This window comes from Streptomyces sp. NPDC059861, from assembly GCF_042731435.1.
In the GTDB taxonomy this organism is placed as follows: Bacteria; Actinomycetota; Actinomycetes; order Streptomycetales; family Streptomycetaceae; genus Streptomyces.
On sequence record NZ_JBHWJQ010000022.1, the window covers coordinates 1 to 54,895 of the forward strand.

53 protein-coding genes, 3 tRNA genes, 1 other RNA gene and 1 pseudogene (1 of these 58 cut by a window edge) are annotated in these 54,895 nt (G+C 72.2%); 24 read left to right on the forward strand and 34 right to left on the reverse strand.

Annotation, left to right across the window (positions count from 1 at the left end; all coding sequences use genetic code 11):
* Positions 1–91: 91 nt before the first annotated feature.
* From ACFV6X_RS20185 to ACFV6X_RS20200, 4 genes are all read left to right on the forward strand, one after another.
* Positions 92–862: an ABC transporter permease gene (locus tag ACFV6X_RS20185; RefSeq protein ID WP_385385359.1), complete on the forward strand. Its 771-nt coding sequence runs from the start codon at positions 92–94 to the stop codon at positions 860–862.
* A 20-nt stretch (positions 863–882) separates the two neighbouring features.
* Positions 883–2,109: a sensor histidine kinase gene (locus tag ACFV6X_RS20190; RefSeq protein ID WP_385385361.1), complete on the forward strand. Its 1,227-nt coding sequence runs from the start codon at positions 883–885 to the stop codon at positions 2,107–2,109.
* Entirely contained in the window at positions 2,106–2,714 is a 609-nt protein-coding gene (locus ACFV6X_RS20195) for a response regulator (protein ID WP_385385363.1), read from the forward strand. Before ACFV6X_RS20190 ends, ACFV6X_RS20195 begins: the two co-directional genes overlap by 4 nt.
* A gap of 23 nt (positions 2,715–2,737) precedes the next feature.
* Positions 2,738–2,810 (forward strand) — tRNA-Gly (locus ACFV6X_RS20200).
* A 46-nt stretch (positions 2,811–2,856) separates the two neighbouring features.
* On the opposite strand, the gene ACFV6X_RS20205 is transcribed toward ACFV6X_RS20200, so the two are convergent.
* The 6 genes from ACFV6X_RS20205 to ffs form a co-directional block, all read right to left on the reverse strand.
* Positions 2,857–3,756 carry a phosphoribosylaminoimidazolesuccinocarboxamide synthase gene (locus ACFV6X_RS20205; protein ID WP_385385365.1) on the reverse strand — a complete coding sequence of 300 codons (900 nt, stop codon included), beginning with the start codon at positions 3,754–3,756 and terminating at the stop codon, positions 2,857–2,859.
* A 110-nt stretch (positions 3,757–3,866) separates the two neighbouring features.
* Positions 3,867–5,366, reverse strand: coding sequence for a N,N-dimethylformamidase beta subunit family domain-containing protein (locus ACFV6X_RS20210; RefSeq protein ID WP_385385367.1), 1,500 nt, complete (start codon positions 5,364–5,366; stop codon positions 3,867–3,869).
* A 317-nt stretch (positions 5,367–5,683) separates the two neighbouring features.
* Positions 5,684–7,972: a hypothetical protein gene (locus ACFV6X_RS20215; RefSeq protein ID WP_385385369.1), complete on the reverse strand. Its 2,289-nt coding sequence runs from the start codon at positions 7,970–7,972 to the stop codon at positions 5,684–5,686.
* A 303-nt stretch (positions 7,973–8,275) separates the two neighbouring features.
* On the reverse strand, positions 8,276–9,529 hold the full coding sequence (purD, locus tag ACFV6X_RS20220) for a phosphoribosylamine--glycine ligase (protein WP_385385371.1): 1,254 nt from the start codon (positions 9,527–9,529) through the stop codon (positions 8,276–8,278).
* Between the two features lie 147 nt (positions 9,530–9,676).
* Positions 9,677–12,010, reverse strand: coding sequence for a DNA polymerase III subunit gamma and tau (locus ACFV6X_RS20225; RefSeq protein WP_385385373.1), 2,334 nt, complete (start codon positions 12,008–12,010; stop codon positions 9,677–9,679).
* An 84-nt stretch (positions 12,011–12,094) separates the two neighbouring features.
* An RNA gene (gene ffs / locus ACFV6X_RS20230) (signal recognition particle sRNA small type) lies at positions 12,095–12,189 on the reverse strand.
* A gap of 73 nt (positions 12,190–12,262) precedes the next feature.
* Between ffs and ACFV6X_RS20235 the strand changes: the two genes are divergently transcribed.
* A tRNA-Ser gene (locus ACFV6X_RS20235) sits at positions 12,263–12,350 on the forward strand.
* 77 nt (positions 12,351–12,427) lie between these two features.
* Positions 12,428–12,649 carry a hypothetical protein gene (locus tag ACFV6X_RS20240; RefSeq protein ID WP_365450059.1) on the forward strand — a complete coding sequence of 74 codons (222 nt, stop codon included), beginning with the start codon at positions 12,428–12,430 and terminating at the stop codon, positions 12,647–12,649.
* Between the two features lie 318 nt (positions 12,650–12,967).
* On the opposite strand, the pseudogene ACFV6X_RS20245 reads toward ACFV6X_RS20240, so the two are convergent.
* The 7 genes and pseudogenes from ACFV6X_RS20245 to ACFV6X_RS20275 form a co-directional block, all read right to left on the reverse strand.
* Positions 12,968–13,054 (reverse strand): annotated as a pseudogene (locus tag ACFV6X_RS20245) (DNA-binding response regulator); the annotation flags it as partial.
* Between the two features lie 319 nt (positions 13,055–13,373).
* Entirely contained in the window at positions 13,374–14,162 is a 789-nt protein-coding gene (locus ACFV6X_RS20250) for an Fpg/Nei family DNA glycosylase (RefSeq protein ID WP_385385375.1), read from the reverse strand.
* A 174-nt stretch (positions 14,163–14,336) separates the two neighbouring features.
* Positions 14,337–15,650, reverse strand: a complete 1,314-nt coding sequence (locus tag ACFV6X_RS20255) for a glycoside hydrolase family 36 protein (RefSeq protein WP_385385377.1) — start codon at positions 15,648–15,650, stop codon at positions 14,337–14,339.
* A 27-nt stretch (positions 15,651–15,677) separates the two neighbouring features.
* Positions 15,678–16,565: a carbohydrate ABC transporter permease gene (locus tag ACFV6X_RS20260; RefSeq protein ID WP_385385379.1), complete on the reverse strand. Its 888-nt coding sequence runs from the start codon at positions 16,563–16,565 to the stop codon at positions 15,678–15,680.
* Positions 16,562–17,545, reverse strand: coding sequence for a carbohydrate ABC transporter permease (locus tag ACFV6X_RS20265; protein ID WP_385385380.1), 984 nt, complete (start codon positions 17,543–17,545; stop codon positions 16,562–16,564). Before ACFV6X_RS20265 ends, ACFV6X_RS20260 begins: the two co-directional genes overlap by 4 nt.
* On the reverse strand, positions 17,542–18,852 hold the full coding sequence (locus ACFV6X_RS20270; protein ID WP_385385382.1) for an ABC transporter substrate-binding protein: 1,311 nt from the start codon (positions 18,850–18,852) through the stop codon (positions 17,542–17,544). The genes ACFV6X_RS20265 and ACFV6X_RS20270 overlap by 4 nt, the downstream gene beginning before the upstream one ends.
* A 324-nt stretch (positions 18,853–19,176) precedes the next feature.
* A complete protein-coding gene (locus tag ACFV6X_RS20275) occupies positions 19,177–19,887 on the reverse strand; it encodes a siderophore-interacting protein (protein WP_385385384.1) in 711 nt (236 codons plus the stop codon).
* Between the two features lie 92 nt (positions 19,888–19,979).
* Between ACFV6X_RS20275 and ACFV6X_RS20280 the strand changes: the two genes are divergently transcribed.
* The 5 genes from ACFV6X_RS20280 to ACFV6X_RS20300 all read left to right on the forward strand — a co-directional run bounded on the left by ACFV6X_RS20280 (position 19,980) and on the right by ACFV6X_RS20300 (position 26,184).
* Positions 19,980–22,097 (forward strand): penicillin acylase family protein, encoded by a 2,118-nt coding sequence (locus tag ACFV6X_RS20280; protein WP_385385386.1) that lies wholly within the window; start codon positions 19,980–19,982, stop codon positions 22,095–22,097.
* Positions 22,090–22,698, forward strand: coding sequence for a GNAT family N-acetyltransferase (locus ACFV6X_RS20285; RefSeq protein WP_385385388.1), 609 nt, complete (start codon positions 22,090–22,092; stop codon positions 22,696–22,698). The genes ACFV6X_RS20280 and ACFV6X_RS20285 overlap by 8 nt, the downstream gene beginning before the upstream one ends.
* A complete protein-coding gene (locus tag ACFV6X_RS20290; RefSeq protein ID WP_385385390.1) occupies positions 22,695–23,168 on the forward strand; it encodes a cupin domain-containing protein in 474 nt (157 codons plus the stop codon). Before ACFV6X_RS20285 ends, ACFV6X_RS20290 begins: the two co-directional genes overlap by 4 nt.
* On the forward strand, positions 23,165–23,929 hold the full coding sequence (locus ACFV6X_RS20295) for an SDR family NAD(P)-dependent oxidoreductase (protein WP_385385392.1): 765 nt from the start codon (positions 23,165–23,167) through the stop codon (positions 23,927–23,929). Before ACFV6X_RS20290 ends, ACFV6X_RS20295 begins: the two co-directional genes overlap by 4 nt.
* A 197-nt stretch (positions 23,930–24,126) precedes the next feature.
* On the forward strand, positions 24,127–26,184 hold the full coding sequence (locus tag ACFV6X_RS20300; RefSeq protein WP_385385394.1) for a copper resistance CopC/CopD family protein: 2,058 nt from the start codon (positions 24,127–24,129) through the stop codon (positions 26,182–26,184).
* Between the two features lie 55 nt (positions 26,185–26,239).
* Here ACFV6X_RS20300 and ACFV6X_RS20305 read toward each other — a convergent pair.
* The 4 genes from ACFV6X_RS20305 to ACFV6X_RS20320 all read right to left on the reverse strand — a co-directional run bounded on the left by ACFV6X_RS20305 (position 26,240) and on the right by ACFV6X_RS20320 (position 27,921).
* Positions 26,240–26,324 (reverse strand) — tRNA-Ser (locus ACFV6X_RS20305).
* 65 nt (positions 26,325–26,389) lie between these two features.
* Entirely contained in the window at positions 26,390–26,821 is a 432-nt protein-coding gene (gene tadA, locus ACFV6X_RS20310) for a tRNA adenosine(34) deaminase TadA (protein ID WP_385385539.1), read from the reverse strand.
* A gap of 56 nt (positions 26,822–26,877) precedes the next feature.
* A complete protein-coding gene (locus tag ACFV6X_RS20315) occupies positions 26,878–27,414 on the reverse strand; it encodes a hypothetical protein (RefSeq protein WP_385385396.1) in 537 nt (178 codons plus the stop codon).
* A 303-nt stretch (positions 27,415–27,717) separates the two neighbouring features.
* The gene (locus ACFV6X_RS20320; protein WP_365450031.1) at positions 27,718–27,921 is read right to left on the reverse strand and encodes a hypothetical protein; all 204 of its coding nucleotides are present in this window, start codon (positions 27,919–27,921) and stop codon (positions 27,718–27,720) included.
* 96 nt (positions 27,922–28,017) lie between these two features.
* On the opposite strand from ACFV6X_RS20320, the gene upp reads away from it, so the two are divergent.
* Positions 28,018–28,653: a uracil phosphoribosyltransferase gene (gene upp / locus ACFV6X_RS20325; RefSeq protein ID WP_365450029.1), complete on the forward strand. Its 636-nt coding sequence runs from the start codon at positions 28,018–28,020 to the stop codon at positions 28,651–28,653.
* 566 nt (positions 28,654–29,219) lie between these two features.
* Here upp and ACFV6X_RS20330 read toward each other — a convergent pair.
* Together ACFV6X_RS20330 and ACFV6X_RS20335 are read right to left on the reverse strand one after the other, a co-directional pair.
* Positions 29,220–29,843 (reverse strand): LytR C-terminal domain-containing protein, encoded by a 624-nt coding sequence (locus ACFV6X_RS20330; RefSeq protein WP_385385541.1) that lies wholly within the window; start codon positions 29,841–29,843, stop codon positions 29,220–29,222.
* A 146-nt stretch (positions 29,844–29,989) separates the two neighbouring features.
* Entirely contained in the window at positions 29,990–30,286 is a 297-nt protein-coding gene (locus ACFV6X_RS20335; protein ID WP_003991361.1) for a type II toxin-antitoxin system VapB family antitoxin, read from the reverse strand.
* Positions 30,287–30,389: 103 nt separating this feature from the next.
* On the opposite strand from ACFV6X_RS20335, the gene ACFV6X_RS20340 reads away from it, so the two are divergent.
* Complete coding sequence (locus ACFV6X_RS20340; protein ID WP_385385399.1) at positions 30,390–31,979, forward strand: helicase HerA-like domain-containing protein; 1,590 nt, start codon at positions 30,390–30,392, stop codon at positions 31,977–31,979.
* A gap of 20 nt (positions 31,980–31,999) precedes the next feature.
* Here ACFV6X_RS20340 and ACFV6X_RS20345 read toward each other — a convergent pair whose 3' ends face one another.
* The 4 genes from ACFV6X_RS20345 to ACFV6X_RS20360 all read right to left on the reverse strand — a co-directional run bounded on the left by ACFV6X_RS20345 (position 32,000) and on the right by ACFV6X_RS20360 (position 34,290).
* On the reverse strand, positions 32,000–32,125 hold the full coding sequence (locus ACFV6X_RS20345) for a hypothetical protein (RefSeq protein WP_385385401.1): 126 nt from the start codon (positions 32,123–32,125) through the stop codon (positions 32,000–32,002).
* 51 nt (positions 32,126–32,176) lie between these two features.
* Positions 32,177–32,506, reverse strand: a complete 330-nt coding sequence (locus ACFV6X_RS20350) for a hypothetical protein (protein WP_385385403.1) — start codon at positions 32,504–32,506, stop codon at positions 32,177–32,179.
* Positions 32,507–32,951: 445 nt separating this feature from the next.
* A complete protein-coding gene (locus tag ACFV6X_RS20355; protein ID WP_365450021.1) occupies positions 32,952–33,629 on the reverse strand; it encodes an HdeD family acid-resistance protein in 678 nt (225 codons plus the stop codon).
* Between the two features lie 67 nt (positions 33,630–33,696).
* Positions 33,697–34,290: an HhH-GPD-type base excision DNA repair protein gene (locus ACFV6X_RS20360; RefSeq protein WP_385385405.1), complete on the reverse strand. Its 594-nt coding sequence runs from the start codon at positions 34,288–34,290 to the stop codon at positions 33,697–33,699.
* 151 nt (positions 34,291–34,441) lie between these two features.
* Here ACFV6X_RS20360 and ACFV6X_RS20365 point away from each other — a divergent pair, with 151 nt between their 5' ends.
* The 5 genes from ACFV6X_RS20365 (at position 34,442) to ACFV6X_RS20385 (ending at position 38,105) form a co-directional block, all read left to right on the forward strand.
* Positions 34,442–34,618, forward strand: a complete 177-nt coding sequence (locus tag ACFV6X_RS20365; RefSeq protein ID WP_385385407.1) for a hypothetical protein — start codon at positions 34,442–34,444, stop codon at positions 34,616–34,618.
* Positions 34,618–34,911, forward strand: a complete 294-nt coding sequence (locus tag ACFV6X_RS20370) for a Dabb family protein (protein ID WP_385385409.1) — start codon at positions 34,618–34,620, stop codon at positions 34,909–34,911. The genes ACFV6X_RS20365 and ACFV6X_RS20370 overlap by 1 nt, the downstream gene beginning before the upstream one ends.
* A gap of 145 nt (positions 34,912–35,056) precedes the next feature.
* Positions 35,057–35,977, forward strand: coding sequence for a SigB/SigF/SigG family RNA polymerase sigma factor (locus ACFV6X_RS20375; RefSeq protein WP_385385411.1), 921 nt, complete (start codon positions 35,057–35,059; stop codon positions 35,975–35,977).
* A 337-nt stretch (positions 35,978–36,314) separates the two neighbouring features.
* Complete coding sequence (locus ACFV6X_RS20380) at positions 36,315–37,250, forward strand: RNA polymerase sigma factor SigF (RefSeq protein WP_365450011.1); 936 nt, start codon at positions 36,315–36,317, stop codon at positions 37,248–37,250.
* 39 nt (positions 37,251–37,289) lie between these two features.
* On the forward strand, positions 37,290–38,105 hold the full coding sequence (locus tag ACFV6X_RS20385; RefSeq protein WP_385385414.1) for a hypothetical protein: 816 nt from the start codon (positions 37,290–37,292) through the stop codon (positions 38,103–38,105).
* An 8-nt stretch (positions 38,106–38,113) separates the two neighbouring features.
* Here the strand turns inward: ACFV6X_RS20385 and ACFV6X_RS20390 are convergent, their stop codons facing one another.
* Positions 38,114–38,308 (reverse strand): hypothetical protein, encoded by a 195-nt coding sequence (locus tag ACFV6X_RS20390; RefSeq protein WP_365450007.1) that lies wholly within the window; start codon positions 38,306–38,308, stop codon positions 38,114–38,116.
* 182 nt (positions 38,309–38,490) lie between these two features.
* On the opposite strand from ACFV6X_RS20390, the gene ACFV6X_RS20395 reads away from it, so the two are divergent.
* The 3 genes from ACFV6X_RS20395 to ACFV6X_RS20405 all read left to right on the forward strand — a co-directional run bounded on the left by ACFV6X_RS20395 (position 38,491) and on the right by ACFV6X_RS20405 (position 42,360).
* Positions 38,491–38,940: a MarR family winged helix-turn-helix transcriptional regulator gene (locus ACFV6X_RS20395; protein WP_385385416.1), complete on the forward strand. Its 450-nt coding sequence runs from the start codon at positions 38,491–38,493 to the stop codon at positions 38,938–38,940.
* 15 nt (positions 38,941–38,955) lie between these two features.
* On the forward strand, positions 38,956–41,463 hold the full coding sequence (locus tag ACFV6X_RS20400; RefSeq protein ID WP_385385418.1) for an MFS transporter: 2,508 nt from the start codon (positions 38,956–38,958) through the stop codon (positions 41,461–41,463).
* Positions 41,464–41,538: 75 nt separating this feature from the next.
* Complete coding sequence (locus ACFV6X_RS20405) at positions 41,539–42,360, forward strand: YceI family protein (RefSeq protein ID WP_385385419.1); 822 nt, start codon at positions 41,539–41,541, stop codon at positions 42,358–42,360.
* A gap of 12 nt (positions 42,361–42,372) precedes the next feature.
* Here ACFV6X_RS20405 and ACFV6X_RS20410 read toward each other — a convergent pair whose 3' ends face one another.
* On the reverse strand, positions 42,373–43,053 hold the full coding sequence (locus tag ACFV6X_RS20410; RefSeq protein WP_385385421.1) for a GAF and ANTAR domain-containing protein: 681 nt from the start codon (positions 43,051–43,053) through the stop codon (positions 42,373–42,375).
* Between the two features lie 289 nt (positions 43,054–43,342).
* On the opposite strand from ACFV6X_RS20410, the gene ACFV6X_RS20415 reads away from it, so the two are divergent.
* Positions 43,343–43,696 (forward strand): STAS domain-containing protein, encoded by a 354-nt coding sequence (locus ACFV6X_RS20415; RefSeq protein WP_385385423.1) that lies wholly within the window; start codon positions 43,343–43,345, stop codon positions 43,694–43,696.
* A 56-nt stretch (positions 43,697–43,752) separates the two neighbouring features.
* Positions 43,753–44,223, forward strand: a complete 471-nt coding sequence (locus ACFV6X_RS20420; protein ID WP_385385425.1) for a PPOX class F420-dependent oxidoreductase — start codon at positions 43,753–43,755, stop codon at positions 44,221–44,223.
* Here ACFV6X_RS20420 and ACFV6X_RS20425 read toward each other — a convergent pair whose 3' ends face one another.
* From ACFV6X_RS20425 to ACFV6X_RS20455, 7 genes are all read right to left on the reverse strand, one after another.
* Complete coding sequence (locus ACFV6X_RS20425) at positions 44,224–44,985, reverse strand: TetR/AcrR family transcriptional regulator (RefSeq protein ID WP_385385427.1); 762 nt, start codon at positions 44,983–44,985, stop codon at positions 44,224–44,226.
* A gap of 72 nt (positions 44,986–45,057) precedes the next feature.
* Positions 45,058–46,611, reverse strand: coding sequence for an MFS transporter (locus tag ACFV6X_RS20430; protein WP_385385429.1), 1,554 nt, complete (start codon positions 46,609–46,611; stop codon positions 45,058–45,060).
* 98 nt (positions 46,612–46,709) lie between these two features.
* Entirely contained in the window at positions 46,710–48,857 is a 2,148-nt protein-coding gene (locus ACFV6X_RS20435; RefSeq protein WP_385385430.1) for an ArnT family glycosyltransferase, read from the reverse strand.
* The gene (locus tag ACFV6X_RS20440) at positions 48,854–50,233 is read right to left on the reverse strand and encodes a glycosyltransferase (RefSeq protein ID WP_385385432.1); all 1,380 of its coding nucleotides are present in this window, start codon (positions 50,231–50,233) and stop codon (positions 48,854–48,856) included. Before ACFV6X_RS20440 ends, ACFV6X_RS20435 begins: the two co-directional genes overlap by 4 nt.
* Before the next feature lie 14 nt (positions 50,234–50,247).
* A complete protein-coding gene (locus ACFV6X_RS20445) occupies positions 50,248–51,963 on the reverse strand; it encodes a sensor histidine kinase (RefSeq protein WP_385385433.1) in 1,716 nt (571 codons plus the stop codon).
* Entirely contained in the window at positions 51,960–52,700 is a 741-nt protein-coding gene (locus ACFV6X_RS20450) for a response regulator transcription factor (RefSeq protein WP_385385435.1), read from the reverse strand. The genes ACFV6X_RS20445 and ACFV6X_RS20450 overlap by 4 nt, the downstream gene beginning before the upstream one ends.
* Positions 52,701–52,820: 120 nt before the next feature.
* Positions 52,821–53,807 carry a DUF2797 domain-containing protein gene (locus ACFV6X_RS20455; RefSeq protein WP_385385437.1) on the reverse strand — a complete coding sequence of 329 codons (987 nt, stop codon included), beginning with the start codon at positions 53,805–53,807 and terminating at the stop codon, positions 52,821–52,823.
* Positions 53,808–53,902: 95 nt separating this feature from the next.
* Between ACFV6X_RS20455 and ACFV6X_RS20460 the strand changes: the two genes are divergently transcribed.
* Positions 53,903–54,268, forward strand: coding sequence for a DoxX family protein (locus tag ACFV6X_RS20460; protein ID WP_385385439.1), 366 nt, complete (start codon positions 53,903–53,905; stop codon positions 54,266–54,268).
* A 14-nt stretch (positions 54,269–54,282) separates the two neighbouring features.
* Here ACFV6X_RS20460 and ACFV6X_RS20465 read toward each other — a convergent pair whose 3' ends face one another.
* Together ACFV6X_RS20465 and ACFV6X_RS20470 are read right to left on the reverse strand one after the other, a co-directional pair.
* Positions 54,283–54,615, reverse strand: coding sequence for a hypothetical protein (locus tag ACFV6X_RS20465; protein WP_385385441.1), 333 nt, complete (start codon positions 54,613–54,615; stop codon positions 54,283–54,285).
* Positions 54,616–54,627: 12 nt separating this feature from the next.
* A protein-coding gene (locus tag ACFV6X_RS20470) for an alpha/beta hydrolase (RefSeq protein ID WP_385385443.1) crosses the window boundary here: on the reverse strand, positions 54,628–54,895 show its end. It continues 431 nt past the right edge of the window; 268 of the gene's 699 nt are visible here — the last part of the coding sequence; the start codon falls outside the window, past its right edge; the stop codon is at positions 54,628–54,630.

The following is a 54,895-nucleotide window of genomic DNA, read 5'->3' on the forward strand; positions in this document are numbered from 1 at the left end:
CAAGGGCAGCAAGCATGAAACCCATCCCTGCCCCACCCGCGCTGTCCCAGAGTCGCGAACTCCAGGGACGCACTCAAGAAGGTAGGGCGGCATGAGCAGCACCACGGCCGGAGGCCGGATGACCTCGCTGGCCCGGGCGGAGTTGACGTTGCTGGGGCGCAGCCGTGCCACGCTCGTCACGGCGGTGGCCGTACCGCTGCTGCTGCCGCTCAGCGTGCGCGCCGCCATCGACGAGATGGACCTCGCGGACGCCGGACTCACGGTCGGCACGGTGCTGCTGCCCGCCGCCGTCGGCTTCTCCCTGCTCTTCGCCGTCTACTCGGCCCTGACCAGCGCCTATGTCGTGCGCCGGGAGGAGCTCGTCCTGAAGCGGCTGCGCACCGGTGAGCTGCGGGACAAGGAGATCCTGCTCGCCACCGCGTTGCCGGCGTCGGCGATCGGGCTGGCCCAGTGTGTGCTGATGGCGGTCGGCGGCACGGTGCTGCTCGACCTCGGTGCGCCGCCCGCGCCCCATCTGGCGGTCGTGGGGGTGCTGATGGGGCTCGTGCTGTGCGGGGCACTGGCCGCGGTCACCGCCACCTTCACCAGGACCGCCGAGAGCGCACAGGTGACCAGCCTGCCCCTGCTGTTCGTGTCCATGCTCGGCTCGGGCGTGACCGTCCCTCTCGAAGTGCTGCCCGACCGGGTCGCCTCGGTGTGCGAGCTGCTGCCGCTGACGCCGGTCATCACGCTGGTGCGCGGCGCGTGGACCGGGGATCTGCCGGCCTACGAGGCGCTGGGGGCCCTGGCCGTCGCGCTGGCCTGGACCTGCCTCGCCGTGTTTGCTGTACAGCGGTGGTTCCGGTGGGAGCCGCGGCGCTGACGGACGGGAGTGGCGGTCGGATGTCCAGGCCGGGGAGATGGTGGCGGAGCAAGAGCACACCGGCGAAGGTGGAGACGTACACGCGGTGGTCGTTCCACTTCTTCCCGGTGGTCGAGGTCGGGCTGTGCGGACTGCCGCTCTTCGGCGGGGTGGGGCTGCCGCTCGCGGGCTGGCTGTTCCTGCTGATCTGCGGGCACGCGGCGCTCTGCTCACTGGTCAGTGTCTGGGCGCTGGACTGGGTGCGCGGCCTGCGTCCCCAGCCCCTGCGGATGATGGGGGCGCTGGGCGTGTTCACCGCGGCCTCCGTCGTCCTCGTGCTCGTGGTCCTCGACCGCCGGCCGGCCGACGACGACACCGCCACCGCGCTCGGCACTCTGACCGCCGCCCTGCTGTCGTTCGGCGTGGGCGCACTGGCCCTCGGTGTCCGCGACCGGCGCCGGGTGGTGGGCCTGGTGCTCGGCTTCTCGGCAGGGACCGCTTCGACGGCCGTCGCGCTGGGCAGTCCGGTCTCCCAGGCGCTTGTCACGGCGTTGGCGGCGCTGTTCGCGACCGGCTTCCTCGCGTTCACGTCCGTCTTCTCCGTCTGGCTGCTCAACGGCGTCTACGAACTCGACGCCGCTCGCGAGACCCGGGCCCGGCTCGCCGTCGCGGAGGAACGGCTGCGGTTCGGGCGGGACATGCACGACGTGGTGGGGCGCAACCTCGCCGTGATCGCGCTGAAGAGCGAGCTGGCGGTGCAGCTGGCGCGGCGCGGGCGGCCCGAGGCCGTGGAGCAGATGATCGAGGTGCAGCGGATCGCGCAGGATTCGCAGCGCGAGGTGCGGGAGGTCGTGCGGGGCTACCGGGAGGCCGACCTCGGGGTCGAACTCGCCGGCGCGCAGGGCGTGCTGACGGCTGCCGGGATCGCCTGCGAGGTGTCCGGGGAGGACACGGCGGCGGAACTGCCGGCCGAGGTGCAGTCGGCGCTGGGGTGGGTGGTACGGGAAGCGACCACCAATGTGCTGCGGCACGGGAATGCCGAACGATGTGTGGTGGGACTGCGGATGCTCAAGGGGCGGGTGGTACTGACCGTGGAGAACGACGGAGTGACGGCTGTCGCGGCCACGAGCGGTGGCTCGGGTCTGGCCGGGCTGCGGGAGCGGCTGGCCGCGGTCGACGGGATGTTGGAGGCCGGGCCCGCGGGGCGGGGGCTGTTCCGGCTGGTGGCAGAGGTGCCGTTGACGCCGGCCGTGCGGGTGGCGTCGTGACCGTACGCGTGCTGCTCGCCGACGACGAGCATCTGATCCGGGGTGCGCTGGCCGCCCTGCTGTCTCTGGAGGACGACCTCCTGGTGGTCGCCGAGGCGGCGAGCGGCCCGGAGGCGCTGGCGATGGCACGGGCGCACGAACCCGATGTGGCCGTGCTGGATCTCCAGATGCCGGGCGCCGACGGTGTGAAGGTCGCCACATCGCTGCGGACCGAACTGCCCGGCTGCCGGACGCTGATCGTCACCAGCCACGGCCGGCCGGGCCATCTGAAGCGGGCGCTGGCGGCAGGCGTGCGGGGGTTCGTGCCGAAGACGGTCAGCGCGCAGCGGCTCGCGGAGATCATCCGTACCGTCCACGCCGGGAACCGTTACGTCGACCCCGAGTTGGCCGCGGACGCCATCTCCGCCGGGGACTCGCCGCTCACCGCGCGGGAGGCCGAGGTACTGGAGCTGGCCGCCGACGGGGCGCCGGTCGCGGAGATCGCCGAGCGGGCGGCGCTGTCCCAGGGCACCGTGCGGAACTATCTGTCGTCGGCCGTGTCCAAACTCGGTGTGGAGAACCGGCATGCGGCTGTGCGTCTCGCCCGCGAGCGAGGTTGGGTATAGTTGCTGACGCGCCACGGCGCACTGCGGACGTAGCTCAGTTGGTAGAGCGCAACCTTGCCAAGGTTGAGGTCGCGAGTTCGAACCTCGTCGTCCGCTCTGAGAAAAGCCCCCCGGTCTTCGACCGGGGGGCTTTTTCGTTCCGCTACGACCAGCTGAGGCCCGTCAGACGCTCGTACGCCTCCACGTACTTGGCGCGGGTCGCCTCGACGACGTGCTGCGGCAGTGGCGGCGGGGCCTGCTCGCTCCCGCGGTCCCAGCCGGACTCGGGCGAGGTCAGCCAGTCACGGACGTACTGCTTGTCGTACGACGGCTGCGTGCGGCCCGGCTCCCACTGCTCGGCCGGCCAGAAGCGGGAGGAGTCGGGGGTGAGGACCTCGTCGGCGAGGACGAGGTCGTCACCCTCGAAGCCGAACTCGAACTTCGTGTCCGCGAGGATGATCCCCCGGTCGCGGGCGATGTCGCGGGCGCGCGAATAGACGGCGAGGGTGGCCTGACGGAGCTGGGCGGCGGTCTCGGCGCCGACCTGACGGGCGACCTCCTCGTAGGAGACGTTCTCGTCGTGCTCGCCGACCTCCGCCTTGGTGGCCGGGGTGAAGATCGGGGCGGGGAGTTCGGAGCCGTCGACGAGGCCTTCGGGGAGGGCGAGGCCGCAGACCGTACGGGTCTCCCGGTACTCGGCGAGGCCGGAGCCGGTGAGGTAGCCGCGGGCCACGCACTCCACCGGGACCATCCGCAGCGACTTGCAGACCAGGGTGCGGCCCGCCCAGTCGGCGGGGGCGTCCGCTGGGAGTTCGGTGCTCAGGACGTGGCTGGGGAGCAGGTCGGCGAGCTGGTCGAACCACCACAGCGACAGCTGGGTGAGGACGCGGCCCTTGTCGGGGATCTCGGTCGGCAGCACCCAGTCGTAGGCCGAGATGCGGTCGCTGGCGACCATCACGAGGTCGCCCGCCTCGTTCCGGTACAGCTCGCGCACCTTGCCGGTGTGCAGATGCACCAGGCCCGGAACCTCGGTCGGCTCGGGCTTTTCGACGAATCCGGACACGGTTCCTCCCCGTGGTCTGTCCAAGTGGGTCGATTCTCCCGTATGCCGGGATGGGTGCGGACAGCGGGTCATGAGGGCCGGTGGTCGGTCCGGTCAGGCGTCCGGGCCGATCAGTCGCGTTTGCAGATGCGGTCGAGGAGATTGGCGGTGGCGCGCTGGATGCGTGGGTCCACATGGCCGGGGCGGTCCAGGGCCGGGGACCAGGCGAACGTTCCTGCGGCGAAGACCAGGGCGCCGGAGGGGGCCCGGTAGAGGGACGTCTCCTGGTGGCGCAGGACGCCCTCGCTGTCGGTGTACGGCGAGTGGGCGAGCAGGATGCGCTCGTCGTGGTCGGGCAGCGGGGTGCGCGGGAAGTAGCGGTCGGCCTCACCGGCCACCAGGCCGTCGATCTCGTCGCCCTCGTGCGCGCCGGTCGCCTCCCACAGCCAGTGACCGGCGTTGCGGACGACCAGCGGATGCGGGTCGGGGACCCGGCCCGCGTACTGGATGCCGATCAGCTGCTGCTCCGGGCGGTCGATCTCCCGCCACAGCGACGCCCTGCCCGGACCCTTGCGTTTGCGGCAGGTCAGGAGGCGGTCCGGGGTGCCGGAGGGGGACGGGCCCAACTCCACCTGCCAGTACATGGAGTTGGAGGAGAGGAAGACGAGGGAGGTGCCCTGGTCGCGGGCCAGCTCCGCCGTGCGGCGCATGTTGGTCGACCAGTACTCGTCGTGGCCCGGGAAGACCAGGCCCCGGTAGCGGGTGGGGTCGATGCGGCCGGCGTGCAGGTCGCGGGCGTCGGCGTAGGCGAGGTCGTAGCCGTAGCGCTCGGCCCAGCGGATGAAGTCGTAGGCGTGGCCCACGTGCAGGGGCAGGCCCGCGCCGGCGTACGGCCGGTCGAAGGAGACTGTCGTCGCGGCGTCGGCCTCGCCGAGCAGCCGGCCGTTCTCGTCCCAGGCGTGGTAGAGGCTCGCGCCGGTGCGGCCGTCCTCGGGATAGAGGTTGTACGCCTGCCAGGTGACGTCCGGGAGCAGCAGCAGCAGGTCGGCCGGGTGGTCGTCGCGGACCGTGAAGGGCACGTGGGAGCGGTAGCCGTCGGCGGTGGTCAGGACGGCGACATACGCGCCGACGCTCCAGTGCGACGGGATCTGCAACCGCCAGGACAGCCACCAGTGATGGCAGGAGACCGTGCGGTCGGCGGTGAGCGGCGGGGGCTGGACGATGCCGGAGAGGCGGGGGCTGGTGGTGATCTTGGCTGCGCCGTCGCCGCCGTAGTGGCCGATGCGGTAGACGTCGACGGCGAATTCCTGGGGCGGGTCGACGGTGACATGGAGGTCGACGGCCTCGCCGGGGGCGACCGCGCCGGTGGAGACGAAGCCCTTGATCTGGCGGCGCACGTCGTCGGCGGCGCGGGGGCCGCCGGCGCGCGGGGCGGGGACACGGGGAGCCGTGGTGCCCGGGGCCTGCTGGGCGCCGGGGGCCGGGTCCACGTACCAGGGGACCACCTGGCCGGTGTCGTCGAAGTACGTCTCGCTGCCGCGCAGCCAGGGAAGCGGGCCCTGGCCGAAAGGATCCGTCACGGCGTGTGCCAGTGCTCCCGACTCCCAGCGTCGAATCTGCTCCGACCCCATGGTCGTTCCCCTCCCTCGGCGCCGTTCGTTCTGGTGGTGCGGTCGCTCTCGGCGGCGGTGAGTGTGCTGTGGCGTGGCGCGGTGCGATGTTCTCTGTTTTTGCCCGCTTCGCGCTGGTTTGGCGCGCCCTGCTGTCGCGTTTGTACGACTGTCTTATGTCGAGTGCGATTGCCATGTGCGCGTTCATTACCCAGCACATCACATTACGCACGGACTCCGTCACTGTTCGTTTCGAATTGACCGAAAGCGGAAGCAGGGACTCCGCAGAGGCGGGGCCGGAAGGGGTGAGGCGGTAGTGGTGGTCGGTGGCGCCCGGCTCAGACGAGTCGTACGGGCTTCTCCGCGCGTATCCCGACCTCGGCCAGCCAGGCTCTGAGCGGTGCCGGGTCACCGTCCTCTATGAGGCTCAGGACCCGGGGGGTCAGGTCGGCGGCGCGCTCGCCCTTGACCAGGAGGGACGGGCCGTCGAGCCAGTCCAGGCCGGGGGTCGCGCCGGCGGTGTCCATCGCGGCGCAGCAGACCATCGCCGTGACGTGGTCGGCGAGCAGTTCGCGCGGGGTGCGAGGGGGTTGGAGCGGGAAGAGGGGGAGGGCGCCGTCGTCCCACAGGGCGTCCGGGGTGGGGACGGGCGCGGTCGTGCGGGGCGGGGTGCCGGTCGCCTCCTCCCGGGCGAGCTCCGCGCTGAGGCCTGCGGCGAGGGCGGCGCTGCGGGGGTCGCTGGGTGGCGGGTCCTCCGGGTCCTCGAAGTTTCCGAAGGGTTCGTGGTCTTCGAGATCGCCCAAGCCCTCCGGTTCCTCCAGGTCCGTGAGGTCCGTGAGGTTCTTGAGATCCGTGAGGTGTGTGAGGTCCTTGAGGTCCTCCGGGTCTGTGGACGTGTCCGAGGTCCGGCCCGGGTCCGGGTATGTATCCGGGACTGCGTCCAGGTCCGGGGCTGGGGCCGGGTCTGTCACGGCGTCCCGAGGCGGGTCCGGGTCCGGGACCGCGTCGAGGTCCAGGCCCGCGTCCAGGTCCAGGTCTGTCACGGCGTCCACAGCCGGGTCCGGGTCCGGGACCGCGTCCAGGTCCAGGGCCGCGTCCAGGTCCGGGTTTCGGGCCGGGTCTGTTGCGGCGTCCGAAGCCGGGGCCGGGACCGCGTCGAGGTCCAGGGCCGCGTCCAGGTCCGGGGCCGGGGTCGGGTCTGTCACGGCGTCCACAGCCGGGTCCGGGTCCGGGATCGCGTCCAGGTCCAGGGGCGGGGCCGGGTCGGTGGTGGAAGCCGTGTCCGTGTGACGGGTGTCGGGGTCCATGGGCCCGGCGCTGTGGGCGTCGTGGTCCGGGATCGAGGGTGGGTCCGTCAGGTGGTTCAGGACTCGGGCCAGGGTCGGGCCGTGGTCGGTGTCGCGGGTGGTGCGGCGTACGCCGAGGGTGTCCAGGACGCGGTGGAGGCGGGCGGCGTCTGTGCGCCACTTGCGGTCGACGACCTCGTCCGGATACTCCTGCCAGGCCACCGGCGACCAGTCGGGGCCGGACTCCGCCGGGCCGCCGTGGAAGAGGCGGGCCGCGAGCAGCGAGGTTGCCTCGTCCACCAGGCCGGGCTCTTCGAGGAGGTCGCAGGCGGGGCGCTCACCGAGGCGCGAGGCGAAGCCCTCGGCCAGGCGGTCCCGCCGGGACAGCTCGGTGAGGGCGGCGACGACGCCCGCGTCCAGCCGGGACGGCCAGCGGCCCATCCGCCAGGCGGGCAGCGCGACCCGGGTGAGCAGGCGGTCCCAGCCGGCGTACGCCAGCCCGACCTGTTCCTGCGCGACGATCCGCAGCCCGTAATCCACAGCCTGTGCACGCTCGGCCGCCGCCGCGGCGACCCCGCGCTCCATCTCGGCCGCGTGCTCCCGGCAGCTCCGCAACAGCAGACGGGCCAGCCGCCCGGCGGCCGCGTACACCGTGCGGATCACGGGGCGGCGGCCCGGTGCCGAGGCCACGGCGACCGCCGCGTCCAGGGCCCGCACGAAGCGCCGGGCGGCGGCTATGTCGGGGTGCGCCGAGGGACCCGTACCGGCGACGACCGGGGCGAGGACCGCGCGGAGTTCGCCGACGCGCATCCACCACAGGAAGGGGGAGCCGATGACGAGGACGGGACTGGCCGTCGTACGGCGATGGCCGTTCCGACGCACGGGGCCCGCCATCTCGTCGCGGCCGTCCGGCTCGGCCGGTGGGCCGTGGGCCGGATGAGTGCGGTCCTCCAGCCAGCTGTCGCAGTCCGGGGTCAGCGCTATGGCGGAGGGCACGGGGACGTCGAGGCGGTCGGCGAGGTCGCGCACCAGCCGGTAGAGATCGGGGGCCGCCCGCTCGGCGACCTGGACCGTAGGGCTCATGGCGGGGCGGGCGCGGGCGAGGAGCAGCGCGAAGCCGCTGGCGGAGAGCAGCACGAGGAGCGCGACCGCGCTCACCGCCCAGCGGGCGCCGTCCCACCCCGCGCCGACGAGATGGCCGGTGGAACCGCCCGCCAGCAGGACCACGGCCAGAGCCGCGGGCAGCACCGCGACGGCCAGTGCCCGGCTGCGGACCCGCAGCACGGCCAGCGCACGGTGGCGCGCGCTCTGTGTTCCTGTCTCCACACCGATGCCGGTCACGTCCGGACCTCACCCCCTTCCCGTCCTGGCATTGCTGGCAGTCCTGGCGTTGCTCACTCCCCCACTGTGGCACCCACCACTGACATCGCAATGCCGGTGGGCCAAGTGCCGGAACGCTTGCGCCGCACCCTAGTTGGGGCCCCGGCCCCCGTCAGCCGGATAGGACATCGGTCACTCGATGGAATGGCTTTGGGGAAAGGTGGATGACGCAGGGCAAGGATCAGGCCCCGGATCCAAGAGGAATCCGGGGCCTGCGGAGTACCTGGTCAGGCGGCTGATGTCGGGATCGGGACGGGGTCCGGGCTAGGCGCCCGCCGCCGCCTTCGCCGCGATGTCCGTCCGGTGCTGGGAGCCGTCCAGGTGGACGCGGGTGACGGCGCGGTACGCCCGTTCGCGGGCCTCGGTCAGATCGCCGCCCGTCGCGGTGACGGACAGGACCCGGCCGCCCGCGCTGACGACGGAGTCGCCGTCCCGCTTGGTGCCCGCGTGCAGGACGAACGCGTGCGGGGCGTCCTGCTCGGCCACCGCGTCCAGGCCGGTGATCGGGTCGCCCGTCCGGGGGGTGCCCGGGTAGTTGTGCGAGGCGATGACCACGGTGACGGCGGCGTCGTCGCTCCAGCGCAGCGGTTCGAGGCTCGCGAGGTTGCCGGTGGCGGCGGCCATCAGGATGCCGGCCAGGGGGGTCTTCAGGCGGGCCAGGACCACCTGGGTCTCCGGGTCGCCGAACCGGGCGTTGAACTCGATGACCCGCACACCCCGGCCGGTGATCGCCAGTCCGGCGTAGAGAAGGCCGGAGAAGGGGGTGCCGCGGCGGCGCATCTCGTCGACGGTCGGCTGGAGGACGCTCTCCAGGACGTCGTCCACGAGCTTCGGGTCGGCCCAGGGCAGCGGGGAGTACGCGCCCATGCCGCCGGTGTTCGGGCCCTCGTCGTCGTCGAGCGCGCGCTTGAAGTCCTGGGCCGGCTGCAGCGGGAGGACCGTCTCGCCGTCGGTCACGGCGAAGAGGGAGACCTCGGGGCCGTCCAGGTACTCCTCGATGACGACACGGTCGCAGGCCGCGGCGTGCGCCTTCGCGGCATCGAGGTCGGCGGTGACGACGACACCCTTGCCGGCGGCGAGGCCGTCGTCCTTGACGACGTAGGGCGGGCCGAAGGCGTCGAGTGCCGTGTCGACCTCCGCCTCCGTCGTGCAGACGTACGAGCGGGCGGTCGGGACGCCGGCCCCGGCCATGACGTCCTTGGCGAAGGCCTTGGAGCCCTCCAGGCGCGCGGCCTCCCGGGAGGGGCCGAACACGGCGATGCCCGCCTCACGCACGGCGTCCGCGACCCCCGCGACCAGCGGGGCCTCCGGGCCCACGACCACGAGGTCGGCGCCGAGCCGCACGGCAAGGGCGGACACGGCCGCGCCGTCCAGGGCGTCGACGGGGTGCAGCTCGGCCACCTCGGCGATGCCGGCGTTGCCGGGGGCGCAGTGCAGCGCGGTGACGGCGGGGTCGAGGGACAGGGAGCGGCACAGGGCGTGTTCGCGGGCGCCGGTACCGATGACGAGGACCTTCACGGGGTCAGCCTAACGGGAGCGGGTCGGGCGGGTTTGTGGGGGATGCCGAAGGAGGGCGGGGTGAGCAGTTGTGGGTTTCTCCGAAAGACCCCCTCGGGGCGAGGGGTCCCGCCGGGAGATGCGCGCCAGGGGGTGGCGGCACGCGCCTCAGTCGTTCGAGAACTCGTCCATCACCGTCGCCCCCAGCTCCCGCACGATCAGCTCCTGGCCGGAGAGGGCCGACTCGTCGAGGTCGGGGTCGTCGTCCTCGGGGATGTCGTCCTCGATCGAGATCGGAGGCGGCTCCGGCGCGGAGGGCCGCGCGGGAGTATGGGTGGGCGCCGCTGCCGGGGCGGACGACGCGCCGGCCTGGGCGGGTGCGGCCGAGGCGGGCCGCGTCGACGCCGGGCGCTGGGCGGTCGTGGTGCCGCCGCCGGTGCCTCCCGGCGTGGCACCGCCGTAGCCGCCGCTCGTGGCGCCGCCACCGCCGTAGCTCGCGGCTCCGCCACCGCCGCCCGAGCCACCGGCTGCCCCGCCGCCGTAACCGCCCCCGCCGCCGCTGCCCGGCGACGGCGGCGGCGCGCCACCGCCCGAGGGGTCGACGAGGGCCTCGATCTTCCAGTGGACGTTGAACTGCTCCGCCAGCGCCTGCCGCAGCACGTCCTCGCTGCCGCTGCTCGTGAAGTTGTCGCGGGCGCCGACGTTGACGAAGCCCAATTGGAGGGTGGTGCCGTCGAAGCCGACGATCTGGGCGTTCTGGCTGAGCAGGATCCAGGTGAAGCGGCGACGGTTCTTCACCGCTTCGAGGATGTTCGGCCAGAGCGTGCGGGGGTCGGGGCCGCCGCTCGGGGGCGGGGAGGCGGGCGGGGCCGAGGCGGGCGTGGATGTGGGCGCAGGTGCCTGTGCGGCAGGGGCGGGTGCCGTCGAGGGGCGGTCACCGCCACCAGGGGGTGCGGCGGTGGGCCAGCCGCCGGGTCGCCGGCCGGCGGGCCCGGAACCGGCCGGGGCCGCGGTGGGCCAGGCGCCGGGGGCGGCAGCGGCCGGAGCGGGGGCCTGTCCCGGCGCTTCCGTCGGCGCGGGAACCGCGGGCGGCTGCTGGGCGGGCCCGCCCGCACCGGGGGTCGCGGCAGGCCGTACGTCGCCTCGCTGGTCGCCGGGCCCGGCCTGTCCCCCAGGCACGGCACCCCCCGCCGCTTCCGGGGCCGGGGTGCGCACCGCTGCCCGGGCCGCCGCGACGCCGCCGCCCGGCGGTACGGCCGCGGCCGTGCTCGCGGGAGCCGCCCCGTGGGCCTCGGGTCCGGGGACGTACCCCATGGCGGGCGCCGCGGCTCCCGCGGAGAAGTTCACGCCCCGCTCCAGGCGGTCGAGGCGGGCCATCGTGGACCGCTCGTCGCCGTAGGCGGCGGGCAGCAGCACGCGCGCGCAGATCAGCTCCAGCTGGAGGCGCGGGGAGGTGGCGCCACGCATCTCGGTGAGGCCCTCGTTGACGAGGTCGGCGGCGCGGCTGAGTTCGGCGGGGCCGAAGATCCCGGCCTGGGCCTGCATCCGCTCCAGCACGTCGGCGGGGGCGTCGATGAGCCCCTTGTCCAAGGCGTCCGGAACCGCCGCGATGATCACGAGGTCCCGCAGCCGCTCCAGCAGGTCCGCGACGAAGCGCCTCGGGTCGTTGCCGCCCTCGATCACGCGGTCCACGACCTCGAAGGCCGCCGCGCCGTCCCCTGTGGCGAACGCCTCGACGACCGAATCGAGCAGCGACCCGTCCGTGTAGCCGAGCAGGGACGTGGCCATGGCGTACGTCACACCGTCCGCCCCGGCGCCCGCGAGCAGTTGGTCCATGACGGACATGGAGTCACGCACGGATCCGGCGCCGGCCCGCACGACGAGCGGCAGGACACCGTCCGCGACCGGGATGTCCTCCTTCTGGCACACCTCGCCGAGATAGTCCCGCAGGGTCCCGGGCGGCACCAGCCGGAACGGGTAGTGATGCGTGCGCGAGCGGATCGTCCCGATGACCTTCTCGGGCTCGGTGGTGGCGAAGATGAACTTCAGATGCTCCGGGGGCTCCTCGACGACCTTGAGGAGCGCGTTGAAACCGGCCGACGTGACCATGTGGGCCTCATCGATGATGTAGATCTTGTACCGGCTGCCCGCGGGCCCGAAGAAGGCCTTCTCCCGCAGCTCACGGGCGTCGTCCACACCACCGTGCGAAGCGGCGTCGATCTCGATGACGTCGATCGAACCGGGGCCGTTGCGCGCGAGGTCCTGGCACGACTGGCACTCCCCGCAGGGGGTCGGCGTCGGGCCCTGCTCGCAGTTCAGGCAGCGGGCCAGGATCCGGGCGCTGGTCGTCTTGCCGCATCCCCGCGGACCGCTGAACAGGTACGCGTGATTGACCCGGTTGTTGCGCAGCGCCTGCTGCAGCGGGTCGGTTACATGCTCCTGCCCGATGACCTCGGCGAACGACTCCGGGCGATAGCGGCGGTACAGCGCGAGAGACGACACGCATACGAGGTTATAGGCGCCCACCGACAACGGGATCCGCCCGGCGATCCTGGGGATCTCCGGCCTCCCGCCGCCCCCGGACACGCGAACGCCCCCCACGCACCCGCCAGAGCCAACCTACCCTTGCTGCCTTCCGGCCCTGGGGGAGTTCAGTCAGATAGCGCCGCGTGAGGGGCTTCGCACAGCCTACCCGATGCTGAGGTGCGGGAACGAGTTCGCGAGCACTCCCCTCGGTCATGTAATGTTTCCGGCGGAGGATTCGCCTAGAGGCCTAGGGCGCACGCTTGGAAAGCGTGTTGGGGGCAACCCCTCACGAGTTCGAATCTCGTATCCTCCGCCAGCCCAGAGGGCCGGACCGTGAAGGTCCGGCCCTCTGGCGTTCCCCAGGGGGACGCGCGTAGGCGCATACTGGGGGCAATGACAAAGCCCGATGCACCGAAGCGTCATTTGCCTACCAGCCCCTTCAAGGCCCCGGTCACTCGCACTCCCGAGCACTTCGCCGTGGGCGACCAGGTCACACACGACATGTACGGCCTCGGCCGCGTGATCGGCATCGAGGACGGAATCGCGGCACTCGTCGATTTCGGCTCGGCGCAGATGCGCATCCTGAGCCCGTACAGCAAGATGACCAAGCTGTAGGACCGCTGTGCCCGGTCACGGCACACCGGGGCCCGTCCGGGACCCGTAACGAAGGAGAGACCTCTCATCGATTCGACTTCGCTGTTCTCCGCCGTGGAAGGGCAACCCCGCGGCGGAGCCGCGGCATCGCCGCCTCCGACGACGAACCCCTTCCAGGCCCCGGACTTCGGGGACGACGAGAACTTCCTGCCCGAAGGTGACGGTGACCTCGGCAGCCGGCCGTGGGCCGTCTCAGGCACCGCTTAGGAGCCGGTCGGCAGATCGAGGCGGCCGGGTCCTCCGCCAGGTCGCCATGTCGTCGTCGGTCGGCGCCTCGGCCCCGTCGGCGGCGGTGCGGAGGGCGGCGAACAGTTCCTCGGGGCGTTCCGTCTTGAGGAGGTGGCCGGTGGCACCGGCCTCGATGGCTGGTCATGGGGGACGTGCGGAGTGCCGCCCTCGGCGGTGAGGTGGCAGGCGGCGTCCACTCCCGTCAGCGCCTTCAGCAGGCGCCGCACCTGTAGGACATCCCCGGCACGCTGTTCCTCGCGGGCGGCGCCCCCGTCGCCGTCAGGGCGCTCCCGTCGCGGGCATCGGTGTCGCGGGTGCGCCCTCCGGCGACCTGGACGAGACGCGCAGGCGGGTGTCACGGCTCCCGGCCGCTGACGCCGGCCCGAGCGGCAGCGCCGCCGGCCCCGACGCGCCATGCCACCGCCCAACCGGCGAGTCACACACCGCGCAGCCCCCGTCACGAGCCTCCCGGCTGGCACCGCGGGCACCACACGGTGGTCCGGCCCGCCAGTCGGGAGCGGCGCAGGGGGGTGCCGCAGCGGGGACAGTGCGGGTCGGGGTCGTTGCGGTGGCCGGTGAGCCAGGAGTCGCGGGGCGGGACGCGGCCCGCGCCGATCGCCGAACGCAGGGTGGCACGCATCCGGGTGTACAGGCGCCGCCGGTCGGCCTCGGTGAGGTCGCTCGCCCGGGCGGCCGGTCGCAGCCCCGCGCGCCACAGGATCTCGTCCGCGAGCAGATTGCCGAGCCCTGCCACGACGGACTGGTCGGTGAGCGCGCTCTTGAGGGCGCCGCGGCGGGCGGAGAGCGCGGCCCCGAACTCCTCGCGGCCCACCGCCATCGCGTCGGGGCCCTGCCCGTCGAGCAGCCGGGCGACCCCGGCGTCGTCGGCCAGCCAGAGGCCCTGGAGCTTGCGCTGGTCGCGGAAGCGGAGCTGACGGTCCCTGCTCACGGTGAAGAGGACGCGGTCGTGGGGTTCGGCGGCGTGGTCGGGACGCTCGCAGACCAGACTGCCGGTCATGCCGAAGTGCAGCATGAGGGTGTGACCGCCGCCGGTGCGGGCGAGCAGCCACTTGCCGTGGCGTTCGGCCTTGCCGAACCGCCGGCCCTCCAGCGCCTCGCGCAGCCGCCGCGCGCTCACGCCGTGCAGGACGCCCGTGTCCCGGACCTCGACGCGCCGCACCACCCTGCCCGACGCGCAGGACTCGAACACTTTCCGGAAGGCCTCGACGTCCGGCAGTTCGGGCATGGCTCAGCTCCGTCGTGGCCCGCGCTCGATGCGGGGGCACGCATGGCAGGCCGGCACGCACGCCCGTCCCATCTGAACCGTTGCCGGCGCGGGCGGGCACCGCGGCACGCTGGTCCCCCCTCCCGCCCGTCCGAACGGCGGTGGCGGCTGCGGACCAGTGCCGTCACTCCCGTGTCATCGACCCGTGCCCGCGAGCAGGCGGCGCGTCGTCGTCACACCCCACTCGTCCAGTGACAGCAGGCGGTCGCTGGAGGCCATCAGGCCGTCGGTGGCCTCCACGTGGGCCGCCCAGCGCTCGCGGGTCTCGACGGCCGGACGGGCCATCAGGCAGTCCGGGTCGTTGATCCACAGGCGGCGGTGCTGCCACTGGCGTCCGGCGCCGGTGAACTCGGCGGGGTCCTGCCCGGGCTGGCTGTAGTCGCCGGCCTCGGGGCGGCGGTGAGGTCCCGTGTCGGGGCTGACCCGCATCGCGTCGAACAGGCCGATCGACGGCAGCATCGGCGCGCCGCAGCCCAGCAGATAGGCGTCCGCGCCGATCGCCTCGCGGATCAGCTCGACGCCGGAGCGGTAGGCCGTCAGCGCGTCCACGTCCGCGTGCCGCACGCCGTCCAGCGCCCCCGCGTAGAGGAAGTCGGCCTTGAAGTAGTCGTAGCCCTCGTCGCTCAGGGTGCGGAAGACCTCCGTCAGGTACGCCGCCGCCTCGGGGTGCGTGCTGTCCAGGACGTGCAGGTCGTGGCCCCAGTTGCGGCCGGCGTGCAAGGGGGCGCCGTCCTCGGACCGTACGAGCCAGGCCGGGTGCTCGGCGGCCAGGGCGCTCGCCGGGTCCACCAGGAACGGGGCCGTCCAGATGCCGGCGCGGCGGCCCTTGGCGCGGATCGCGGCCGCCATGCCCTCGCGGGAGCGGAAGCGGCCCGAGAGGGTGAGCCAGTCGCCGAGTGCGCTCTGGTAGCCGTCGTCGATCTGAACGACGTCGACGGGCAGGTCGAGGGTGTCCATCGCGCGGAGGTTCTCGTGGATGTCGTCCTCGGTGACGGCGGTGAAGTACTCGTACCAGGAGCACCACACGGTGGGGGCGGGGCGCGGGACGGCGAGGCCGAGGGCCGCGGCCCAGTCCGCCAGCACCGACTGGATGTGCGTGCCGGTCCACTCCTTCACCCGGCCGTCCGCGCTCACCTCCGCCGTGCCGTCCGTCACCGTCAGCCGGATCGAGGGGACTTCGCGGGCCGGGTCGGTCGCCGCCCACAGGCGGACGGGGGTGCCGTCGCCCGGGTCGAGGGCGAGCAGGCCCTCGCCCTGGAAGGTCCCCGCGGGCGCGGTGACGCCGGGCCGGTAGCAGACGGTCGCCCAGTTGGCGTTGGTCGGGCGGTACGGCCGACCGGTGAGGGGATAGGCCCCGCTGGGGCTCCAGGACTGCCAGCCCTCCTCGTGGACGCGGGCTCTGGAGACGTCCACGGGCACGGAGGCCAGCGGCGTGAAGGAGTGGGACACGGTGGTTCTCTCTCGAAAAGGCGGACGTCAGCCCTTGTTGGCGCCGAGCGTGAGGCCGCTGACGAACTGCCGCTGGAGCAGGAAGTAGACGATCAGTGTCGGGATGGCGGTGAGCAGGGCGCCTGCGGCGACCAGGTTGGGGTCGGTGAAGAACTGGCCGGAGAGGTTGTTCAGCGCCGAGGTGATCGGCATGTTCTCGCCGGTGGAGATCAGGACCAGGGCCCAGAAGAAGTCGTTGTAGATCCAGATGGACAGCAGGGTCGCGAGGGCCGCCATCGCCGGGCGGCACAGCGGCAGGGTGATCTGCCAGTACAGGCGCCACACCGACGCGCCGTCGACCAGCGCGGCCTCGGTCAGTTCGTGCGGGAGCGAGCGCATGTAGTTGCTCAGCACGAACGCGCAGAAGCCGGACTGGAACGCCACATGGATGAGGACCAGGCCGAGGGCGGAGTCGTACAGCTTGCCGCTCATGGTGACGCCGGGCAGGTCCACCAGGAGGTAGAGGCGGTACAGCGGGGTGATGATCACCTGCTGGGGCAGCAGGTTGCCGGCTGTGAAGACCAGCAGCAGGGCGAGGTTGACCCGGAAGTCGAAGCGGCTGACGTAGAAGGCCACCATCGACGACAGGAACAGGGTGACCAGCACGGCCGGGACGGCGATCACCAGCGTGTTCACGAAGTAGTGCGTCATGTCCGACTGCGTGAACGCGTTCGTGAAGTTGTCGAGGCTCAGCGTGTCCGGAAGGGACACGTATCCCTTCTCGCTGGTCTCGGCGTACGGGCGCAGGGCCGCGTAGACCGCCCAGAGCAGCGGGGCCAGCCAGGCCAGCGCCATGGTGCCGAGGACGAGGTGCAGCAGGACGCGGCCGGGGCGGATCGGGGCGCGGTTCTTCGGGACGACTGTGGTGGCGCTCATGCCCGCCGCTCCTTCCGGAAGGTGCTGACCAGGTACGGGATGATCACGACGAGCGAGATCAGCAGCAGGACGACCGCGATCGCCGATCCGTATCCGATACGGCTGGACTCACCGATGATGTTGCTGGTCACCAGGATGGACAGTAGCTCGGTGCCCTCGGCGCCGCCGTTGAAGACGTAGACGAGGTCGAAGGCGCGCAGCGCCTCGATGATGGTGACGACGAGGACGATCGTGTTGGTCGGGCGCAGCGCCGGGAAGACGACGTTCCGGAAGGTCTGCCACTCGCCCGCCCCGTCGATCGCGGAGGCCTCGCGCAGCGTCGGGTCCACGCCCTTCAAGCCGGCCAGGTAGAGGATCATCATGTAGCCGGTGTGCCGCCAGGACGCGGCGACCAGGACCGCCCAGAGGTTGAGGTCCGGGTCGCCGATCCAGTCGATGTACTTGCCGGGCTCGTTGGCCCCGATGACGCTGTTGATCAGGCCGGTGTCGGGGTTGTAGACGAGCTGCCAGACGAAGCCGATGACGGCCATGGACAGCACCACCGGCAGGAAGAACGCCGTCTGGTAGACGCGGCTGAACCGGATCCGCTTGTCCAGCTGCACGGCCAGGAACAGGCCGAGCGGCGTCGGGATCACGATCAGCACCACGAACCAGACGACGTTGTGCTGGACGGCCGGCCAGAACTGCGGGTTCTGCTCGAACAGCTCCTTGAAGTTCTGCAGCCCGACCCAGTGGATCGAGTCGAAACCGATGCCGTCCCAGGTGGTGAAGGCGAGCGCGATCGAGGCGAGCGCGGTCATCCACACCAGGGCGATGTGCAGGACCGTCGGCAGGGTCGCCATCAGGCCCAGCGTGAGCCGGTCGCGGCGGGTGAGCAGGCGGCGGTGGCCGGTGGGCACCTTCCGCCGCTCGACCGGGGCGGCGCCCGGAGGCGGCGCGTCGGCCGCCTCCGGGTTCTCCTTGGTGAGTTCCGTGGTCATGAGGACGCGAAGATCGTCTTCTTCTGGCGCTCGATGGACGAGAGCAGGCCGTCGACGCCCTTGGGGTCGCGGATGAACTTCTGCAGCGCGGGCTGCATCACCGTGGAGGTGAAGTCCGGTCGGCTGTCGCGGTCCATGAACTGCGTCAGGTTCTTCGCGGCGCCGATCATCTCGTACGCCTTCTTCTGGAGCGGGGTGTACGAGGAGGTGTCGGCCTTCGTCGAGGCGGCGACGACGCTCGGGTCCGACTTGAGGTAGATCTCCTCGGCGGCCGGGCTGCCCAGGTACTCCATGAGCTCGACGGAACCCGCCTTGTTCTTCGGGCTCCTGCTCATCATGAAGCCGTCGGTCGGCGCCTCGACGGTCTCCTGGCCGTAGGCCGGGTCGATCTCCGGGAAGGCGAAGAAGTCGAGGTCCGCGAGGTCGGCCTCGTTCGTGAACTGCTGGGCGACGAAGGTGCCCAGGAGGTACATGCCGGCCTTCTTCGACACCAGCGTCTGGGCGGCGTCCTGCCAGGTGCGCCCGATGGCGCCTTCCTGGTGGTAGGGGAGGATCTCGGCCCACAGGTCGAAGGTGGCGCGGACCTTGGCGTCGGTCCAGGAGGCCTTGCCCGCCATCAGGTCGACGTGGAAGTCGTAGCCGTTCTTGCGGAAGTTGATCTGGTCGAAGGTGCCGAGGGCGGGCCAGGCGTCCTTGTCCCCGAAGGCGATCGGGACGAGGCCGTCCTTCTGCATCCGCTTGCACAGCGCGATGAAGTCGTCCCAGGTGGTGGGGACTTCGTAACCCTTCTCCGCGAAGACGCTCTTCCGGTAGAAGATCGCCCAGGGGTACGTGTAGAGCGGCACGAGGTAGTACTTGCCGTCCTCGCCCTTGCTGAGCGCCTTCATCGCGTCGGGGAAGTTGCCGCCGATCTTCTGCCACACGTCGTCGATCGGGGTGGCGAGGCCCTTGGCCGCGAAGAACTGCATCCGGTAGCCGGCGAACCAGGTGAACACGTCGTCGGGCGTGCCCTGGAGATAGGAGTTGATCTGCTCCTGGAAGGTGTTGGAGTCCTTGGTGTTCACGTCGACGGTGAGCCCGGACTGCTTCCGGAAGGCCGCGTAGACGTCCGCGTACGCCTTCTTCGGCACCGGGTCGGAGGCCTTCGAACCCAGCGTGACCGTCTTGGGGTCGGCGGCCGCACCGCTGCCGCCGCAGGCGCTCAGCAGGGGTATGCCGGCGCCGAGAGCGGCCGCGCCGCCCACGCCGCGCAGAAGGGTGCGGCGGCTCGGGCCGGGGAGGGTGAGACCGGAAGGGGTTCTGCGCATGACGGCTCCTGGGGACAGGGGTCCGGTCCGAAAATTGGTCGAAACCAATCAGAAACCAACCTGACCGAACACGAAGGTGGCGTAATAACAGCCGCATGTCCGGGCATACGTCAAGGGATGACGTCGTAGTTTGTGGAAACGTGACCGTGACGTCGAGGGTCAACAGCCCGGCCTGCCAGGGGTTTTCACAGAAACCAACACGACCGGCCGCTCAACGGCCCTGGAAGTGAAAGGCGGCCGGCCCGAGGAAGAGCTGCCCGGAAGCGCGAAAGACCCGGGGCCGGTTGGAGGCCGGCCCCGGGTCGTGCGGTCACGTGGGTGGTGTCAGGTCGCCCGCCAGTACCCCAGCGCGTGCATCCGCTCCTTCGGGACCGACAGGTCCTTGCGGACGTACGACGCCAGGGTGCGGGTCGTCGCGGCGTCGCAGGCGATCCAGACGTACGGGTCCGCGGTGGCCGCCAGGAGCGCCGGCAGCGTGGCCCGCACGTCGTCGACCAGGCCCGGGCGGGGCAACTGGCGTATCTCGTGCCGGTCGGTGTCCGCGCGGCACGGCAGGCCGTCCAGCTCACCCTCGAACCAGATCGTCGCCGGTGCCGAACCGAGCGCGTCGAGGAGGGAGTTGAGCGCGGGCAGCGAGGCGGGGTCGCCCATCGCGAAGACGTGCGAGGGCTCGGGCCGGGGATGCTGGAAGCCCGTGCCCTGGACCGTCGCCTCGATGGTGTCGCCTTCCTTCGCCGCCCGCGCCCAGTCACTGGCGCACCCCTCGTGGAGCGCGAACTCAAGGCTGAAGGTGCTCGTCCCGGGGTCCGCGTCGACCAGCGTGTACGCCCGCTGGTGCGACTTGCCCGCGTTGTCGAACCACAGCCGGACCCACATCGTGGGGTGAACGCCGTTGGCCGTGAGCAGGCCTCCGTCGGTGAAGTGCACCCGCCGGTACTCCGGCGTGACGTCCTCGGCGCCGGTGACGGTGAGGACGAAGTCCTTCGCGCCCATCAGCTTCAGGACCGCGCCCTGCCAACCGTGCCCCTGCCCCATGGCGCTCCTTCACATTTCGCGTACCATTCCGCCACGACTTACTTAGGGAAGCCTAACCTAAAGGGCTGAAGGAATGACAGGGTGATGTCCAGGTGACCATCGAGATCTACCGCGACGCCTGGGGCATCCCCCACCTGCGCGCCACCGACGCCCGCGAACTCGCCCGTGCCCAGGGCCGGGTCACGGCCCACGACCGCGCCTGGCAGCTCGAGGTCGAACGCCACCGCGCCCAGGGCACCTCCGCCTCCTTCCTCGGTACGGCCGCCGTGCCCTGGGACGTGCTCGCGAGACGGGCGCGCCTGACGGACACGGCGGAACGTTCCTTCAACGCCCTGGACCCCGACACGGCCGACTGGGTCCGGGCCTACGTCGACGGCGTCAACGAGGGCCTCGCGCAGGGCGCGAGCCGTACTCCCGAGTTCGCCGACGCGGGCCTCGCCCCCGGCCGCTGGGAGCCGTGGACCCCGCTCGCTGTCTGGATCGCCACGCACATCCTCTTCGCGGGCTTCCCGGCGAAGCTCTGGCGCGAGGAGGTGATCCGGCATCTGGGACCGGAGGCGGTTGCGCTGTTCGCCACGGACGGCCCCGGCACCTCCGGCAGCAACGGCTGGCTGGCCGCCGGGGAGCGGACCGTCACCGGGCACGCGGTGATCGCCGGAGATCCGCACCGCTTCATCGAGGAGCCCGGCGTGTACCAGCAGATACGCCTGAGCTGCCCCGAGTTCGACGTCGTCGGCCTCGCCGTGCCCGGAGTCCCCGGCACGGCCCACTTCGGCCACACCGGCACGGTCGCCTGGGCCATCACCAACGCCATGGCCGACTACCAGGACCTCTACCGGGAGCGGCTGCGCCGGACGGGCGCCGGCGTGGAGGCCCTCGGCCCGGACGGCCGATGGGAACGCGCCTGCCGGAGGACCGAGTTCGTCGAGGTGCGCGGTGCGGAGCCGGTGCCGGTCGAGGTCATCGAGACCGAACGGGGACCGGTGATCGCCGGCGGGCCCGAGGGCCTGGACGACGGCACGCTCCTCCCGGACGACCCCGAGCCCCCGCTCGCCCTCAGCCTCCGCCACCCGCCCCGCGTCCTCGCCGACGCCGGCTTCGCCACCCTGCTCCCGCTGCTGCGGGCCCGCACGGTCGCCGACGTCGATCGCGCCTTCGACACCTGGGTGGAGCCGGTCAACGTCGTGCAGGCCGCCGACACCGAGGGCGGCACCCTGCACCGGGTCGCGGGCCGGGTGCCGGTGCGGGCCGAGGCCAACAGGGTCCGGACCGTGCCCGCCTGGGAGCCCGGCCACGAGTGGCGCGGCTGGCACGGCACACCCCGCGCGGGCCTGACCGACGGCATCGCGGTGATGGCCAACCAGCGCGGCCCGTCCGCCCCGCTCGGCGTCGAGTTCGCCCCGCCGCACCGCGTCGCCCGGATCACCGCGCTGCTGAACGAGAAGCGGAAGTGGTCGGCGGCCGACATGTCCGCCATCCACATGGACACCCACCTCGCCTCCGCCGCGCCCCTCCTCTCCCTCCTCGCCGCCCTCGACGGCCTCGCCCCCGAGGCCGCCGCCCTGCGCGAGCGGCTGCTGCGCTGGGACCGCCGCATGGACGCCACGAGCGAACCGGCCGCCGCCTACGCGGCCGTCCGCAGCGCCGTCGTCCGCCGCCTGGTCGCCCACCCGGCGTTCGCCGCGCTGACCGAGCCGCCCGCCTACCCGGAGGTCCTCCTCCCCTGGCTGGGGCTCACCGGACGGACCGCGTTCGCCCTGGAGAACCTGCTGACGGCCCAGGAGCTGTACGGCATCGACCGCCCGGCGATCGTCCGGGCGGCCCTGGAGGAGGTCGCGGCGCAGGCCGCGGCCGCGCCGGCCGGCCGCACATGGGGCGACACCCACCGCCTCGCCCCCTGGCGGGCGTTGCCCGGCACGCCCTGCTCCACCGACACGTACGCCGAGCCGGCCCTGTCCGGCGACCACGACTGCGTGCTGTGCACCTCCGCCGTCCCCGGCCTCACCGACCTCGCCGCGCGCGGCCCGGCCGCCCGCTACGTCTGGGACCTGGCCCGGCGCGAGGACAGCCTGTGGGTGGTGCCGCTGGGCGCGTCCGGCGTGCCCGGCTCGGCGCACCACCGCGACCAACTCCCCCTGTGGACCAGGGGAGACCTCGTCCCGGTCGTCACCGACTGGGCCCGCCTCACCAAGGAGACCGACGATGACTGACCCGTACGCCGACCGCGCCGCCGTCCACGAAGAGGTGGTCGACGGCTTCGGCACCGTACGCGTGCTGCCCCTCGACGCGAAGGGCGACGCCGAGGTGGTCCACGGCTGGGTGAGCCAGGAACGCGCCGTCTTCTGGGGCATGAACGGACTCACCCAGGACGAGGTGGCCGGCATCTACGCCCACATGGACACCCTCGACACCCATCACGCGTACCTGCTGGTGAAGGACGGCGAACCGGTCGCCCTGTTCCAGACCTACGAGCCGCAGGCGGACCGGGTCGGCGAGTGCTACGACGTCCGGCCCGGCGACATCGGCGTCCATCTGCTCCTCGCGCCCGCCGGAGCCGGGGGATCCCGCCTCGGCTGGACGGCGTCGTTGATGGGTGCCGCGGCCGCGTACGTGTGGCTCGTCCTGGGCCGCCGGCGCGTCGTGGTCGACCCGGACGTGCGCAACGAGAAGGCGATCGAGCGCTTCCTGAGACTGGGGTTCGTGGCCGGTCCGAAGGTCGTACTGCCGGAGGTGAATCTGCCCGACGTGCACCTGCCGGAGAAGCACGCTCAACTGGCGTTCCTGCTCCGGCCGGTAGCCTGCCCGGCGTGACTCCAGAAGAGCTTGTCGCGCACTACGCCATGGAGCCGATCCCGCGCGAGGGCGGCCTGTTCCGGCAGACCTGGGCCGGACCGGACCGCCCCGACGGGCGCCCGGAGGGCACCGCCATCGTCGCCCTGCTCCGGCGGGACGACTACTCCGCCCTGCACCGCCTGCCCACCGACGAGGTCTGGCACTTCTACCTCGGCGACCCGCTGGAGCTGCTGCTCCTCGCCCCCGACGGCACCTCCCGCACGGCCGTCCTCGGACCGGACGTGCTCGGCGGCCAACACCCGCAGTTCACCGTGGAGGCCGGCACCTGGATGGGCGGGCGGGTCGCCGAGGGCGGCTCCTGGACGTTCTTCGGCTGCACGATGGCGCCCGGTTTCACCCACGAGGGGTACGAGCACGGCGACGCCGCCGAGCTGACCGCCCGCCACCCTGACGCGGCCGACCGGATCGTGGAACTGTGCCGGCCATGAGGCTGCTGGAGGGCCAGGTCGCCCTCGTCACGGGCGCGGGCGGCGGCATCGGGCGGGGCATCGCCCTGCGGTTCGCGGAGCAGGGCGCCGCGGTCGCCGTGCACTGCCGTACGTCGGTGGAGCCGGCGCGTGAGGTGGCGTCGCTGGTGGAGGACCTGGGCGGCCGGGCCGTCGTGCTCCAGGCCGATCTCGCCGACGAGGACGAGTGCCGGCGGGTGGTGCGCGAGGCCGCCGCATGGGGTGCCGGGCGGCTGACCGCACTGGTCAACAACGCCGCCGTGCAACCCGTGCAGGAGCTCGCCGGGATGACCGCCACCGACTGGCGGACGGTCGTGGACACCAACCTGACCAGCGTTTTCGCGTGCACTCAGGCGGCCGTCGAGGTCATGCGGGAGCGCGGCGAAGGGGGTTCGGTGACGCACATCGCCTCCATCGAGGCGAGCGCACCGGCACCGGCACACGCGCACTATTGCGCCTCCAAGGCGGCGGTCGTGATGCATGCCCGCTCGACGGCGCTGGAGTACGGGAGCCACGGCATCCGCGTGAACACCGTCTCCCCCGGCCTGATCGACCGGGAAGGGCTGGCGCAGGCCTGGCCGGAGGGCGTGGAGCGCTGGCAGCGCGCGGTGCCGCTCGGCCGGCTGGGGCGGGCGGAGGACATCGGGGACGCGTGCGTGTTCCTGGCCTCGCCCCTGGCGTCCTGGGTGACGGGGCACGACCTGGTGGTGGACGGCGGGATCACGGCACGGCCCACGTGGTGAGGGCGCGGGGCGGCGTGGTGAGGTGCGGGCCTGCGCAGGTCCGCGCTTGACGGAACTGCGGGGGCCAAAGGTGAGCGCGGTGTCCTTACGGCTCCCGGCTGAGCACATCGGCTCCCGTATCCGTATGTCCTCCGGATGAGCACATCGGGCCCCGCGTCCGTACGTATCCCGGAAGCAGATCCGACGACGGAGAAGCGATGGGGATGCGCGACGGCGGAGCACGGCATGGCTGCGACGACGGCAGCGACGGCAGCGACGGCAGCGACGGCGAGGCTTTCCCACCAGCCGGGCTCCTCCGGCGACTTCGGCGGCCGCTGCTGCTGGTCGCCGTGCCGGCCCTGCTCCTCCTCGGCGGCGCGGCCCCCGCGTCCGCGCACGCCGCCCTCGGCCGCACCGACCCCGGCGACGGAGCCGTCCTCGACTCGGCCCCCCGCCACCTCACCCTGACCTTCACCGAGTCCGTCGGGCTCCTCGACGACTCGGTCCGGGTGATCGACCCGGAGAACCGCCCGGTCGACACGGGCGGCGCCGCGCACCCCGGCGACCGTGCCGACACCGTCCGGGTCGGCCTCCCGACCGGCCTGGCGGACGGCACGTACACCGTGGCCTGGCGGGTCGTCTCGGCGGACAGCCATCCGGTCTCGGGCGCGTTCATCTTCTCGGTCGGTGAGCCGTCGGCGACGACCGCCGCGGTGACCGGTCCGACAGAGGACCCGGCGACCGCCTCGCTCTACAACATCGCCCGCTACGCCGCGTACGGAGGCCTGGCGCTCCTCATCGGCGTCGCGGTGTTCACGTCCGCCGTCCTCGGCGGCCCCAGCGCCGCCCTGCGCCGGTTCCTCCCCACCGCCTGGCTCACCCTCGCGATCTCCACGGCCGCCCTGCTGCTCCTTCGCGGCCCCTACGAACGCGGCACGGGCCTGACAGACGCCCTCGACCCGGCCGTCCTCAGCGCCACCCTGACCACCCGAGCCGGCCTGGCGCTGCTGATCCGGCTGGCGCTGCTGGCGGCGGCCTTCGTCCTGGTACGCCACCCGGCCCGCCGTACCGCCCACCCCGCACCCGGCATCGCGCTCTGCCTCGCGCTGGCCCTCACCTGGGCCGCCGTCGAACACGCCTCCGCCGGCATCCAGGTGCCGGTGGCCATGACGTCGTCCGTGCTGCACCTGCTGGGCATGGCGGTCTGGCTGGGCGGTCTGACGGCCCTGCTCACCGTCCTCTACCGCGCCCCGCACGACCTCACGTCCGCCGCCGTCACCCGGTTCTCCCGGCTGGCCTTCGCCTCGGTGGCCGTCCTCACCGCCACCGGCGTCTACCAGTCCTGGCGGGGCCTGGGCTCCTGGGACGCCCTCACGGGCACGACGTACGGCCGCATCCTGCTCGCCAAGGTGGCCGCGGTGGCCCTGCTGCTGGCGGCGGCGGGCTTCTCCCGCCGGTGGACACGGCGCTGGGCGGAGCTGGAACCGGCGCGGGCGGAGGCCGAGGCGCGGGTGCTGGAGACGGTGGGCGCAGGTGCGGCTGCGAGCGAGTCGGCCGCGAGTCCGGCTGCCGCGGGTCAGGCTGGCGGGGCGGTGGGCGGGGGTGCGGTTGCGAGCCAGGCCGGCGCGGGCCAGGCGGGCGGGGCGGTGGGCGCGGCGGTGGGAGACCCCGCCGGGTCCGCGCACGCCGACGCCACCGCGCGCGCCGACGCCGCCGCGCGGGACGAGCACCCCACCGGCCAGGACCGGGACCCGGTCCCCGCGCCGACCGCGGGGCACTACCACCACCGTCGGGCCCTGCGCCGCTCCGTGCTCGCCGAGTTCGTGACGGGCGTGCTGGTCCTGGTGATCACCACGTTGCTCACCATCACCCTGCCCGGCCGGGCCGCCACGGAGTCGGCCGCGGCACGGACGGAGGCCGCCGAAGCCGGCCGGCCCACGGCCTCCAGCAGCATGGTGCCCTTCGACGTGGGCACCCCGAACGGCCACGGCAAGGTGCAGCTCGACCTCGCCCCGGGCCGGGTGGGTCAGAACCAGGTGCAGGCCGTCGTCTTCGGCCCCGACGGCGGCATCGTCACCGTCCCCGAGGTGCGCCTCACCTTCACCCTGCGCGCGCAGGACGTCGGCCCGATCGACGCCGAGCTGGAGAACCGGGGCGGCTACTGGGGCACGGACAAGCTCCGGCTCCCGCTGCCCGGCGTCTGGACCATGAAGATCACCGTCCGTACGACCGACATCGACCAGGTCACGGTGGAGAAGAACGTCCGCGTCGGCTGACGCCGGAAGCAGCACGAAGGGCCCGGTCCATCGGACCGGGCCCTTCGGCCAAGAGCGGTAGCGGAGGGATTTGAACCCTCGGTGACTTGCGCCACACTCGCTTTCGAGGCGAGCTCCTTCGGCCGCTCGGACACGCTACCGAGGGAGACCTTACAGCAAGGTGGGGCATGCTCCGAAATCCGTTTCCGGCGCCTCGCAGTGGCCCTCAGCGGTCCCGGAAGAACTCGATGAGCAGCCCGGCGCACTCCTCGGCGAGCACACCCTCGATCACCTCGGGGCGGTGGTTGAGGCGGCGGTCGCGGACGACGTCCCAGAGGGAGCCGGCGGCGCCGGCCTTGTCGTCGCGGGCGCCGTAGACGACCCGGTCCACGCGGGACTGGACGAGGGCGCCCGCGCACATCGTGCAGGGCTCCAGGGTGACCACCAGCGTGCAGCCGGTCAGTCGCCACTCGCCCAGCTCGGCCGCGGCCCGCCGGATCGCGAGGACCTCGGCGTGCGCGGTCGGGTCGCCGGTGGCCTCGCGTTCGTTGTGTCCGGCGGCGAGCACGGTCGTACCGTCGGCGGCGAGGACGACCGCGCCGACGGGGACGTCACCGCCCCGGACCGCGTGCCCGGCCTCGTCCAGGGCGAGCCGCATCGCGGCCCGCCAGGGGTCACGCACAGGATCCGGGGTCGTACGGGGAGCCGACGGGATCAGCGGACGGTCTCCAGCGTCTCCGAGGCGCCGAGGGCGTCGGCGATCTCGGTGACCGCGTCCGCCGACAGCGACAGCAACTCCTTCTTGGTGACACCCAGGTCGTCGAGGATGCCGACGTCGCCGACCGGGCCGTGCGGCACGGCGTCGGCGGAGCCGCCGTCCTCCTCGCCGTCCTCGCCGTCCCCGTCGGTCTCACCGTCCTCGGTGCCGTCCAGGTCGAGGGCGTCCAGGTCGTTGCCGTCGTCGGCGGGATCCCGGCCGAGCAGTTCGTCGGTGAGCAGGATCTCGCCGTAGCTGCTGCGGGCAGCGGCGGCGGCGTCCGAGACGTAGATACGAGGGTCGTCCTCACCATCGATGCGGACGACGCCGAACCAGGCGTCCTCCTGCTCGATCAGGACGAGCACCGTGTCGTCGTCGGGAGTGGATTCCCTGGCCAGGTCGGCCAGATCCGACAGGGTCTCCACGTCGTCGAGCTCTGTGTCGCTCGCTTCCCACCCGTCTTCGGTGCGCGCGAGCAGTGCGGCGAAGTACACCGTGACTCTCCCACTGGTCTTAGGCGTGCCGGTTGGGGGTCCCCCCGGCGGAGGCTGCGGGCGGGGAGAGCTCGGGCTCCGAGCCCCACCCACTCGGAATCGTGGCAGAAACAAGGCGTTCAGGGGACGTCTTCGGCCCGCTGTGTCCGGCTGTTTTGATCGCACGTCCGCGAACCACTCATCCGCACACTCGTTGCCGCCACCAGCGGATCGTACGCGGCTTTCGACCGTCGCCACGTACCCCCACCCCGTCAACGACCGCACGTGGCGCGGTTCTTCCCACCCAGGTGCGGGGCGTGCGGACTACCAGCGGAACGTTCGCATGCGCATCGCGCGGCGGAGGCGGGCCGCCTTGGCGCGGCGCGGCTGGACGCGGTCACGCAGTTCCCTGGCCTCGGCGAGTTCCCGCAGGAACTGCGCCCGTCGACGCCTGCGCGCCGTGTCGATCTCCTGCGCCTCCGCGTCCGACCGGGACGCGTGGTCGGGCAGCTCTGGCAGGTCAGGCATAGGCACACCACCCCTATCCGTCCCTCTCACCTTCCCCCGGATGGGCGGTTTGACGCCAGGGAGTGGCCGCGCCGAAGCGCGGTTACTGTTGTGCCCATGCGTCTCCACGTCGTCGACCACCCCCTGGTCGCCCACAAGCTCACCACGCTGCGCGACCGCCGCACCGACTCCCCGACCTTCCGTCGTCTGGCCGACGAGCTGGTCACCCTGCTCGCCTACGAGGCCACGCGCGACGTGCGCACCGAGCAGGTCGACCTCTCCACCCCCGTCGCCACCACCACCGGCGTCAAGCTCTCCCACCCGCGCCCGCTGGTCGTGCCGATCCTGCGCGCCGGCCTCGGCATGCTGGACGGCATGGTCCGGTTGCTGCCGACCGCCGAGGTGGGCTTCCTGGGCATGATCCGCAACGAGGAGACGCTGGAGGCCTCGACGTACGCCACGCGCATGCCCGAGGACCTCTCCGGGCGCCAGGTGTACGTGCTGGACCCGATGCTGGCCACCGGCGGCACGCTGGTCGCCGCGATCCAGGAGCTGATCAAGCGCGGCGCCGACGACGTGACGGCCGTGGTCCTGCTGGCCGCGCCCGAGGGCGTCGAGCTGATGGAGCGCGAGCTGGCCGGCACCCCGGTGACGGTCGTGACGGCCTCGGTCGACGAGCGCCTCAACGAGCACGGCTACATCGTCCCGGGCCTGGGCGACGCGGGGGACCGGATGTACGGCGCGGCCGAGTAGACGCACGCACGCACGGTCCTTCCGAGCGGACGGTCCTTCCGCGCGCCCGAGCACGCGGCAGCAGCCCGCGCTCGGGCGCTCGGCCTTGCGGCCACCTGAGTACGCGGCGGTAACGACCACCGGAGCGTGCGGTGGGCATCTGGCGGTACTCCGACGGGGCGGACGTCGCCCCCCGGCGCGCCGAGCAGACGGACCTCGCGGATCACCGCGCACGCCGACATGCCGACGCCAGAGCGCCCGCACTCAGCCCGCCCCCGAACAGACGGAAGCGGCGGCCCCCGAAGACGCCGTCACAGCAGGGCACCAGAGCGCCCGGTCTCAACCGCCCGCGCAGACGAACCCAGCCGGCCCCGGACACGCGGACAACGGCACACGCCGAACAGACGGGTCACTGCCGGCACCCGAGCCCGCTGACATGGCCGGCACCCGAGCACCCGGGGCCGACACGCCCGAACAGACGGACTCAGCGGCCAGGAACGCACCGCAGCCGACGCCAGGGCGCCCCGGCAGACGGACTCAGGGCACCTTCAGCCGGCGTGCTCGTTCCGTGGGCCGGGTGGCTGCGCTCAGCAGCTCTTCTTCGTGTCGGTGGACGCCGACTGCGGCGCGGTCAGGGCGGCCAGCGCCCGGTCGGCGGCCGGCTTCTTCGCCAGTTCCTTGAAGCCGTTGCCGATGATGAGATCCACCGCCGCGCCCTTGCGGGCCCGGTCCGCGCTGCGCTCGGCGCCGGGCAGCTGGGTGGCGAGCACCGGCAGCGCGGTGTTCAGCGCCGAGGTGGGCCCGATCAGCAGCCCTGTGCCCTTCACCTTCTTGTCCCACTGCTTCGGCGCGTTGCCCACCTCGCCGATTCTGAAGCCACGTTTCTTCAGCTCGTCGGCGGTCTTCTTGGCGAGACCGCTGCGGGTCGTGGCGTTGAGCACGTTGACGGTGACGGCGCCGGGCTTCGGCAGGGCCACTGCCGCGGCCGCGCTGGGCGAGGGGCTCGCCTTGGTGGCGCAGCCCGCCTTGGTGCCGGCGGCCGACGCGCTGTCGCCGCCGCCCGTGAAGACATCGACCAGTTGGAGGGTTCCCCAGCTCAGAACGCCGATCACGACGACGGACCCGGTGACGACGAGTACGAGCCTGCCGCGCCGACGGGGTGGACGCATCCGTGGGTACTTGTCCCCCGTGATCCGGTACTGGCCGCCCATGCCAGGGGGAGTCAGCATGCTCATGAGCGCAGCGTAGTGCGCCGGGGCGGCTCTGCCTACTAGATGATCATTGGACGCCGCTCAGGAGAACCCGAAAGGGCCAAGCCGTGACCGGCCGGTGCCGCCGTGGGAGCCCGCGCGGTCGGTCAGTCCAGTTCCAGGACACGCGCGTGGAGCACCTGGCGCTGCTGGAGCGCCGCACGCACCGCGCGGTGCAGGCCGTCCTCCAGGTAGAGATCGCCCTGCCACTTCACGACGTGCGCGAAGAGGTCACCGTAGAAGGTGGAGTCCTCGGCGAGGAGGGTCTCCAGGTCGAGCTGCTGCTTGGTCGTCACGAGCTGATCGAGGCGGACCGGGCGCGGCGCGACGTCCGCCCACTGCCGGGTGCTGTCCCGGCCATGGTCGGGGTACGGCCGGCCGTTTCCGATGCGCTTGAAGATCACACGGAAAGCCTACCGGTCAAGACGTTCCGGGCGCAGCCATGGAGAGGGAGTGCAACGCTGGAAAAGATGCGGCAATTCGGGTGAAACGGAACAGAGGTCTGACATGAGTGACAGCGAGACCGTGCCCGCGGCCATCCACCCCGAGGCCCCCGGCGGCGCTCCCGCCCTCCCGCAGGAGGCCCTGAGGATCGCCGCCGGGTACGCGTTCGGCGGGCCCGCGCTGGATCTGGGGGCCCTGCTCTGGGACGGCCGGTGCCTGCCCGACGCCCAGGTCCGCATCCCGTTGCCGATGCTCACCCGGCACGGCCTGGTCGCGGGCGCCACCGGAACCGGCAAGACGAAGACGCTGCAGCTGATCGCCGAGCAGCTCTCCGCGCAGGGCGTCCCGGTCTTCCTGGCCGACATCAAGGGCGACGTGTCGGGCGTCTCGGCGCCGGGCCTGCCGAACGACAAGATCCGCTCCCGCGCCGCCGAGGTGCACCAGCAGTGGACGGCGACCGGCTTCCCGGCCCAGTTCTACGCCCTCGGCGGCATCGGCCAGGGCGTCCCGCTGCGCGCCACCGTCACCAGCTTCGGCCCGGTCCTGCTCGCCAAGGTCCTCCAGCTCAACCAGACCCAGGAACAGTCCCTCGGCCTGATCTTCCACTACGCCGACACCAAGGGCCTGGAGCTGATCGACCTCAAGGACCTGCGCGCGGTCGTCGCCTTCCTCACCTCCGACGAGGGCAGGGCCGAGCTGAAGGCCATCGGGGGTCTGTCCACCGCCACCGCCGGGGTGATCCTGCGTGCCCTGACCACCTTCGAGGCGCAGGGGATGGGCCCCTTCTTCGGAGAGCCGGAGTTCGACACGGCGGAACTGCTGCGCACGGCGGAGGACGGGCGGGGCATGGTGTCGGTCCTGGAACTGCCGGCCGTACAGGACAGGCCGCAGCTCTTCTCGACATTCCTGATGTGGCTGCTCGCCGACCTGTTCCACGACCTCCCCGAGGTCGGCGACGTCGAGCGACCCAAGCTGGTCTTCTTCTTCGACGAGGCGCATCTGCTCTTCAACGGCGCGTCGAAGGCGTTCCTGGACTCGATCACGCGGACCGTGCGGCTCGTTCGCTCGAAAGGGGTCGGCGTCTTCTTCGTCACCCAGACCCCGAAGGACGTGCCCGGTGACGTCCTCGCGCAGCTCGGCAACCGCGTCCAGCACGCGCTGCGCGCCTTCACCCCGGACGACCAGAAGGCCCTCAAGGCGACGGTCAGGACGTTCCCCGACTCCGGCTACGACCTCGAAGAGCTCCTCACCGGCCTCGGTACCGGCGAGGCGGTGGTCACGGTCCTCAGCGAGAGGGGCGCCCCGACGCCGGTCGCCGCGACCCGGCTGCGCGCGCCGGAGTCACTGATGGGCCCGATCGACGCGACCGCGCTGAACGGGGCGGTGACGTCCTCGCCGCTGTTCGGCCGCTACGCACAGGCGGTGGATCGGGAGTCGGCGTACGAGAGGCTGGAGGCCGCGAAGGCCCGACGGCCCACGCCGGAGGCCGAGCCGGAGCCGCGGGCGGCGAAGGGTGCGCCGCGGCGGGAGGAGTCCGTCGTGGAGCAGGTCGTCGGCAGCGGCATGTTCAAGTCCCTGGCCCGTTCGATCGGCACCCAGATCGGGCGCGAGATCACCCGCTCGATCTTCGGGACGGCGCGGCGGAGGCGGTAGGGCCCGCCTCCGCCCACGGCTCAGCGGTCCCGCTTCTTCGGCGGCCGCTGCGGCTGCTTGGTGTCCTTGAGTTCCGTCTTCGGTTCGTTGCGGATGGCCTCAGCGCGAACGAGTGCGCGCAGAACGGCGTAGGGATCCGAGGGCATGGCTGTGACTCCTTGCGTCGTACCGACTGACCTGGGGGAACCACAGGGCGGTCAGCAGCGCAGGACCACCGAGCGCAGGGTCCGCAGCGGGTACGGCGGCCCGGTCGGCGCGTGCGCCGGGTGGGCCTGCGTGATCTGCTCCTGCGGGGTGGCCGACCGCATCGGCCGCTGCGCCACCACGGGCCGGTGCCCGGCTCGCCCCGGCGGCCGCAGGGCCGTGTCGAGCACGTCGACCTCGACCGCCTCCCCCGCGACGACGGCGACGGGTCCCGCCGCCGTCTGTGCGTGCGCCACCGGCAGCAGCAGCACGAGCAACAGCACGAGCAGCCGGGGCCAGGCGCGTCGGCGCACGGCGCGGCGGGACTGCTGGGGCGTGCTCACAGCAGGTCATCTCCCCGGCCGTTGTACGACGTCCATCGCATGGCGGGCGGAATCCGCCCGCTCGGCGTAGGGATGAGCCGGGCGGCGGCACCGGTGAGGCTGGGCGATGCACCGGGCACTCGCCCCGAGGCGGTACCGGGGAAGCCCGACACGGCGGCGCCTCGCCCCGAGACCGCGGTCAGGCACGGCGACCTGCCGGGGAGGCGTGGCAAGGCTCCGGTGGTCTGAGGCACGGTGCCACCGACGCGCGGCGACCTGCCCGTGGCGGGAGGTGTCCCACCGGGGGAGCGCGGTGGGCCGGCGATCGAGCGCGGCGGCGTACCGGGCAGGTGCGCCGAGGCCGCGGTCAGGCAGCGTCGGGTGGTGGGGCGGGGGCGCGGGGCCGGGCGGTGGGGGGATATGCCGGGGAGGGGCGGCGGTGCGCAGGCGGTCGTGGGCACGGGCGTCACACCTCGCGCGGGACCTGGCGGGCGCGGCCCCGGATGCGCAGCGCCGTCGCGATCTCGACCGCGCCCACCACGACGAGCCAGCACCCGCCGACCACCGTCAGGACGGCGACCGACTCGAACGGCGAGACGATCAGGACGACGCCGGCGAGGACGCTGACGATGCCGAGGACGATCTGCCAGCCGCGCGCGGGCATCGCGGGGTCGGAGGCGGCGGCCAGTGTCTGGGTGATCCCGCGGAACAGCCAGCCGATCCCGATCCACAGCGCGAGCAGCAGGATCGACTGCATGGCGCCGCGGAAGCAGAACAGCCCCAGCAGGATGCACAGCGCGCCGCTGATGAACGCCAGCACGCGCAGCGCCGTCGTCTTGTGCGTGCCGAAGGCGGAGACGAGCTGGAGGACGCCGCTGACGAGGAGGTAGAGACCGAAGAGGACACCGGCGGCGACCAGCGAGGCGCCGGGCCAGATCAGGACGAGGACGCCCAGGATCAGCGACGCGATGCCGGTGACGAGGACCGCCTGCCAGGCCGCCTTGGACAGCATGTGCAGCGGGCCCTCGAAGGGCGGTTCGGGACCCTCGTGGGGCGGTCTCGGCGCGCGCGGGTCACGCGTGGCGTGCACGTGCCGGTCGTCGAACTCCGCTCCCCGCGGGGATCCGCTCGGTGGCTCGGTCATGCTCCATGCTGGGAACGCGACCGAGCCCGGCGCACGCCGGAACGGGCCAGAAGAATGACGCGCGGGCCTACTTCTTCGCGGCCTTGGCCGCCTTCGCCGCCGCCTTGATCTCCTGCTTGTGCGCCCGCACCTTAGCGAGCGACTCGGGCCCGGTGATGTCGGCGACGGACCGGAAGGCCTGCGGCGGACCGTAGTCGCCCGCGGCCTCCCGCCACCCCTGCGGGGTCACGCCGAACTGCTTGCCGAGCAGCGCGAGGAAGATCTGTGCCTTCTGCTTGCCGAACCCTGGCAGTTCCTGAAGCCGCTTCAGCAGTTCCCGCCCGTCGCCGACGCCCTCCCAGACGGCGCTCGGGTCACCGTCGTAGTGCTCGACGAGGTACTGGCACAGCTGCTGGATCCGCTGGGCCATCGACCCGGGGTAACGGTGCACGGCCGGCTTCTCGGAGAGCAGCGCGGCGAACGCCTCCGGGTCGTACGCGGCGATCTCCTGCGCGTCCAGGTCGTCCGAGCCCATCCGGCCGGCGATGGTCGCGGGCCCCTTGAACGCCCACTCCATCGGGATCTGCTGATCCAGCAGCATCCCGATCAGCGCGGCGAGCGGGGAGCGCCCGAGCAGTTCGTCGGCCTCGGGGTCCTGTGCGAGGTGAAGTGTGACGTCCATGGACCGATGATCCCGCGCCGGCCGTCGGGCCGCCTCCTCGTGCCCGGTCTCCGTTCAGCGTGCCGTTGGTCCTCAAATACGACGTGAAGCTACACTCGCCGCCGGCAAACAGGCGTTCCATACGGGCACAGCAGGCGCAGGGGAGGCCGCGGTGGCGGTGAATTCGAAGAAGATCGCCGTCTATGTACTCGTGGTCTTCGCGCTCTACGTGATCATCACCGATCCCGCCAAGGCCGCGGACTACGTCCAGATAGGGTTCGAGGGCATATCGGACGCCGCCCAGGCCATCGGCGACTTCATGACCTGGATCGCCAACGGAGGAGAGTGATGATCCGCCACCTGGTCCTCTTCAAGCTCGACGAGGGCGTCGAGCGCGACGACCGCCGCGTGGTCGAGGGCGTGGAGGCCTTCCGCGCGCTGGACGGCAGGATCGACGAGATCCGCTCCTGGGAGCTCGGCTGGAACTTCAGCGACCGGCCCATCGCCCACGACTTCGCCATCAACTCCTCGTTCGACGACAGGGCCGCCCTGGGCCTGTACCTGGAGCACCCGGCCCACCGGGCGGGCGTCGCGTTGTGGCGGGAGTTCGCCACCTGGGTGATCGCGGACTACGAGTTCTAGACCCACGGCCACGAGCCCCCCGCGGTAACAGCGGGGGGCTCACATGCGTCTTATGCCCCAACTTGCCCTCAACACGGCATTATGCGGTGCTTGCACACAGTGCACATGTCTTGTGATGCTATGACCGCTTTTGACGGATGAGTTGATGGATCACGAGGTGGAGTTGACCGTGCCGGCCAGTACTGCGCCTCAAGCCCCGCCCCAGGAGACACCCGCGCCAGAAGCAGCCGCCCCGGAGACGCCCGCCCCAGAAGCAGCCGCCCCGGAGACGCCCGCCCTCGAACCCGCGCCCCAGCGCAGCAGCCGGGGCGCCGACACCCGGGCACTCACCCAGGTGCTCTTCGGCCAGCTCAAGACGCTGGAGCCGGGCACACAGGAACACACCCGGGTGCGTGGGGCGCTCATCGAGGCCAACCTCCCGCTGGTGCGCTACGCGGCCGCCCGCTTCCGCTCCCGCAACGAGCCCATGGAGGACGTCGTCCAGGTCGGCACCATCGGCCTGATCAACGCCATCGACCGCTTCGACCCCGACCGGGGTGTGCAGTTCCCGACCTTCGCGATGCCCACCGTCGTCGGCGAGATCAAGCGGTACTTCCGGGACAACGTCCGCACCGTCCACGTACCGCGCCGGCTGCACGAGCTGTGGGTGCAGGTGAACAGCGCCACCGAGGACCTGACCACCGCGTTCGGGCGCTCCCCGACCACCGCCGAGATCGCCGAGCGGCTGCGCATCACCGAGGAGGAGGTGCTGTCCTGCATCGAGGCCGGGCGCTCGTACCACGCCACCTCGCTGGAGGCGGCCCAGGAGGGCGACGGACTGCCCGGACTGCTCGACCGGCTCGGCTACGAGGACCCGGCCCTGGACGGCGTGGAGCACCGCGACCTCGTACGGCATCTGCTCGTCCAGCTCCCCGAGCGCGAGCAGCGGATCCTGCTGCTGCGTTACTACAGCAATCTGACGCAGTCCCAGATCAGTGCCGAACTCGGCGTCTCCCAGATGCACGTCTCCCGGCTGCTCGCGCGCAGCTTCCAGCGTCTGCGCTCGGCGAACCGCATCGACGCGTAACTCCTGAACCCCGTCCGACGCAAGAGCGAACAGGGTCACCGCGCAGCCGCGAATCGAACCGGCGCACAACCGAAAGCGGGCTCGACGCGTCACCGTGGAGAGCGAATCGCTCACCAGGCACTTTGGCGGCGTTTCCGTCCCGAATACCCGTCAGACCCCCTTCTGCCAGCGGGTATTCGCATCTCGCATGTCGACATGTCACTACAGCGCGTTGCCGACATGTGACATTCTGCGGGAAGCGCGTTTGCCGGTGCCCCGGCGCCGGTATTCAGGTGAAGGCTGCGCTCCGCAACGAGGAGCGTTCGCCGCGACCGTCCCGCGACCCAAAGGGGGTGGCATGTCCGCAGACCAGGGCAGCTCGAAGGTGCTGACGCTCACCAAGAGCGAGACAGCGCCCGAGGCGCTCGACGCGCACGACGCGCTCGACCCCATCGATGACGTCTCGGCCCTGGCGGCCGCACCGGCCCCGGCCCTCGCGGCCGCGGATGTTCCGGCCCCGCAGGCCTCCGCGGACCTCGACACCCGCACCCTGTCCCGCTCCCTGTTCCTGCGGCTCGCCGCACTCGGGGAGGACAGCCCGGAGCGCGCCTACGTCCGGGACACCCTGATCGAGCTCAACCTCCCGCTCGTGCGCTACGCCGCGGCGCGTTTCCGCTCCCGCAACGAGCCGATGGAGGACATCGTCCAGGTCGGCACGATCGGCCTGATCAAGGCCATCGACCGGTTCGACTGCGAACGCGGCGTGGAGTTCCCGACGTTCGCGATGCCGACCGTCGTCGGCGAGATCAAGCGGTTCTTCCGCGACACCTCCTGGTCGGTGCGGGTGCCGCGCCGGCTCCAGGAACTGCGCCTGGCCCTGACGAAGGCCAGCGACGAGCTGTCCCAGAAGCTGGACCGCTCCCCGACGGTCACCGAACTCGCCACGGTGCTCGGCGTGTCCGAGGAGGACGTGGTCGACGGCCTCGCGGTCGGCAACGCCTACACCGCCTCGTCGCTGGACTCCCCGGCCCCCGAGGACGACGGCGGCGAGGGCTCGCTGGCCGACCGCCTCGGCTACGAGGACACCGCGCTGGAGGGCGTGGAGTACCGCGAGTCGCTGAAGCCGCTGCTGGCCAAGCTCCCGCCCCGTGAGCGGCGGATCATCATGCTGCGCTTCTTCGCCAACATGACCCAGTCGCAGATCGGCGAGGAGGTCGGCATCTCCCAGATGCACGTCTCCCGCCTGCTCACCCGCACGCTGGCACAGCTGCGCGAGGGCCTCATCTCCGACTGAGTTCTTCTTTTCTGACGCAGCGTCAGTCACACTGGCGCGATGCGTGGGGCATGGAGCGCGTTCAGCACACAGTCGCCTCGCCGCCGTGGTGCCCTGCTGGGTGCCGCGGCGGCCCTCGTGTGCACCGGCTGCCTACTGGCCGCGTGCGGCAGCGGGGGCGGCGACGACGGCTACGTCGCGGTCGGCGCCGCGGGCGGCCCACCCCGGGCGGCCGGGACCGGGGGCGCACCGCCGGGCAAGGTCACGCTGGTTCCGCTCGACGGGACCCGCGTGCCCGGCGGGACGGCGGAGGGGCGCAACTCACCGGACAACTCGCCGGGAAGTTCGCGGGATTCGGCCCCCGCGGCCGACGCGACCCCGGGGCAGCGGCCGCCGGGCGAGGTCCCACCGCCCCTGAAAGACGCCCCCACCCCGGCGGACGAAGGCAGCACGGCGCCCCCCTTCGGCGACGGCACGGATCCCGGCAGTACGACGACGGACCCACCGCCTCCGGCCCCCACGCGCCCGGAGAGTCCCACGCCGGGCCCCGGCCGGCCGGCTCCTGCCGGACCCGCCGAGATGAGCATGGGCACGCCCGTGCGCGCGCCCGCGGACAAGCGGTGGTGCGAGCAGGTGACCGTCACCTTCCACAACACCGGCGACAGCGCCGTGCGTTCGGGCACGGTCACCTTCGGCACGCACATCATCGGCGCGCTCGGCATCGACTGGGGGACGATCGAGTCGACCGAAGCACTCCCAGCGCCGATCGCGGCCGGCGCGCGGAAGGAACAGACCTGGACCGTGTGCGTGGACGCCTGGCGGGTGCCGCTCGGCATGCACGTCGAGACGCGGGACGTCTCGGTCCGATGGGAGTGACGGGGCGGTTACTTCAGCGCGAGCCAGGCGACCGCGGCGACGATGGCGACGGCCGCCACGATGCCGACGATCAGACCGATGCGCGGGCCGGCCGGCGCGGCCGCCTGCTGCCTGCCCTGCGGGGCCTCGTCGACGAAGGCACGGAACATCTGGGTGTTGCCTGCGGGGTCGGGGTTGCCCTGGGGACCCGGGTTGTTAGCCATGCCCCGAGACCCTAGCGAAAACGCCTGACGGGCCCAAGTGGGGGTCGGACAGGGCCCGACCTGCACGTTTACGGTCGCAATACTTGCCTTTGCCAAGTTTTTATGGCTGTACCCCCGATTTAGTTTGCCTGCGGCAACCAACTTTTCTATGGTTGCTCTAAGCAACTGAACTGGGAGAGGTCATGGCAGAGCGGGCGCAGTACGAGGAACTGGCGCGTCAGTTCAGCGCCTTCGGGGCCGTGAAACGGGAGATGGGGCGGATCCTGCCGTCCGAGTGCCCGAGCGGCTCCGCCGCCGTCCTCACGCTGCTCGGCAGGTACGGCGACATGCGGCTGAGCAGGCTCGCCGAGCTGCTCAGCGTCGACATGTCGGTCACCAGCCGCCATGTCGCGCACGTGGCCGGACGGGGCTGGATCGAACGCCTGCCGGACCCGGCGGACAAGCGCTCCCGCATCCTGCACCTGACCCCCAGCGGCCTGGACCAGCTCGACGAGCTGTCCCGGCGGACCACACACCTGCTCGCCCAGCGACTGAGCGACTGGAGCGACGACGAGGTCGGCCGGCTCATCCAGCTCATGACCCGGCTCCGGGCGAGCTTCGACGACTGCACCCGTACACCCGCAAACACGTAGGAGAAAAGGAAGCCCATGGCAACAACCACACCAGCCGGTGTGCGGGCCCACGCCAAGCACGGAGGTGGCGCCCACGGCTCGCACGGCTCCGGCGCCCCGATGACGCACCGGCAGATCATGGAGGCGCTGACCGGACTGCTGCTCGGCATGTTCGTCGCGATCCTGTCCTCGACGATCGTCTCCAACGCCCTGCCCGACATCATCCAGGACCTCGGCGGCGGCCAGAGCGCCTACACCTGGGTGGTCACCGCGTCGCTGCTGGCGATGACCGCGTCCACCCCGCTCTGGGGCAAGCTCGCGGACCTCTTCTCCAAGAAGCTGCTGATCCAGCTGGCCCTGGTGGTCTTCATGCTGGGTTCGGCGGCGGCCGGTCTGTCGCAGAATCCGGCGATGCTGATCACTTTCCGCGCGGTGCAGGGCATCGGCATGGGCGGCCTGTCCTCACTGGCGCAGATCATCCTCGCGGCGATGATCTCCCCGCGTGAGCGCGGACGCTACAACGGCTACCTCGGCGCCACCTTCGCCACCGCCATGGTCGGCGGACCGCTCATCGGCGGTGTCATCACCGACACCGACTGGCTCGGCTGGCGCTGGTGCTTCTACGTCGGCGTCCCCTTCGCCGTCATAGCCCTGATAGTCCTCCAGCGCACCCTGCACCTGCCGGTCGTCAAGCGGCGGGTCAAGGTCGACTGGGCGGGCGCCTTCTTCATCACCGCCGCGGTCTGCCTGCTGCTGGTCTGGGTGACCTTCGCCGGTGACAAGTACGACTGGGTGTCCTGGCAGACGTACGCCCTGGTCGGCGGCACGGTCGCGCTGCTCGCGATCTTCCTGCTGATCGAGACGAAGGCCTCGGAGCCGATCGTGCCGCTGCGGCTGTTCCGCAACCGCACCATCACGCTGGCCTCGCTCGCCTCGCTGTTCGTCGGTATCGCGATGTTCGCCGGCACCATCTTCTTCAGCCAGTACTTCCAGCTGGCCCGCGACCAGTCGCCGACGATGTCCGGCGTCCTGACCATCCCGCTGATCGGCGGTCTGTTCCTCTCCTCCACCGTCTCCGGCCAGGTCATCACCCGCACCGGGCGCTGGAAGGCGTGGCTGCTGGCCGGCGGTGTGCTGGTGACCGGCGGACTCGGCCTGCTCGGCACGATCCGGTACGACACCGAGTACTGGCACGTGGCGGTCTACATGGCGCTGCTCGGCCTCGGCGTCGGCATGATGATGCAGAACCTCGTGCTCGCCACGCAGAACCAGGTGGCCCCGAGCGACCTGGGCGCCGCCAGCTCGGTGGTCAACTTCTTCCGCTCCCTCGGTGGCGCCGTCGGCGTCTCCGCGCTGGGCGCGGTGCTGACCCACCGCATCACGGACTACGTCGAGGAGGGCGCGTCCGCCCTCGACCCGAAGTCGGCCGCCGCGCTCGCAGGTTCCCATTCCAGCGGCAGCATCCCGGACCTGGACGCCCTGCCCGGCCCGCTCCGCACCCTGTTCGAGAGCGCCTACGGCCACGGCATCGCGGACGTCTTCCTCTACGCCGCGCCGGTCGCGCTGCTCGCGCTGGTGTGCGCGCTGTTCATCAAGGAGGTCCCGCTGAGGACCAAGGGCGCGCTGGCGCAGGCCGCCGACGACGAGGTCCCGGCCCAGGCCGCCGCTCCGGCCGGTCAGCCGCTCCCGAGCCGGCCGGTCCTGGCGGACACCGAGGCCGGTCCCGACGGCACCCAGCGGCTCGCGGCCGCCGTCGCCCTGGCCACCGAACCGCCGGTCCCCGGCGGTATCCCGGTCCGCGGTCATGTCCGCGGCGCCGAGAACGCGCCGGTCCCGCAGGCCGCCGTCACGCTGATCTCCCTCTCGGGCCGTCAGCTCGGCCGGTCGGTCGCGCAGGCCGACGGCTCCTACGCGGTGGACGCGCCGGGCACGGGTTCGTACGTCCTGATCGCCTCCGCCGACGGCTTCCAGCCGCAGGCCTCCACCGTGGTCGTGGGCGGGGAGCCGGTGTCGTACGACATCCTGCTCAGCGGCACCAGCGGGCTGACCGGTGTGGTGCGGGCCGCCGGGAACGCGCTGCCGGTGAAGGACGCGATGGTGATCGTCACCGATGTGCGCGGTGACCTGCTGGCCAGCCAGACCACCGGGGAGCAGGGCGAGTTCGGCTTCGCCGAGCTGGTGCCCGGGCCCGTGACGGTCGCCGTCAACGCGGCCGGGTTCCGGCCACGCGCGCTGCCCGTCGAGGTGGGCGGCACCGGCGTCACCCGGGTCGAGGTCGACCTGGACGCGGGGGCCCAGCTGCAGGGGGTCGTACGGGCGCCGCACGGGCCGCTGGCCGACGCGCGCGTGACGCTGGTGGACGCGGCCGGAAACGTCGTCGGCACCGCGACCACCGGGACGGACGGGGCGTACGCCTTCACCGACCTGAACGGCGGCGACTACACGGTGATCGCGACCGGCTACCCGCCGGTGGCGACCGCGCTGACCGTCACCGGCACCGGCGCCGACGGGCACGACATCGAACTCGCCCACCCCGGCGAGTAGTTCCAAGAGGATCAGATCCGGCCCGTGGCGGGTGCCCGTCACGGGCCGGTTCCAGTACAGGGAGTTACGAAGGACATGGGACTGACCGCGAGGATCCGCACCCGGGACGGATGGGCCGTGTCGCACGCGGTCGTCACCGTGACGGACGCGAGGGGCACGCAGGTGCTGCGGGCCGAGGCGGACGCCGAGGGCGCGGTGCGGGACGCGACGCCGCTGGAGCCGGGGGCGTACACCGTCGTCGTCACGGCGGTCGGGTACGTGCCCGCCGCCGCCAGCGCGATCGTCACCGCGAGCGGGCGGGCCGAGGTCGGCGCGGTGACGCTGTCCCGGCAGGGCGGGGCGGAGCTGCCGCCGCCGGGGCCGTGGACCATCGACCCGGCGCACTCCGCGGTGGCGGCCGTCGCGCAGCACCTGGGGATCTCCAGCGTGCGCGGCCGGTTCACGGACTTCACCGGCACGATCGAGATCGCCCCGGACGACATCACCAAGTCCCGCGTCACAGCGGCCATCCGGGCCGCGACCATCGACACCGGCAACGGCATGCGGGACCAGCATCTGCGCTCCCCCGACTTCCTGGACGTCGAGCGGCACCCGCGGATCACCTACCGGTCGACGGGCCTCACGGCGGCCGGTGCCGACCGCTGGACGGTGCACGGCGAACTCGCCCTGCACGGCGTCGTCCGCCCGGTCGACCTCGACCTCGCCTACCTGGGCACCGGCGCCGACCCGTGGGGCGGCACCCGGGCCGCGTTCCGCGCCACGACCGAACTACGGCGCGAGGACTTCGCCATGCACTACAACCAGGTCGTGCAGGCGGGCATCGCCGCCATCGGCACGACGCTCAAGGTGGAACTGGACGTGCAGGCGGTGCAGGGGGAGTCCCTGCCGACGGCGTGAGCCGGCTCCGGCTCACGCCGGGGGGTGCGCGTCCACGAGCCGGCGGGCGAGGTCGCGCAGCTTGATGTTCTCCCGCTGGGAGGCGCGCACGAGGCTCTCGAAGGCCTCCCCCGCGTCCATGTTCATCCGTTCCATCAGGATCCCGGTGGCCTGCCCGATCAGGTCGCGGGTGCGCATGGCCTCGGTGAGCTGCTCGCGCACCGTCGCGGAGTCCAGGGCGATGCTGACGTGCGCGGTGAACAGGCGGCCGATCCGGGTCGCCACGTCGTCGAACACGTGCGGCTTGCGGGCGTAGGCGGTGAGCACGGTCAGGCTGCGTCTGTCGGCCCGCAGCCGCAGCGCCAGCGCCGAGCGCAGCCCGAGGCCGGCCGGACCGTCGCCGCCCTCCTCGGCCTCGCTGTCGGCGAGCCGGACCACGGGGGCGTTCCACAGCCGGGTCCAGTACGGCGGCCGGGCGCCGTCGCTGCTGAACGCCTCGACGGCGCGGACCGGCTCGTCGCTCCAGGCCACCGTGCGACGGTCGCCGTCCCGTTCGATCACGGAGATCGCGGCGTACTCGGCGCCCGGCAGCAGCCGCACCGCGAGCCGCACGGCGGTGGTCAGGGTGGTGTCCGGAGTGAGCGTCTCGTGCAGCTGCTGCGCGGCCACCGTCAGCGCTTCGGCCAGCTCGAAACCAGCTGGAAAACGGTGCAAACCAGAAAACTCGGACGCAGTCACCACGAACCTCTTCAGCGAGCGCGGCCACAAAAGACCGTGCGCAGGAGAGCTCCGCAGCACATTCCCGACTGCGAGCACAGGACGGACAGCACTTTATCTGCTCCGTTGCACTGAGGTGACGCCCGGCTGACGGTCTTTCCGGACACCTTTGAACGGGGCCGCGGGCGTGATGGAATGGGCCGACGGGTCAGGAAGCGGCCTCTTCGGAATTCGGAACCGGACGATCGTCTGCCGTCTGCCATATGCCGTCTGCCAGGTGAGTGCCGTGACCCCCTTCCCGACCCCGTGCCGGGTGCGCGACCTGCCGGGCTGCACCCTGCTCACCCTGCCCACCGAGATCGACCTCGGCAACGGCGCCGCCCTGTACGCGGCGTCGGCCGCCGCCGCCGACGCCCGCGCCGGCGAGCTGCGGCTGCTGGTGCTCGACTTCAGCGGCACCGAGTTCATGGACTCCCAGGGCGCCCGCCTCGTCGCGGACGTCCGCCACCATCTGCCGCCGCACGTCCAGCTCCGCGTGGTGGCGACCCCCGACGGCGTACCGAGCCGGGTCCTGGAGGTGACCGGCGTCCGGCGGGACGTACCGGTGTACGCCGGCCTGGCGGAGGCGCTCGCCGCGTGAACGTACCCCCGGCAGGGTCAGCCTCGGTGGACCCCGCTCCCCCTAGGCTGCCGTCCATGGCACCGAACATCGCGACCAACACCCGCGTCTCGCTCGACGAGCTCCTGGACTTCGTACGTCCCCGCCATCACGCCCTGCTGCTCACCCGCCGCGCCGACGGCGACCCCCAGGCGTCCCCGCTGACCTGCGGGGTCGACGACTCGGGCCGGATCGTCATGTCCACCTACCCGGAGCGGGCCAAGACCCGCAACGCCAGGCGGGACCCGCGCGTCAGCCTCGTCGTCCTCAGCGACGACTGGAACGGGCCCTGGGTACAGATCGACGGCACCGCCGAGGTGATCGACACCCCCGACTCCGTGGAACCGCTCGTGGAGTACTACCGGAACATCGCCGGGGAGCACCCGGACTGGGCCGAGTACCGGCAGGCCATGGTGAAGCAGGGCAAGTCGATCATCCGGGTGACACCGCAGCGGTGGGGCCCGGTGGCGACGGGGGGCTTCCCGGCGCGGTTGGTCGAGGGCGACTAGTCAGCCCCGTTCGACCATGGCTTCGATCCCGGCCACCAGCAGGTCCAGGGCGAAGACGAAGTCCCGGTCCATCATCTCCGCGACCGTGTCGCCGCCGCGGGCCGCCATGAGGTTCCGGGACTCCTCGATGACCTCGGCGGTCTCCGGCACCTCGCTCACCGAGCTCATGGCCTCCTGGAAGTAGTCGTCCGGGGACATGCCGGTCTCGGCGGCGCGGGCGAAGAAGTGGCCCTCGATGGTGCCGTAGCCGTAGACGAACTGGAAGACGGCCGAGATGGCGCCCGTCACGCCGCGCGCCGGCAGCCCGGCGCCGCGGATCACGCGCTGGACCACGCGGGAGAACGCGAGGTGGTTCGGCCCGATGTTGAGGTACGTCCCCGCGAGCGGCGACAGCCAGGGGTGGCGCACCAGCAGCGCCCGGTACTCGGTGGCGAGTGCGCGCAGTTGGTCGCGCCAGTCCTCGGCGGCGTCCGGGTCGGGCAGCCGCAGCTCGCCGAAGGCGGCGTCCAGGGCGAGTTCGAGGAGGTCGTCCTTGGTGTCGACGTACCAGTAGACGGACATCGCCGTGACGCTCAACTCGGTGGCCAGCCGCCGCATCGAGAACTTGGCGAGCCCCTCGGCGTCCAGCAGCCGCACGGTCACCTCGGTGATCCGCTGCCGGTCGAGGCCCGACGGCTGACCGCCCCGGCCGCCACTGCGGCGCGTCCTCTCCTCCAGCCAGACGCTGGTCCGCGCCGCCCGCCCAGCAGCTGCCTTCGTCATCGGCGCACCTTCCTCGACAGTGGTCCCCGCTCACAAGGCTAGGCCGCGCCGCCCCCGAAGGGGCACGGGCTCTCAGGCGTCCGCCGGCTCCTCGCGCTCCGCCGGGTCCTCCCGCTCCGCCCGTTCGGTCTGCTCCCCCCGCTCCCCTCGCTCCGCCCGCTTGAGCAACGCGGCCGCCAGGAGCCCGCCCAGCAGCACGGCCACCGAACCGACCAGCAGGCTGGCCCGCAGCCCGGACGAGAACGCGTCGGTGATCTCCTGCCGCTCCGCCGACGACCCCGCCGAGGCCAGCGCGGCCGGCAGCGACGTCGCGGCGACCGGAACGAGCGCGGCGAACCGGGAGTTGAGCACGGCGCCGAGGACCGCGACGCCCAGGCCGTTGCCGAACTCCGCGAGCGTGCCGTTGATCCCGGCGCCCATCCCGGCCTTGGCGGGCGGAATCGCGCTCATGATGGCGTGCGCCATCGCGGGGTTGGCGATGGCGCAGCCCACGCCGATCAGCACCAGCCCCAGCAGCGTCCCGGCGTACCCCTCGGAGGCCAGCGTCGCGATCGACACGAGCCCGCCCGACATCATCACCATGCCGAGCCCGATGGCGACCGGCGTACCGAGTTCGACCATCCACTTCGCCGACAGCCCCGAGAAGTTGAGCAGCACCACGACGAGGGCGAGCGGCGCCGTCCGCAGGCCGGCCTCCAGCGGCTCGTACCCGAGCACGAACTGGAGATGCTGCGTGAGCAGGAACAGCGCGCCGCCCATGCCGAAGGTGATCAGCACCGCACCGGCCACCGCGCCCGTGAACCGCTGGTCCCGGAAGAAGTGCAGATCGAGCATCGGGTACGGAATCCTGCTCTCCCACCAGGCGAACAGCGCGAGCACGACCACCGCGACGCCCCCACCGGCCAGCACCTGGCCCGACGTCCACCCGTGCTCCGGCCCGGAGATGATCGCGAACACCAGCGAGGCCATGCCGATCGTGGAGAGCAGCGCACCGAGCAGGTCGGGCCGGTCGCCCCGAGGGTTCTTCGACTCGGGCACCAGCGCCACCACCGCGACCAGGCCGACCGCCACGACCGGCAGGTTGATCAGGAAGATCGCGCCCCACCAGAAGTGGTCCAGCATGAACCCGCCGATCAGCGGACCCGTCGCGAAGCCCAGCGCGTTGACGGCGCTCCAGATGCCGATCGCCTTGGGGTGCTCCTCGGGCGCGAAGATCTGCATCGCCACGGCGAGGGTGGTGGTCAGCAGCAGCGCGCCACCGACGCCCATCCCGGCCCGTGCGGCGATCAGCTGTCCGGTGGTGTCCGCGACACCGGCCACCAGCGAGCCGACCCCGAACAGCGCCAGACCGGCGATCAGCATCTTCTTGCGGCCGTAGCGGTCGGCGGCGCCGCCCGCGCTGAGCAGCAGACCCGACTGCACGAGCGAGTAGGCGTTGATCATCCACTGGATGTCGGAGGTGGCCGCGTCCAGCTCCTGGGTCAGGGAGGGGATCGCCACGTTCAGCACGGTGTTGTCCAGCAGCACGGTGAGCTGCGCGAGGCAGATCACCCCGAGGATCAGCCAGCGCTGCGGGTGACCGGCCGGCGTCTGTCCGGGGGCCTTGACGTGGGAGGTCGTCGACATGCCATACACCGTATAGCAGTCCCCATACGGTGTACAAGAGAATCCCGCCGCACGAGCGCCGGCCGACGCCTGTACGACGGGATTCGAGGTGTCGGGCATCAGCTCGCCGGCTGTGTCAGGTCGTAGAACGTGGCCGAACCGGCCTTCACCTCCTTGAAGTTCTCCTGGACCCAGGAGGTGATCTGCGCCGACGTGCTGTCGCCGTCGCCGCCCGTGCCGCCGCCACCGCCGCCACCTCCGGCGACGAAGTAGTGGATCCTGCCGTCCGCCACGTACTGCTGGAACTCGGCCAGGGTCGGCGAGGGATCGGTGCCGTTGAAGCCGCCGATCGCCATCACGGGGTCACCGGTCGCGAGTTGGTGACTCGCGGCGTTCTGGGCGCCGACGGCGGCGGCGACCCAGGTGTGGTCACCCGCGTCCTTCTCCAGCAGTTCCTTCGCCTCGTCGGTGACGCCGGCGCCGTCGAGTATTCCGCCGACTCCCCCCATCCCTCCGGCGCCTTCGCGTGTTCCGCCGCCGGGGAGGGTGTCGCCCTGTCGGTTCCGGCTGTTCTGGCCCTGCTGGTTGGGGAGGCCGCCGGTGCCGCCGGTCGGAGGCCCGCCCATGCCGCCGTCCTGGCCCTGGCCCTGGCCCTGTCCTTGACCCTGGTTCTGGCCGCCGCCCGGGAAGCCGCCCCCGCCGGGGCCGCCCCCCGTGTCGCCGCCGCGAGGGCCACCGCCCATGCCGCCCTGTACGGACGGACCCGCCGTCACGATCGATCCGGTGTGGCCCTCGCCCAGCGTGGTGAGCGTGTACGCGGCCGGTCCGGCCAGCCCCGTCACGGCGGCCAACGCCACGACGGCGAGCGCCGGTCGACGCGCGAGCCGGTTCAGGAACACCAGCCCCAGCGCGGCCGTCGGCCCGACCACCAGCACGACCCACTTGAGCCACGGGAGATAGTCGGAGGAGCGGTTCAGAAGGACGTACCCCCAGGCCGCGGTGGCCGTCGTCGCGGCGGCGAGTGTCAGCGAGACCCAGGTCCGGCCGCGCTCCTGCCACAGCAGGGCCGCGCCCATGCCGACCAGCGGGGCGATGTAGGGGGCCAGGGCGACGGTGTAGTACTCGTGGAAGATGCCCCGCATGAAACTGAAGATCACCATGGTGATCAGCAGCGAGCCGCCCCAGAGCAGGAAGGCCGCGCGGGTGACGTCCGCGCGCCTCAGCCTGCGCGTGAGGACCAGGGCGGCCACCAGCAGGATGAGCGCGGCGGGGATCAGCCACGAGATCTGGCCGCCGATGCCGGCGCCGAACATCCGGTCCCAGCCGGTCTCGCCCCAGCCGCCGCCCCGGCCACCGCCGCCGCCGACGCTGCCGGTCTCCTCGCCGTTGATCCGGCCGAGGCCGTTGTAGCCGAAGGTCAGCTCCATGAAGGAGTTGTTCTGCGAGCCGCCGACGTACGGGCGGGATGACGCCGGCCACAGCTCGACGACCGCCACCCACCAGCCGCCCGCGACGACCATCGCGAGCCCGGCGAGCAGCACCTGCCCGATCCGCCTGCGCACGGTCGTCGGCGCGAGGACGACATACACGAGGGCGAGCACCGGCAGGATCAGGAAGGCCTGGAGCGTCTTGACGAGGAAGGCGAGCCCGATCGCGACTCCGGCCCACACCAGCCACCTGGTCCGCGCCTTCTCCAGGGCGCGCTGGGTGCAGTGGACGGCGGTGGCCATCAGCAGGGCGAGGGCCGCGTCGGGGTTGTTGAAGCGGAACATCAGCGCGGCGACCGGCGTCAGCGCGAGGACCGCGACGGTGAGCAGCCCGGCGAAGGCCGAGAACCGGCGGCGCACGGACGCGTACAGCACACCCGCCGTCCCGACCGCCATCAGCACCTGCGGGAACAGGATCGCGAACGAGTTGAGCCCGAGGAGCCGCACCGACAGGGCCATCGGCCACAGCGAGGCCGGGGGCTTGTCGACGGTGATGGCGTTCGCCGCGTCCAGCGAGCCGAAGAAGAACGCCTTCCACGACTGGCTGCCGGCCTGGACGGCCGCCGAGTAGAAGGAGTTGGCGTATCCGGAGGCGGTGAGGTTCCAGGTGTACAGCGCGCCGACGGCGAGCAGCGCGGCCAGGAAGGCCGGGCGGACCCAGCGGGGGTCCTCGGGGCGTCCTCGCCGGAGCCGTCGCACGAAGGACTGCCCGGGTGCGTCGGACGCGGGCGCCGCCGGTGGGCGGGACGGCGGGGACTGCGGGGCGGTGCTCGTCGTCATCGGAGGTCCCCCTGATCGGTGTCGTGCGGGCGCGTCGCGTCGCCCCAGGTGGTGCGCGCCCCGGCGGCACCGGCGCGGACGGGGTGGGTGGTGGACGGGTACGCCGCTTCGCGCGCGGCGACAGGCGTGCCGTGCTCCCGCCGCTCCGGGAACACCCACGCCCGCAGCAGCAGGAACCGCAGCACGGTCGCCGCGAGGTTGGCGGCGATCAGGACGCCCAGCTCGGTGGAGTGGCCGGGGCTGTCCGTCGCGGTGCCGAGGGCGGCGAGCGAGCCGCTGGTGAGGACGAGGCCGATGCCGAACACGACCAGGCCCTGCGCCTGGTGGCGGACCGCCCCGGCGCGGCCGCGCACCCCGAAGGTGAGCCGGCGGTTGGCTGCCGTGTTGGCCAGCGCGGAGACGAGCAGGGCGAGCGCGTTGGCCGTCTGCGAGCCGCTGAAGCCACGGAAGACGCTGTAGAGCAGCAGGTGGAAGAGGGTGGACAGCCCGCCGACGACACAGAATCCGAGCAGCTGCCGGGCCAGTCCCATGGGCACGCCGGTCAGTTCGCGGTCCCGCGGATCGTCGCCGAACGGCCGGGTCAGCCGGTCCAGCGGCAGCGATCCGGTGGCCAGGGCCCTGCCGACCCGCCACACGCCCTTGAGGTCGTCGGTCGCCGTCCGCACGAGGCGCACGGAGGAGTCGGGGTCGTCGACCCAGTCGACCGGCACCTCGTGGATGCGCAGTCCGGCCCGCTCCGCGAGCACCAGCATCTCGGTGTCGAAGAACCAGCCGCTATCCTCGACGAGCGGCAGCAGCACCTGGGCGACATCGCGCCGGACGGCCTTGAAGCCGCACTGGGCGTCCGTGAAGCGGGCCTGGAGCAAGCCGCGCAGGATGAGGTTGTAGGAGCGGGAGATGAACTCCCGCCCGGCGCCGCGCACCACCCGCGAGGTACGGGCCAGCCGCGAGCCGATCGCCAGGTCGGAGTGGCCGGAGATCAGCGGGGCGACGAGGGGGAGCAGCGCGTTGAGGTCGGTCGACAGGTCGACGTCCATGTAGGCGAGGACCGGGGCGTCGGAGGCCGACCAGACGGTGGCGAGGGCGCGGCCGCGGCCCTTCTGCTCCAGCCGGAAGGCCCGTACCTCCGCGAGCCGCTCCTCCAGCCGCGCGGACACGCGTGGTGTGGCGTCGGTCGAGGCGTTGTCCGCGACGGTGATGCGGAACGGGTACGGGAAGGTCCGCGTCAGGTGCTCGTGGAGCCGGAGCACACAGGGCTGGAGGTCCTTCTCCTCGTTGTGGACGGGAATCACCACGTCCAGGACAGGCGTACGGGCGTCCGTGGCCGGGAGGTGCTCCCGGGCCGGGAGAGGGCCGGGAGAAGAGTCGGTTCGCATGGGACCGACCCTTCTCAAGCCCCCTGTCGCGCCCGTGTGTCGAGGCTGTGGTGCGGCTGTGAGTACGCCGCCTGCCGGTTCGTGGTGGGACCGGACTGCGGGGGGAGCGCGGGCTCCGGTACGGGGACTGGCTCCGGTACGGGGACGGGCTCCGAGCCGTGGACGGGCTCCGAGCCGTGGACGGGATCCGGGGCGAGCGCGGACTCCTGGGCGAGCGCGGGGAGGTGGACCCTGAACACGGTCCGCCCGGGCGCGCTGTCCACGGTCACGGCACCGCCGTGCGCGGCCGCGACGGCCTGCACGATGGCGAGCCCCAGGCCCGTCGAACCCGTCGCCCGGGAGCGTGCCGAGTCGCCGCGCGCGAACCGTTCGAAGACATGCGGGAGCAGTGCGGGCGGGATGCCCTGCCCGTCGTCCTGGACGTCCACGCACAGCCACGGCCCGCGCTCGTGGACCCGCGCGGTGACGGTCGTACCGGGCGGGGTGTGGGTGCGCGCGTTGGCGAGCAGATTGACGAGCACCTGTTGCAGGCGGGCGGCGTCCGCCCGCACCGGCGCGGGTTCGTCGGGCAGGTCGAGCCGCCAGACGTGGTCCGCCCCCGCGACCCGGGCGTCGCTGACGGTGTCCACGACGAGCGGTACGAGATCGGTCTGCTCGAACCGCAGCGGCCGGCCGGCGTCGAGACGGGCGAGCAGCAGGAGGTCCTCGACCAGCAGGGTCATCCGGCCCGCCTCGGACTCGATCCGGCCGAGCGCGTGCCGGGTGTCCGGCCCGGCCTGCTCCCGTCCCCGCCTGGTCAGTTCGGCGTACCCGCGGATGGAGGCGAGGGGCGTGCGCAGCTCATGGCCGGCGTCCGCGACGAACTGCCGTACCCGCGTCTCGCTCCGCTGCCGTGCGCGCAGCGCGTCGTGCACATGGTCGAGCATGCGGTTGAGCGCGGCGCCGACCTGGCCGACCTCCGTCCGCGGGTCGGTCTCGGACTCGGGGACGCGCTCACTGAGGTTGACCTCGCCGGAGTGCAGGGGCAGTTCGGAGACCCGGGTGGCGGTGGCGGCGACCTTGCGCAGGGGGCGCGTGGCGACGCCGACGATGACGGCGCCGGCGAGCGAGGCGGCGATCAGGCCGGCGGCGGTGACGCTGATCTCGACGAGGATCAGCGTCCGGATGGTGCTGGTGACGTCGGCGGTGGACAGGGCCACGTAGTAGCCGGTGCCGTCGCCGCCTGTGCGGTACTCGACGCGGTAGCGGCCCAGCCCCGGGATGTCCACGGTGTGCCTGCGGCCGTCTCGCGCCACGGAGTTGAGCACCTCGATCTGTGCGGCGCTCGGCGTTCCGGCGCTCATCCGGTACGTGTCGGTCTTGTCGCCGACCCTGGCGTCGGTGATCCTGCCGTCGTGCACCTCGGCCGCGATCGTGCCGCTGGCCTGCGGGCCTCGCGTGACGAACTCGGCGAGGTCGGTCCTCGGCTGCTCCCGGTTCTCGGGAATCCCGTCGGCGTCGGGCTTGCCACCGGGCGGTCTGCCCACCGCCCGTGCCATGGCCTCGCCGAGCCGGCCGTCCAGCTGGTCGTAGAGATGGGAGCGCAGCGCGAGCGTCGTGACCGAGCCGATCACCGCGCACACCACCGCGATCAGCACCACCGAGGCGACGACGAGCCGGGTCCGCAGAGTGCGCGGCCGGCCCACCCGCCCAACGCGCCGTCGCGTACGCGGCTGCCGTCGCCGGGTCATGACACGGCAGGCTTGATCAGGTAACCCGCCCCGCGCCGGGTGTGGATCATCGGCTCCCGGCCGGCGTCGATCTTCCGCCGCAGATACGAGATGTACAGCTCGACGACGTTGGCCTGCCCGCCGAAGTCGTAGGACCAGACCCGGTCGAGGATCTGCGCCTTGCTGAGCACGCGCCGCGGATTGCGCATCAGGAAGCGCAGCAGCTCGAACTCGGTGGCGGTGAGATGGATGCCCACGCCGGCCCGCGTCACCTCGTGGCTGTCCTCGTCGAGCGTGAGGTCGCCGACGACGAGCACGGAGTCCGAGTGCCGGTCGGCGGCGCCGGCCCGCCGGATCAGCCCGCGCAGCCGCGCGACGACCTCCTCCAGGGAGAACGGCTTGGTGACGTAGTCGTCCCCACCCGCGGTGAGTCCGGCGATGCGGTCCTCGACGGCTTCCTTGGCGGTCAGGAACAGCACCGGCACGTCCGGCAGCTCCCGCCGCAGCCGGCCGAGCACGGCCAGCCCGTCCATGTCCGGCAGCATCATGTCGAGCACGACGGCGTCGGGCCGGAACTCCCGCGCGGTCCGTACGGCGCCCTGGCCGTCCCCGGCGCTGCGTATCTGCCAGCCCTCGTAGCGCAGGGCCATCGACAGCAGCTCGGTGATCGGCATCTCGTCGTCCACCACAAGCACCCGGACGGGGCTCCCGTCCGGCCTCAGCAGTTCGGTGCGCCCCTGGGGCGAGATCGTGGTCATGCCGAACACCCTGACGGCCGCCTCTTAGAGGGCCCTTGCGGCAACCTGTGATTTGCCTGAGAAACGCACAGGCGGGTGACAGGGGGCACCGGGGAAGCCCTCAGGGACCCGGAGGAGAACTCAGAACAAGCCGTCCTGCAGGGCCTCCGCCCGCGGGAACTCACGGACGGGGAAGGAGAGGGCCCCTGCTGGGCCCGCGGGCGACGGAGCTGCGCCAACAGACCGAGCGGGAGTCGAGGAAGCCGCCGCAGACGACACAGCAGCGCCGGGTGACGGAGCAGCGCCCGGCGAGGGGGCTGCGGCGGGTGAAGTGATCAACTCCCAGCCGCACATGAGCCGTGTGTCCAGCACCACCACGCGTCCGCCGACATCGAGATGCAGATCGGGCCCGGCGGCAGCCACCAGCTCGCCGCTCACCACCCCGCCGGCGACGAGTTCGCTCACTTCTCCGACGGCGCCCGGCGCCCCGTCCAGCCCGAACGCCCGCACATGATCGACGGCCCGGAACGGCTTGCGCTCCAGCGACTCCGGCCACGCCGCGAGAGTGGTGGCCCGCGCGTGCAGCTCCGCGATCTCGGCCGCCCGCTCCGCCTCGGTCTCGGGCAACCCGGCACGCACGGCCCGCTTGGCGGCGTACGGAATCCGATCGGGCACCCGCGACGCGGCCCGCAGCATCTCCTCGGCCCGCCGCGCGGCCATCAAGGGCCCGGCCCCCAGCCAGCTGAAACAGACGGCCCCCTGTTCCAGCAGGCGGGCCTCGCCGCGCTCCACGGCGGTGATCCCGACCTTCACCATCCCGGGCCCGAACCACGCCAGATACACGTGATAGGCCCGCGGCTCGTCGGGCACGGCATCGGCGGCCACGGAATGCGCCCGGTCCAGCCGAGCACACTCCTCGCACCGGGCCCCCGTACTCCTTCCCGCCACGACGACCCCCAGGGGACACGCGTGCCCGCGAGCCCCCACGCACGTCCGGACACCCCCTTCCGCGACGCCGAAGGCGACCCGCTTCCCCCAGCTCAGGGCGCTCCACCGGCCCCCGCTCCAGGCGAGCACGGGTCCACCGCCCGCCCACCGCAGCCCCGAGCACTTCCACACGTCAGCCATCAACGTCCGAGCGTAGGCGCAGCCACTGACAACGGCCGGTCACCTCCGGCCCACCCGCCCGTCCAGCCAGTGACCACCGACCAAGCGGAGCCGACATGTCCAGCCTCTTCCTGCCCTGCCTCCTCCTCACCCTCCTCACCACCACGGCCACCGCGAGCGCGGCCGTCGCCGACCTGATCGGCCACCCCTACCCCAGGGTTCAGGCGGACCGCCTCGGCATCCCGCATTCCTGGATCCGCCCCTTGGGCACCCGCCTCGCGGCGGCCTCGCTCGGGCTCCTGACCGGCCTGGCCGTCCCCGCGCTCGGCACGCTCGCGGCGGCGGGCCCGGTCCTGTGCTTCCTGGCCGCCCTCGGCGCCCACCTGCGGGTCCACGACACCCAACTGGGCGCGTGGTCGGCGTACTTCACCCTGTCCCTGGCGACTCTGCTGCTGAACGTGGCCCACCTGACCGGTCGATGAGGACACCTACCTGGTCAGCAGGACCGCTGCCCCGTGCGGTACCCGACGTTGAAACCGTCCTTGTAACCCCGTCGGTAGTCCCTGCTCTGCTCGGGGAAACCGGTGAGTGCCCGGCGGTTGTCGTGCTGGTCGCACTTACGCTCGCCCTGGCGGAAGCCCTGCTTGAAACCGTCGCTGAAGCCCCGCCTGTAGTCCCGGCTCTGCTCAGGCACCAGCGTCGCCGTACCGACATGAGTCCCACTGGGCGTGGCCGCTGTGGCCTGCTGGAAGGTGACCGGCATCAGACCGAGACTCAAGGCGATGACAGCCGAACTCAGGACGGCGGCCCCTCTTCGTGAAGCGGGCATGCCTGCCCCCTCTCACACGAACTTTGATACGGATATAACAACTCTAATCACCCGTACAGCCGCCGCAACTTGCGCATCCGCACCAGACGTTGCCCTGCGTACGTCCTGCCTTTGTGTCGGCGGGTCAGGGTAGAGGTCGATGTGGGTGGCGCCGTCGATCCAGAACAGTTCCTTCTCCAGGCGGGGCTCTTCACCACGGGCCTGCGCGGTACGGTCCCTCCCGGGCTGCTCCAGCATGCCGCGGATGACGTCCTCGCTCTGACCGCCGCCGAGGCCCTCA

Excerpts from the sequence above, each read along its gene's own strand:
- ACFV6X_RS20185 (WP_385385359.1), top strand. The coding sequence starts at position 92 with ATGAGCAGCACCACGGCCGGAGGCCGGATGACCTCGCTGGCCCGGGCG.
- ACFV6X_RS20190 (WP_385385361.1), top strand. The coding sequence starts at position 883 with ATGTCCAGGCCGGGGAGATGGTGGCGGAGCAAGAGCACACCGGCGAAG.
- ACFV6X_RS20210 (WP_385385367.1), bottom strand. The coding sequence starts at position 5,366 with ATGGGGTCGGAGCAGATTCGACGCTGGGAGTCGGGAGCACTGGCACAC.
- ACFV6X_RS20240 (WP_365450059.1), top strand. The coding sequence starts at position 12,428 with ATGACAAAGCCCGATGCACCGAAGCGTCATTTGCCTACCAGCCCCTTC.
- ACFV6X_RS20250 (WP_385385375.1), bottom strand. The coding sequence starts at position 14,162 with ATGCCCGAACTGCCGGACGTCGAGGCCTTCCGGAAAGTGTTCGAGTCC.
- ACFV6X_RS20260 (WP_385385379.1), bottom strand. The coding sequence starts at position 16,565 with ATGAGCGCCACCACAGTCGTCCCGAAGAACCGCGCCCCGATCCGCCCC.
- ACFV6X_RS20265 (WP_385385380.1), bottom strand. The coding sequence starts at position 17,545 with ATGACCACGGAACTCACCAAGGAGAACCCGGAGGCGGCCGACGCGCCG.
- ACFV6X_RS20270 (WP_385385382.1), bottom strand. The coding sequence starts at position 18,852 with ATGCGCAGAACCCCTTCCGGTCTCACCCTCCCCGGCCCGAGCCGCCGC.
- ACFV6X_RS20275 (WP_385385384.1), bottom strand. The coding sequence starts at position 19,887 with ATGGGGCAGGGGCACGGTTGGCAGGGCGCGGTCCTGAAGCTGATGGGC.
- ACFV6X_RS20285 (WP_385385388.1), top strand. The coding sequence starts at position 22,090 with ATGACTGACCCGTACGCCGACCGCGCCGCCGTCCACGAAGAGGTGGTC.
- ACFV6X_RS20295 (WP_385385392.1), top strand. The coding sequence starts at position 23,165 with ATGAGGCTGCTGGAGGGCCAGGTCGCCCTCGTCACGGGCGCGGGCGGC.
- ACFV6X_RS20300 (WP_385385394.1), top strand. The coding sequence starts at position 24,127 with ATGGGGATGCGCGACGGCGGAGCACGGCATGGCTGCGACGACGGCAGC.
- tadA (WP_385385539.1), bottom strand. The coding sequence starts at position 26,821 with ATGCGGCTCGCCCTGGACGAGGCCGGGCACGCGGTCCGGGGCGGTGAC.
- ACFV6X_RS20320 (WP_365450031.1), bottom strand. The coding sequence starts at position 27,921 with ATGCCTGACCTGCCAGAGCTGCCCGACCACGCGTCCCGGTCGGACGCG.
- upp (WP_365450029.1), top strand. The coding sequence starts at position 28,018 with ATGCGTCTCCACGTCGTCGACCACCCCCTGGTCGCCCACAAGCTCACC.
- ACFV6X_RS20330 (WP_385385541.1), bottom strand. The coding sequence starts at position 29,843 with ATGGGCGGCCAGTACCGGATCACGGGGGACAAGTACCCACGGATGCGT.
- ACFV6X_RS20340 (WP_385385399.1), top strand. The coding sequence starts at position 30,390 with ATGAGTGACAGCGAGACCGTGCCCGCGGCCATCCACCCCGAGGCCCCC.
- ACFV6X_RS20345 (WP_385385401.1), bottom strand. The coding sequence starts at position 32,125 with ATGCCCTCGGATCCCTACGCCGTTCTGCGCGCACTCGTTCGCGCTGAG.
- ACFV6X_RS20355 (WP_365450021.1), bottom strand. The coding sequence starts at position 33,629 with ATGACCGAGCCACCGAGCGGATCCCCGCGGGGAGCGGAGTTCGACGAC.
- ACFV6X_RS20360 (WP_385385405.1), bottom strand. The coding sequence starts at position 34,290 with ATGGACGTCACACTTCACCTCGCACAGGACCCCGAGGCCGACGAACTG.
- ACFV6X_RS20370 (WP_385385409.1), top strand. The coding sequence starts at position 34,618 with ATGATCCGCCACCTGGTCCTCTTCAAGCTCGACGAGGGCGTCGAGCGC.
- ACFV6X_RS20375 (WP_385385411.1), top strand. The coding sequence starts at position 35,057 with ATGGATCACGAGGTGGAGTTGACCGTGCCGGCCAGTACTGCGCCTCAA.
- ACFV6X_RS20380 (WP_365450011.1), top strand. The coding sequence starts at position 36,315 with ATGTCCGCAGACCAGGGCAGCTCGAAGGTGCTGACGCTCACCAAGAGC.
- ACFV6X_RS20385 (WP_385385414.1), top strand. The coding sequence starts at position 37,290 with ATGCGTGGGGCATGGAGCGCGTTCAGCACACAGTCGCCTCGCCGCCGT.
- ACFV6X_RS20390 (WP_365450007.1), bottom strand. The coding sequence starts at position 38,308 with ATGGCTAACAACCCGGGTCCCCAGGGCAACCCCGACCCCGCAGGCAAC.
- ACFV6X_RS20395 (WP_385385416.1), top strand. The coding sequence starts at position 38,491 with ATGGCAGAGCGGGCGCAGTACGAGGAACTGGCGCGTCAGTTCAGCGCC.
- ACFV6X_RS20400 (WP_385385418.1), top strand. The coding sequence starts at position 38,956 with ATGGCAACAACCACACCAGCCGGTGTGCGGGCCCACGCCAAGCACGGA.
- ACFV6X_RS20405 (WP_385385419.1), top strand. The coding sequence starts at position 41,539 with ATGGGACTGACCGCGAGGATCCGCACCCGGGACGGATGGGCCGTGTCG.
- ACFV6X_RS20420 (WP_385385425.1), top strand. The coding sequence starts at position 43,753 with ATGGCACCGAACATCGCGACCAACACCCGCGTCTCGCTCGACGAGCTC.
- ACFV6X_RS20425 (WP_385385427.1), bottom strand. The coding sequence starts at position 44,985 with ATGACGAAGGCAGCTGCTGGGCGGGCGGCGCGGACCAGCGTCTGGCTG.
- ACFV6X_RS20430 (WP_385385429.1), bottom strand. The coding sequence starts at position 46,611 with ATGTCGACGACCTCCCACGTCAAGGCCCCCGGACAGACGCCGGCCGGT.
- ACFV6X_RS20435 (WP_385385430.1), bottom strand. The coding sequence starts at position 48,857 with ATGACGACGAGCACCGCCCCGCAGTCCCCGCCGTCCCGCCCACCGGCG.
- ACFV6X_RS20440 (WP_385385432.1), bottom strand. The coding sequence starts at position 50,233 with ATGCGAACCGACTCTTCTCCCGGCCCTCTCCCGGCCCGGGAGCACCTC.
- ACFV6X_RS20445 (WP_385385433.1), bottom strand. The coding sequence starts at position 51,963 with ATGACCCGGCGACGGCAGCCGCGTACGCGACGGCGCGTTGGGCGGGTG.
- ACFV6X_RS20450 (WP_385385435.1), bottom strand. The coding sequence starts at position 52,700 with ATGACCACGATCTCGCCCCAGGGGCGCACCGAACTGCTGAGGCCGGAC.
- ACFV6X_RS20455 (WP_385385437.1), bottom strand. The coding sequence starts at position 53,807 with ATGGCTGACGTGTGGAAGTGCTCGGGGCTGCGGTGGGCGGGCGGTGGA.
- ACFV6X_RS20460 (WP_385385439.1), top strand. The coding sequence starts at position 53,903 with ATGTCCAGCCTCTTCCTGCCCTGCCTCCTCCTCACCCTCCTCACCACC.
- ACFV6X_RS20465 (WP_385385441.1), bottom strand. The coding sequence starts at position 54,615 with ATGCCCGCTTCACGAAGAGGGGCCGCCGTCCTGAGTTCGGCTGTCATC.